At 44.4% G+C, this 57,671-nt stretch carries 57 protein-coding genes and 2 tRNA genes; 4 read left to right on the top strand and 55 right to left on the bottom strand.

Going from position 1 to position 57,671, the window contains the following annotated elements; translation table 11 throughout:
• Positions 1–26 precede the first annotated feature (26 nt).
• The 19 genes from lysS to spoIIE all read right to left on the bottom strand — a co-directional run bounded on the left by lysS (position 27) and on the right by spoIIE (position 20,159).
• On the bottom strand, positions 27–1,526 hold the full coding sequence (lysS, locus tag BK139_RS20360) for a lysine--tRNA ligase (protein WP_035333329.1): 1,500 nt from the start codon (positions 1,524–1,526) through the stop codon (positions 27–29).
• 200 nt (positions 1,527–1,726) lie between these two features.
• Positions 1,727–2,728, bottom strand: coding sequence for a tRNA dihydrouridine synthase DusB (dusB, locus tag BK139_RS20355; RefSeq protein ID WP_076262431.1), 1,002 nt, complete (start codon positions 2,726–2,728; stop codon positions 1,727–1,729).
• A 37-nt stretch (positions 2,729–2,765) separates the two neighbouring features.
• Entirely contained in the window at positions 2,766–2,981 is a 216-nt protein-coding gene (locus BK139_RS20350) for a helix-turn-helix domain-containing protein (RefSeq protein WP_035333327.1), read from the bottom strand.
• Positions 2,933–3,460 carry a 2-amino-4-hydroxy-6-hydroxymethyldihydropteridine diphosphokinase gene (gene folK, locus BK139_RS20345; protein WP_076262429.1) on the bottom strand — a complete coding sequence of 176 codons (528 nt, stop codon included), beginning with the start codon at positions 3,458–3,460 and terminating at the stop codon, positions 2,933–2,935. The genes BK139_RS20350 and folK overlap by 49 nt, the downstream gene beginning before the upstream one ends.
• Complete coding sequence (folB, locus tag BK139_RS20340; RefSeq protein WP_076262427.1) at positions 3,457–3,819, bottom strand: dihydroneopterin aldolase; 363 nt, start codon at positions 3,817–3,819, stop codon at positions 3,457–3,459. Before folB ends, folK begins: the two co-directional genes overlap by 4 nt.
• Positions 3,812–4,648, bottom strand: coding sequence for a dihydropteroate synthase (gene folP, locus BK139_RS20335; RefSeq protein ID WP_076262425.1), 837 nt, complete (start codon positions 4,646–4,648; stop codon positions 3,812–3,814). The genes folB and folP overlap by 8 nt, the downstream gene beginning before the upstream one ends.
• An 11-nt stretch (positions 4,649–4,659) precedes the next feature.
• Positions 4,660–5,517, bottom strand: coding sequence for an aminodeoxychorismate lyase (pabC, locus tag BK139_RS20330; RefSeq protein WP_076262423.1), 858 nt, complete (start codon positions 5,515–5,517; stop codon positions 4,660–4,662).
• Positions 5,518–5,520: 3 nt separating this feature from the next.
• Entirely contained in the window at positions 5,521–6,114 is a 594-nt protein-coding gene (gene pabA, locus BK139_RS20325; protein WP_076262421.1) for an aminodeoxychorismate/anthranilate synthase component II, read from the bottom strand.
• The gene (pabB, locus tag BK139_RS20320) at positions 6,111–7,526 is read right to left on the bottom strand and encodes an aminodeoxychorismate synthase, component I (protein WP_076262419.1); all 1,416 of its coding nucleotides are present in this window, start codon (positions 7,524–7,526) and stop codon (positions 6,111–6,113) included. The genes pabA and pabB overlap by 4 nt, the downstream gene beginning before the upstream one ends.
• Positions 7,527–7,640: 114 nt before the next feature.
• Positions 7,641–8,570 (bottom strand): cysteine synthase A, encoded by a 930-nt coding sequence (gene cysK, locus BK139_RS20315; protein ID WP_076262417.1) that lies wholly within the window; start codon positions 8,568–8,570, stop codon positions 7,641–7,643.
• A gap of 195 nt (positions 8,571–8,765) precedes the next feature.
• The gene (locus BK139_RS20310) at positions 8,766–9,632 is read right to left on the bottom strand and encodes a peptidyl-prolyl cis-trans isomerase (protein ID WP_076262415.1); all 867 of its coding nucleotides are present in this window, start codon (positions 9,630–9,632) and stop codon (positions 8,766–8,768) included.
• A 154-nt stretch (positions 9,633–9,786) separates the two neighbouring features.
• Positions 9,787–10,665 carry an Hsp33 family molecular chaperone HslO gene (hslO, locus tag BK139_RS20305; protein WP_076262413.1) on the bottom strand — a complete coding sequence of 293 codons (879 nt, stop codon included), beginning with the start codon at positions 10,663–10,665 and terminating at the stop codon, positions 9,787–9,789.
• Between the two features lie 52 nt (positions 10,666–10,717).
• Complete coding sequence (locus BK139_RS20300; protein WP_175609169.1) at positions 10,718–11,497, bottom strand: type III pantothenate kinase; 780 nt, start codon at positions 11,495–11,497, stop codon at positions 10,718–10,720.
• Between the two features lie 154 nt (positions 11,498–11,651).
• Positions 11,652–13,643 carry an ATP-dependent zinc metalloprotease FtsH gene (gene ftsH / locus BK139_RS20295; protein WP_076262409.1) on the bottom strand — a complete coding sequence of 664 codons (1,992 nt, stop codon included), beginning with the start codon at positions 13,641–13,643 and terminating at the stop codon, positions 11,652–11,654.
• A gap of 142 nt (positions 13,644–13,785) precedes the next feature.
• Entirely contained in the window at positions 13,786–14,331 is a 546-nt protein-coding gene (hpt, locus tag BK139_RS20290) for a hypoxanthine phosphoribosyltransferase (RefSeq protein ID WP_175609168.1), read from the bottom strand.
• Positions 14,332–14,354: 23 nt separating this feature from the next.
• The gene (tilS, locus tag BK139_RS20285) at positions 14,355–15,743 is read right to left on the bottom strand and encodes a tRNA lysidine(34) synthetase TilS (RefSeq protein ID WP_076262407.1); all 1,389 of its coding nucleotides are present in this window, start codon (positions 15,741–15,743) and stop codon (positions 14,355–14,357) included.
• Between the two features lie 161 nt (positions 15,744–15,904).
• Positions 15,905–16,882 carry a serine/threonine protein kinase gene (locus BK139_RS20280; RefSeq protein ID WP_076262405.1) on the bottom strand — a complete coding sequence of 326 codons (978 nt, stop codon included), beginning with the start codon at positions 16,880–16,882 and terminating at the stop codon, positions 15,905–15,907.
• A complete protein-coding gene (locus BK139_RS20275; protein WP_061793575.1) occupies positions 16,851–17,588 on the bottom strand; it encodes a VWA domain-containing protein in 738 nt (245 codons plus the stop codon). The genes BK139_RS20280 and BK139_RS20275 overlap by 32 nt, the downstream gene beginning before the upstream one ends.
• Before the next feature lie 90 nt (positions 17,589–17,678).
• Positions 17,679–20,159: a stage II sporulation protein E gene (spoIIE, locus tag BK139_RS20270; RefSeq protein WP_076262403.1), complete on the bottom strand. Its 2,481-nt coding sequence runs from the start codon at positions 20,157–20,159 to the stop codon at positions 17,679–17,681.
• Positions 20,160–20,515: 356 nt separating this feature from the next.
• On the opposite strand from spoIIE, the gene BK139_RS20265 reads away from it, so the two are divergent.
• Positions 20,516–20,589: transfer RNA gene (locus tag BK139_RS20265), tRNA-Met, on the top strand.
• A 41-nt stretch (positions 20,590–20,630) separates the two neighbouring features.
• Positions 20,631–20,702: transfer RNA gene (locus BK139_RS20260), tRNA-Glu, on the top strand.
• A 125-nt stretch (positions 20,703–20,827) separates the two neighbouring features.
• Here the strand turns inward: BK139_RS20260 and BK139_RS20255 are convergent.
• The 26 genes from BK139_RS20255 to metG form a co-directional block, all read right to left on the bottom strand.
• Positions 20,828–21,283, bottom strand: coding sequence for a S1 domain-containing RNA-binding protein (locus BK139_RS20255; RefSeq protein ID WP_076262401.1), 456 nt, complete (start codon positions 21,281–21,283; stop codon positions 20,828–20,830).
• A gap of 83 nt (positions 21,284–21,366) precedes the next feature.
• Positions 21,367–21,777, bottom strand: a complete 411-nt coding sequence (locus BK139_RS20250) for an FtsB family cell division protein (protein ID WP_076262399.1) — start codon at positions 21,775–21,777, stop codon at positions 21,367–21,369.
• Between the two features lie 15 nt (positions 21,778–21,792).
• The gene (gene yabQ / locus BK139_RS20245; protein ID WP_076262397.1) at positions 21,793–22,425 is read right to left on the bottom strand and encodes a spore cortex biosynthesis protein YabQ; all 633 of its coding nucleotides are present in this window, start codon (positions 22,423–22,425) and stop codon (positions 21,793–21,795) included.
• Positions 22,422–22,724, bottom strand: a complete 303-nt coding sequence (yabP, locus tag BK139_RS20240; protein ID WP_076262395.1) for a sporulation protein YabP — start codon at positions 22,722–22,724, stop codon at positions 22,422–22,424. Before yabP ends, yabQ begins: the two co-directional genes overlap by 4 nt.
• A gap of 254 nt (positions 22,725–22,978) precedes the next feature.
• Positions 22,979–23,245 carry an RNA-binding S4 domain-containing protein gene (locus BK139_RS20235; RefSeq protein WP_076262393.1) on the bottom strand — a complete coding sequence of 89 codons (267 nt, stop codon included), beginning with the start codon at positions 23,243–23,245 and terminating at the stop codon, positions 22,979–22,981.
• A gap of 17 nt (positions 23,246–23,262) precedes the next feature.
• Positions 23,263–24,717, bottom strand: a complete 1,455-nt coding sequence (gene yabN / locus BK139_RS20230) for a bifunctional methyltransferase/pyrophosphohydrolase YabN (protein WP_076262391.1) — start codon at positions 24,715–24,717, stop codon at positions 23,263–23,265.
• Between the two features lie 8 nt (positions 24,718–24,725).
• Entirely contained in the window at positions 24,726–26,333 is a 1,608-nt protein-coding gene (locus BK139_RS20225) for a putative polysaccharide biosynthesis protein (protein ID WP_076262437.1), read from the bottom strand.
• A 166-nt stretch (positions 26,334–26,499) separates the two neighbouring features.
• Complete coding sequence (gene spoVT, locus BK139_RS20220; RefSeq protein WP_009336655.1) at positions 26,500–27,036, bottom strand: stage V sporulation protein T; 537 nt, start codon at positions 27,034–27,036, stop codon at positions 26,500–26,502.
• A gap of 530 nt (positions 27,037–27,566) precedes the next feature.
• Positions 27,567–31,106 (bottom strand): transcription-repair coupling factor, encoded by a 3,540-nt coding sequence (gene mfd, locus BK139_RS20215; protein WP_076262389.1) that lies wholly within the window; start codon positions 31,104–31,106, stop codon positions 27,567–27,569.
• Positions 31,107–31,531: 425 nt separating this feature from the next.
• The gene (gene fin, locus BK139_RS20210) at positions 31,532–31,762 is read right to left on the bottom strand and encodes an anti-sigma-F factor Fin (protein WP_076262387.1); all 231 of its coding nucleotides are present in this window, start codon (positions 31,760–31,762) and stop codon (positions 31,532–31,534) included.
• Between the two features lie 130 nt (positions 31,763–31,892).
• On the bottom strand, positions 31,893–32,453 hold the full coding sequence (gene pth, locus BK139_RS20205) for an aminoacyl-tRNA hydrolase (protein WP_076262385.1): 561 nt from the start codon (positions 32,451–32,453) through the stop codon (positions 31,893–31,895).
• A gap of 485 nt (positions 32,454–32,938) precedes the next feature.
• The gene (locus BK139_RS20200) at positions 32,939–33,589 is read right to left on the bottom strand and encodes a 50S ribosomal protein L25/general stress protein Ctc (RefSeq protein WP_076262383.1); all 651 of its coding nucleotides are present in this window, start codon (positions 33,587–33,589) and stop codon (positions 32,939–32,941) included.
• 160 nt (positions 33,590–33,749) lie between these two features.
• Positions 33,750–34,706: a ribose-phosphate diphosphokinase gene (locus tag BK139_RS20195; RefSeq protein WP_035332965.1), complete on the bottom strand. Its 957-nt coding sequence runs from the start codon at positions 34,704–34,706 to the stop codon at positions 33,750–33,752.
• A gap of 44 nt (positions 34,707–34,750) precedes the next feature.
• Positions 34,751–36,124 (bottom strand): bifunctional UDP-N-acetylglucosamine diphosphorylase/glucosamine-1-phosphate N-acetyltransferase GlmU, encoded by a 1,374-nt coding sequence (glmU, locus tag BK139_RS20190; protein WP_076262381.1) that lies wholly within the window; start codon positions 36,122–36,124, stop codon positions 34,751–34,753.
• 273 nt (positions 36,125–36,397) lie between these two features.
• Positions 36,398–36,688 carry a septation regulator SpoVG gene (spoVG, locus tag BK139_RS20185; RefSeq protein WP_009336662.1) on the bottom strand — a complete coding sequence of 97 codons (291 nt, stop codon included), beginning with the start codon at positions 36,686–36,688 and terminating at the stop codon, positions 36,398–36,400.
• A 166-nt stretch (positions 36,689–36,854) separates the two neighbouring features.
• Positions 36,855–37,229, bottom strand: coding sequence for a RidA family protein (locus tag BK139_RS20180; protein ID WP_076262379.1), 375 nt, complete (start codon positions 37,227–37,229; stop codon positions 36,855–36,857).
• Between the two features lie 24 nt (positions 37,230–37,253).
• Positions 37,254–38,072: a pur operon repressor gene (purR, locus tag BK139_RS20175; protein ID WP_076262377.1), complete on the bottom strand. Its 819-nt coding sequence runs from the start codon at positions 38,070–38,072 to the stop codon at positions 37,254–37,256.
• A 59-nt stretch (positions 38,073–38,131) separates the two neighbouring features.
• Positions 38,132–39,001 (bottom strand): 4-(cytidine 5'-diphospho)-2-C-methyl-D-erythritol kinase, encoded by an 870-nt coding sequence (ispE, locus tag BK139_RS20170; RefSeq protein ID WP_076262375.1) that lies wholly within the window; start codon positions 38,999–39,001, stop codon positions 38,132–38,134.
• A gap of 318 nt (positions 39,002–39,319) precedes the next feature.
• On the bottom strand, positions 39,320–39,493 hold the full coding sequence (locus tag BK139_RS20165) for a small, acid-soluble spore protein, alpha/beta type (RefSeq protein WP_026041722.1): 174 nt from the start codon (positions 39,491–39,493) through the stop codon (positions 39,320–39,322).
• Positions 39,494–39,614: 121 nt separating this feature from the next.
• On the bottom strand, positions 39,615–39,878 hold the full coding sequence (veg, locus tag BK139_RS20160; protein ID WP_009336667.1) for a biofilm formation stimulator Veg: 264 nt from the start codon (positions 39,876–39,878) through the stop codon (positions 39,615–39,617).
• A 309-nt stretch (positions 39,879–40,187) separates the two neighbouring features.
• The gene (gene yabG / locus BK139_RS20155; RefSeq protein ID WP_076262373.1) at positions 40,188–41,072 is read right to left on the bottom strand and encodes a sporulation peptidase YabG; all 885 of its coding nucleotides are present in this window, start codon (positions 41,070–41,072) and stop codon (positions 40,188–40,190) included.
• 390 nt (positions 41,073–41,462) lie between these two features.
• Entirely contained in the window at positions 41,463–42,341 is an 879-nt protein-coding gene (rsmA, locus tag BK139_RS20150) for a 16S rRNA (adenine(1518)-N(6)/adenine(1519)-N(6))-dimethyltransferase RsmA (RefSeq protein WP_076262371.1), read from the bottom strand.
• Positions 42,334–42,894 (bottom strand): ribonuclease M5, encoded by a 561-nt coding sequence (gene rnmV, locus BK139_RS20145; RefSeq protein WP_076262435.1) that lies wholly within the window; start codon positions 42,892–42,894, stop codon positions 42,334–42,336. The genes rsmA and rnmV overlap by 8 nt, the downstream gene beginning before the upstream one ends.
• 550 nt (positions 42,895–43,444) lie before the next feature.
• On the bottom strand, positions 43,445–44,638 hold the full coding sequence (locus BK139_RS20140) for a G5 and 3D domain-containing protein (RefSeq protein WP_076262433.1): 1,194 nt from the start codon (positions 44,636–44,638) through the stop codon (positions 43,445–43,447).
• Positions 44,639–45,272: 634 nt separating this feature from the next.
• Complete coding sequence (locus tag BK139_RS20135; protein WP_076262369.1) at positions 45,273–46,040, bottom strand: TatD family hydrolase; 768 nt, start codon at positions 46,038–46,040, stop codon at positions 45,273–45,275.
• Positions 46,041–46,252: 212 nt separating this feature from the next.
• On the bottom strand, positions 46,253–48,220 hold the full coding sequence (gene metG / locus BK139_RS20130) for a methionine--tRNA ligase (protein ID WP_076262367.1): 1,968 nt from the start codon (positions 48,218–48,220) through the stop codon (positions 46,253–46,255).
• A gap of 610 nt (positions 48,221–48,830) precedes the next feature.
• Between metG and BK139_RS20125 the strand changes: the two genes are divergently transcribed.
• Positions 48,831–49,115 carry a transition state genes transcriptional regulator AbrB gene (locus BK139_RS20125; RefSeq protein ID WP_048009776.1) on the top strand — a complete coding sequence of 95 codons (285 nt, stop codon included), beginning with the start codon at positions 48,831–48,833 and terminating at the stop codon, positions 49,113–49,115.
• Positions 49,116–49,153: 38 nt separating this feature from the next.
• On the opposite strand, the gene rsmI is transcribed toward BK139_RS20125, so the two are convergent.
• The 10 genes from rsmI to BK139_RS20075 form a co-directional block, all read right to left on the bottom strand.
• Positions 49,154–50,032 carry a 16S rRNA (cytidine(1402)-2'-O)-methyltransferase gene (gene rsmI, locus BK139_RS20120; RefSeq protein WP_076262365.1) on the bottom strand — a complete coding sequence of 293 codons (879 nt, stop codon included), beginning with the start codon at positions 50,030–50,032 and terminating at the stop codon, positions 49,154–49,156.
• Positions 50,010–50,294, bottom strand: coding sequence for a GIY-YIG nuclease family protein (locus tag BK139_RS20115; RefSeq protein WP_076262363.1), 285 nt, complete (start codon positions 50,292–50,294; stop codon positions 50,010–50,012). Before BK139_RS20115 ends, rsmI begins: the two co-directional genes overlap by 23 nt.
• Complete coding sequence (locus BK139_RS20110; protein ID WP_076262361.1) at positions 50,284–51,024, bottom strand: tRNA1(Val) (adenine(37)-N6)-methyltransferase; 741 nt, start codon at positions 51,022–51,024, stop codon at positions 50,284–50,286. The genes BK139_RS20115 and BK139_RS20110 overlap by 11 nt, the downstream gene beginning before the upstream one ends.
• Positions 51,025–51,387: 363 nt before the next feature.
• A complete protein-coding gene (yabA, locus tag BK139_RS20105) occupies positions 51,388–51,762 on the bottom strand; it encodes a DNA replication initiation control protein YabA (protein WP_076262358.1) in 375 nt (124 codons plus the stop codon).
• Between the two features lie 12 nt (positions 51,763–51,774).
• Positions 51,775–52,602: a PSP1 domain-containing protein gene (locus tag BK139_RS20100; RefSeq protein ID WP_076262356.1), complete on the bottom strand. Its 828-nt coding sequence runs from the start codon at positions 52,600–52,602 to the stop codon at positions 51,775–51,777.
• A complete protein-coding gene (holB, locus tag BK139_RS20095; protein WP_076262354.1) occupies positions 52,595–53,602 on the bottom strand; it encodes a DNA polymerase III subunit delta' in 1,008 nt (335 codons plus the stop codon). Before holB ends, BK139_RS20100 begins: the two co-directional genes overlap by 8 nt.
• A 13-nt stretch (positions 53,603–53,615) precedes the next feature.
• Positions 53,616–54,056, bottom strand: coding sequence for a YaaR family protein (locus BK139_RS20090; RefSeq protein ID WP_076262351.1), 441 nt, complete (start codon positions 54,054–54,056; stop codon positions 53,616–53,618).
• Positions 54,057–54,098: 42 nt separating this feature from the next.
• Entirely contained in the window at positions 54,099–54,428 is a 330-nt protein-coding gene (locus tag BK139_RS20085; protein ID WP_009336682.1) for a cyclic-di-AMP receptor, read from the bottom strand.
• 153 nt (positions 54,429–54,581) lie between these two features.
• The gene (tmk, locus tag BK139_RS20080; protein WP_076262349.1) at positions 54,582–55,208 is read right to left on the bottom strand and encodes a dTMP kinase; all 627 of its coding nucleotides are present in this window, start codon (positions 55,206–55,208) and stop codon (positions 54,582–54,584) included.
• A gap of 20 nt (positions 55,209–55,228) precedes the next feature.
• Complete coding sequence (locus BK139_RS20075) at positions 55,229–56,665, bottom strand: aminotransferase class I/II-fold pyridoxal phosphate-dependent enzyme (protein ID WP_076262347.1); 1,437 nt, start codon at positions 56,663–56,665, stop codon at positions 55,229–55,231.
• A gap of 258 nt (positions 56,666–56,923) precedes the next feature.
• Here BK139_RS20075 and BK139_RS20070 point away from each other — a divergent pair, with 258 nt between their 5' ends.
• Positions 56,924–57,127, top strand: a complete 204-nt coding sequence (locus tag BK139_RS20070) for a sigma factor G inhibitor Gin (RefSeq protein WP_076262345.1) — start codon at positions 56,924–56,926, stop codon at positions 57,125–57,127.
• The last annotated feature ends 544 nt before the right edge of the window (positions 57,128–57,671 follow it).

The raw sequence follows: 57,671 nt of genomic DNA, 5'->3' as shown, positions 1-57,671 counted from the left end.
TGTACTCTGCCTTATTTTATAAAATATTAACGATGACGCATTAACGGGAATAATAGTACATCTCTGATAGAAGGTGAATTTGTCAGCAGCATGACAACCCGATCGATTCCGATGCCCAGTCCGCCTGTTGGCGGCATGCCGTATTCAAGAGCTTCAATAAAATCATCATCCATCATATGAGCTTCATCATTGCCCTCTTCACGTTCTTTCAGCTGTGCTTCAAAGCGCTCGCGCTGATCAATCGGATCATTTAGCTCAGTGAAGGCATTTGCATGTTCACGGGCTACAATAAATAATTCAAAACGATCAGTAAAACGCGGGTCTTCGTCATTTTTCTTCGCGAGCGGCGAGATTTCAACAGGATGTCCATAGATGAAGGTCGGCTGAATTAATTTCTCTTCAACCTTCTGCTCGAAGAATTCATTAACAATATGACCATATTCCATATTGTCTTTGATTTCAACACCATGCTCCTTCGCAAGCTGCTGGGCTTCTTCCTTACTTGTTTCTTTCCAGAAGTCTACCCCAGTGTATTCCTTAATGGCATCTACCATATGAAGCCTTTTCCATTCAGGCTTTAAATCCACTTCGTACTCGCCGTATTGCACAGTAGTTGTTCCAAGCACTTCCTGGGCGATATGGGCAATTAGGTTTTCAGTAAGGCTCATGATATCTCTATAGTCAGCATATGCTTCGTATAATTCAATCATAGTGAATTCAGGATTGTGACGTGTAGATACACCTTCATTACGGAATACCCGGCCAATTTCATATACCTTTTCAAGGCCGCCCACAATCAGACGCTTCAGATGAAGCTCAATGGCGATACGCATATAGAGTTCCATATCCAGCGCGTTATGATGAGTGATAAATGGACGTGCAGATGCTCCCCCTGCAATGGAATGCATCATAGGTGTTTCAACTTCAAGGTAGCCATGGCTGTCAAGGTAGCGGCGCATGGATTGGATAATGCGGCTTCTCGTGACGAAAGTCTTTTTGCTTTCCTCACTCATAATGAGATCCAGGTAACGCTGGCGGTAGCGCTGCTCAACGTCCTTCAGCCCGTGGAACTTATCCGGCAGCGGACGAAGGGATTTTGTCAGAAGGACAAATTCCTCTGCTTTAACAGACAGTTCGCCTACTTTTGTTTTAAAGAGCTTGCCGCTGATTCCAACAATATCTCCCAGATCCGCAGTTTCGAAGATGGCATAGCTTTCTTCTCCAACAGCATCTTTGCGGACATAAATTTGAATTTGCCCTGATAAATCCTGTACATGGGCGAATCCGGCTTTCCCTTTTCCGCGCTTTGTCATAATGCGGCCTGCCAGTGTAACAGAAACATCCTTTTCCTCAATTTCTTCCTTCTCAAGCTCACCGTACTGCTCAATTAATTCATTGCTTTGATGTGAACGGTCGAAACGTTTCCCGAAAGGATCCATTCCCTGTTCGCGCAAGCTGTTCATTTTCTCGCGTCTTACTTTCAACTGGTCATTTAATTCTTCATGACTCTGGCTCACTGAAATCATCTCCATTTTGTAAATCTTTTTATGTACGCACAATTCTGCGGTCCTTCAAAAATGTATATCTCTATTATTTTACACAAAGCGGGTAAATCAGACATCCTAAATAGTTAAATAGAATAAAAACTGCCAGTTCATGCACTGGCAGTTTCCATTTATCAAAAGTATTATAGGCAAAGATTGTCAGCCTGTCAAACTTTACGCAGTTATACAGCCTGTATCTGGCTTCTTTCTTTTTCTTCTGCATCAATGACAAGAGCGTTAAGAACGCTTACCAATTCTTCTCTTGTATTGGATTCATTGATTCCATTGCGGACCTTCGCATTGCCGCGGATTCCTTTCAGGTACCATGCAGCATGCTTTCGCATTTCGAGTACAGCGATATGTTCACCCTTTAATGAAATCAGACGGTCCAGATGGAGGATGCACACATCCATTTTCTCGCGTACAGAAGGCTCGCCCATTAATTCGCCAGTCTCCAGGTATTTAACTGTACAGTAAATCATCCATGGGTTTCCCAGTGCAGCCCGTCCGATCATGACACCGTCACAGCCTGTTTCATCCAGCATGCGCTTGGCATCCTGCGGTGTTTCCACATCACCATTTCCGATTAACGGAATGTTAATGTTCTGCTTTACTTCGCGGATAATATCCCAGTTCGCTTGTCCTTCATACAACTGGACACGCGTACGGCCGTGAAGAGCTACAGCTTTGCCGCCTGCCCGTTCAACTGCCTGCGCGTTTTTAACAGCGTAGATGTGGTCTTCATCCCAGCCCATCCGCATTTTTACAGTAACCGGCTTTTCAACAGCGTCTGTTACAGCTGAAACCATTTCATAAATTTTATCCGGGTCAAGAAGCCACTTGGCACCCGCATCACATTTGGTGATTTTAGGGACAGGGCAGCCCATGTTAATGTCGATGATATCTGCATTCGTATTTTGGTCTACAAATTTCGCCGCTTCTACAAGCGTTTCTTTTTTACCCCCGAAAATCTGCAGGCTTAGCGGCTTTTCTCTTTCATCAATATAAAGCATGTTCATCGTCTTTTCGTTCTGGGAGACAATGCCTTTGTCGCTGACCATCTCCGCACATACAAGTCCGGCACCGAATTCTTTTACAGTCAGTCGGAAAGCGGAATTGCATACTCCGGCCATCGGAGCCAGTACTACACGGTTTTTCAGCTGGATATCACCTATTTTGAACATAATTGCACCTCCCTCTGTAATTATTCAAACTTATATATTAATCCTGCTCCTGTCTGGGAGCCAATTCTTCCTGTGTCACTTTAAGCGCCAGAGCGATCTGCTCGATTAAAGCCGGTGCTGGCATGCGGTTTCCTCTTTCAATTTCACCTAAAATTGAAACCGATACACCGAGCTCTCTTGCAAATCCTTCTTGTGTAAATCCTTTTAGCTTTCGAAAAGCGCGAATACGTCTTCCCCATTTTTCTGCTTCCATATCCGTACTCCCTCTCTGTCAGGTATATCTTCCAGTATTGAAATTAAAGGCCGCTCCATCTTCGGAAGCCTGATGCTGGAATCAACCTCTAACAGAGGAACAAGGACAAACGCTCTTTCATGCATCCGAGGATGAGGAACTATTAGCTTCTCTGTTTCAATATTTTCGTGACTATACAGCAAAATGTCAAGGTCTATTGTCCGCGGGCCCCAATGAATTTTCCTTTTTCTCCCAAGTTTTAATTCGATATCAAGGCACGCATCCAGCAATTCAAAAGGATCTAAGCCGGTAGAAATTTGGATTGCCATATTCAGAAATTGTTCTTGATCTTCATAACCGACAGGATCTGTTTCATAAACAGATGAAGTATTTACCACTTGGGTTTCCGGTAGCTGATCAATCATCTCAACTGCTTTCTTCAAGTGGTCAAACCGGCTGCCGATATTTGAGCCAAGCGCAATAAAAGCGGTGTTCCTCATGATCTGCCTCTTGTAATTTCGATGGCTACTGATTGATAGTGGCCCGGAATAGGCGGATCAGGCTTGATGACTTTGACCGTCAGCTGCAGAATCAGCGGGAACCGGGAAAGAAGTTCGGCTGCCAGCTTTTCTGCCACAGCTTCAACCAGCTTATAGGGCTTACCTTCCACCACCTCTTTGCACACTGCATACAGCTCACCATAGTTAATGGAATCGTCAAGATTATCGGTTTCCCCCGCCTTTTTCAGGTCTGCTTCGACAGTAAGGTCTACAGCAAAGCGCTGGCCAAGCCGTGTTTCTTCCGGGAAAACACCATGGTAGCCGTAAAACTCCATTCGGTTCACATAAATTTTATCCATTGTAATCACCTTTTCCCATTAAAGCGTCCATCATTTTAGCCATTCGGCTCATTTCCTTTACATCATGAATGCGGATCATCTGGCAGCCCTTTTGGATGCCGTAGCACACCGTCGCTCCCGTTCCTTCTGTCCGCTCCTCAACCGGAAGGTCCAGGATGGTTCCGATCATCCGCTTCTTCGATGTGCCAAGCAGCACAGGATACCCGATAGCCACAAGCTTGTCCAAATCCCTCATCATTTCCAGGTTATAGTTCAAGTCCTTAGCAAAGCCGATGCCCGGGTCAAGGATAATATTCTCGTCTTTAACACCTGCAGACTTTACTAGCGCAATGCTTTCGTACAGGTCATTCATGACATCCCGGAAAAAGGATGTGTATTCCATATCCTTGCGGTTATGCATTAAGATGATCGGCGCTCCTGTTTCTGCTGCAGCTGCCGCCATTTCATTATCCGCTTTGGCTCCCCACACATCATTGATAATGTGGGCCCCGGCTTCAATGGCCTGCCTGGCGACTTCCGCTTTATAGGTATCAATGGATATCGGAACATCCACTTCCTTTGAAATTGCCTCGATAACTGGAAGAACACGTCTCAGCTCTTCGTCTGCAGGCACCGGATCAAATCCCGGACGGGTTGATTCTCCGCCAACATCGATGATATCTGCTCCGTTTTCAACCATTTCAAGAGCATGCTTGACTGCCAGATCCTGCTGACTGTATTTGCCCCCATCCGAAAAGGAGTCAGGGGTTGCATTTAAAATTCCCATCACAATGGTTTTCTTCCCGTAATCTAGCGTATATGGCCCACACTGAATTGTTGTTTTAGACATTATGAATCCTCCTACAGTTCATTCCTGCTCCATAAGTGTTCACAGCGGTTTTCATAGTGCACCTGGAGCTCCGATGTTTTCTTCCCGGATAACCCTGGCATGAAATGGCCATCAAACGAGGAAATCGGCACAATTTCCTGGATGGAGTTCGTGACAAAAACTTCATCCGCATCCTTTACAGCTTCTGCTCTGTACAGGCCTTCCTGCACATTCATCCCCAGCTTTCCGGCAAGCCTGATCACAAATTTCCGGGTAATGCCGTTTAGTATGCCGGTTTGAAGCGACGGGGTAAATAAATGGCCATCACGAATCCAGAATAAATTCGAAGTGACCCCCTCTGCCAGATAGCCATCCCTGGTCAAGAAGATCCCTTCAATGCCTGGATCGTCCCCCGCTTCCTTTTTAGCCAGAATGTTATTTAAATAATGGTGGGACTTCAGCCGTTCGGCCCCTTCAGGTGTATTGCGGGGAATCTCAAGCAATACTGCCTGCTTTTCTGCACCGGCACTTCTTGGCAGAAGCGGTTTGCAGAAAATGATCGTATTCGGGTTAGTGTACGGTGCTGTCTGCAGGCCAATCTCCCCGTTCCCCGCTGAAACATTCATCCGGATATAGGCATTATGGTATCCATTTTTTCCAAGCAGCAAATCCAGCGCCGCGAGCACTTGTTCCCTGGCATAAAATGCTTCAATATTTATCGCTTCAAGGCTTCTGTTCAGCCTCTCCAGGTGATCATCCAATAAAAAGGGATGCCCATTATAGATACGGAACGTCTCAAACAGCCCCATCCCATATATAAAGCCATGATCAAAAGGAGAAATCCTGGCCTCCTCTTTCCTGACAACTTCCCCATTCATATAAATATACAAGGTTTACAGCCCCTCTGCCTGCAGTGAGGCTTTGTAATGCTTAATAAAATTTTGAAGGAGTTCCTTTCCGGCCGTAGTCATAATCGACTCCGGATGGAATTGGACACCTTCTACAGGCAGTTCCTTATGGCGGATGGCCATAATCTCTCCCTCAGCTGTCCATGCTGAAACCTCAAGACATTCCGGAAGTGTTTCCTTTTTGACAATCAGCGAATGGTAGCGGGTAGCAGGAAAAGGGTTGGGCAGGTCTTTAAATATGGTTTTCCCATCATGAAAAATGTCAGAAGTTTTTCCATGCATCAGACGCTCTGCCTGCACCACATCCCCTCCGAATACTTGAGCAATCGACTGATGTCCCAGACAAACACCAAAGACCGGGATTTTGCCTGCAAAAGCTTCAATGGCTTTCAGGCTGATGCCTGCTTCATTCGGACTGCACGGCCCCGGAGAGATCATCAGGAACTTCGGCTGCATACTGCCTATTTCAGAAATCGATGTTTCATCGTTTCTTTTGACAACCAGCTCTTCGCCTAATTCACCGAGATACTGCACGAGATTATACGTAAAAGAATCGTAATTATCGATCATATAAATCATAGCTGATCCCCTTTTGCCTGTTCTGCGAGTTCTTTTGCTTTCCATAGAGCAATCGCCTTTTTCAGTGACTCTTTGTATTCATTTTTCGGATTGGAGTCAATGACAATGCCTGCACCTGCCTGCACATGAGCCTGTCCATCTTTAACGAGCATAGTGCGGATGATGATATTCAGCTCCAGATCACCGCTGAAATTGATCCAGCCAAGAGAGCCGGTGTATGGTCCCCTTGTGACCGGTTCAAGTTCTTCAATGATTTCCATAGTGCGCACCTTAGGGGCACCTGTGATCGTCCCCCCGGGAAATACAGCGTCAATGATATCAACCGCATTCTTGCCTTCTGCCAGCTCGCCTTTTACATTGGAAACGATATGCATCACATGTGAGTATTTTTCAATGACCATGAACTCATCCACTTCAACAGTCCCATATTCGCATACTCTTCCCAGGTCATTTCTCTCCAGGTCAACCAGCATTACGTGCTCTGCACGCTCTTTCTCATTTTCAATCAGTTCACTGGCGAGCTTGAGGTCCTCCTCATGATCCTTCCCGCGGGACCTTGTCCCGGCAATCGGCCGCGTGCTGACGGTGTTTCCTTTTTTCTTAATCAGCAGCTCCGGTGATGCGCTCACAAGCTGGTATGCAGGTGTGTGGAAATACCCCATGTATGGAGACGGATTTAACACTCTCAGCTGCTCGTATACATCCATAGCCTGAATATGCATCGGGCGGCTTTGTCGTACGGAGAGATTCACCTGAAAGACATCTCCCTGTGAAATATATTCCTGAACACTCCGTACAGCAGACTGGAATTCTTCTTCGTTCATGGATACCCTAAGTGTTTGTTCCGCCTGACTGCATCCCGCTTCCTCAGAAGGCTCTCCGCTCTCATTCTTCCATCTCTGCTCCCAATTCTCTGCCCGTTCCTCGATCGAGTGCTCTTCCCCTTTTTCATATAAGAATAGAAGCCAGAGCTGTTCCGTTTCATGATCAAAGACAAAGCAATCTTTATAAATAAAAAAGTGGATATCAGGTATTTGCAGATCATCCCGGGCTTCATCTGGAAGCTTTTCGATATATCGTGCGTAGTCATAGCTGATGAACCCGATGGCCCCTCCCTGAAAATCCGGAAGTTCTTCAAGCTTATCTGCTTTATATCGATTCAGCCATTCCTGCATCAGGTGAAGGGGGTTGCCTTCGAGCACTTGTTTTTCACCGTCTGCAGTGATTTCAAGCTGTGAATTTTTGCCTGTTAAAATGGCTTCAGGCTCAAAAGCTGCAATACTGTACCTGCCGCCCCGTCCGCTTTCCAGTAAAACATGATGCGGCAATCCCTCAGACAGCGAGCGGTATGTGCGGAAAAACCGGTTATATGTATATGGTATTTTTTTTGCATGAATCTGAAGATGCTTCACTAAAAGTCACCCCTATATAGTTCTCTTTTTTCATCATACATGATACGGGGCATGCTTTCATAATTTTTATTGTACGCAAAAAACAGCGGCCAATGTAGACCGCTGTCCTATCAATTATTCAGCTTCAAATTGATATAAAGGAGTACTTAAATAACGTTCGCCGTTACTTGGGAGAATGGCCAGAACTTTTTTGCCCTTGCCAAGCTCTTTGGCAACCTTCAAGGCCGCACTGATTGCCGCACCGGAGGAAATCCCGCCCAGGATTCCTTCTTCCTTGGCCGCACGGCGGGCATAATCAAATGCCTCATCATTCGTAATTTGGATCACTTCATCATAAATCTTTGTATCCAGTGTATCCGGGACAAATCCCGCTCCAATTCCCTGGATCTTATGCGGGCCCGGCTTTCCGCCTGATAGTACAGGTGAATCAGTTGGCTCCACTGCGTAAATTTTGATGTTTTTATATTTTTCTTTAAGCACCTGACCGGCACCAGTAATGGTTCCGCCTGTTCCGATTCCGGAGATGAAAGCATCCAGCTGGTCGCCCATTTGCTCAGTGATTTCAGGTCCTGTTGTTAAACGGTGAATTTCAGGGTTCGCAGGGTTTTCAAACTGCTGAGGCACGAAATAGCCATGTTCCTTTGCCAGCTCCTGCGCCTTGCGGATTGCACCGTTCATTCCTTCCGGTCCAGGTGTGAGGACAAGGTCAGCCCCGTAAGCACGCAGCAGGTTGCGGCGCTCCATACTCATTGTCTCCGGCATCACAAGAACTGCTTTATAGCCTTTGGCTGCGGCAATCATCGCTAATCCGATTCCTGTATTTCCGCTTGTCGGTTCAATGATGGTATCACCTGGTTTAAGACTTCCATCTTTCTCTGCAGCCGTGATCATTGCCAGGGCAATACGGTCTTTTACGCTGCTCCCCGGATTCATGTATTCCAATTTCAGATAAACATCTGCGCTATTATCATCAACTAGACGGTTTAGTTTCACAATTGGCGTATGGCCAACAAGATCTGCAATTGAATTTGCTACACGTACCATTTTCCCCACTCCTTATTTCCGACTATTTTTATTGGTTTAATATAAATTTACCAATTTCCAATGGGAATGTCAATGAATTTGACTGCCATTTAAAAGAAAATTCATACTTTTGTCATTATAGATAATTACCCATCTCTATTCATGATACTCAATTTAGGCAGAAAAAAACACGGAATTCGCTCCGTGTTTTTATATTTACTGCTCACCGTAAAACCATTCTACATCCGTCTCTTTCCAAAACGGCTTGGCTGAGACAGGAACATCCATCTGCTCAAGAGCAATCTGGCGGCGAATCATGTTCTTCACCTCTTTAAAGGAATACTGCTCTCCCTTTAAATGCTCATGAAGCATGACAACAGCATAGCCATCTTCTGTTTTAACCGGTTTGGTCCATTTGCCGGGCTTCAGGTCTTTGACCTGTTCCAGGACTTCTGCCGGTACGTGCTCATCATCTTCACTGACATACCCTGCATTTCCCCCAAGGTTGGCAGTGAATTCATCAATGGATCGCTCCATCGCCAGCACAGAGAAGCTGGAGCCTTCTTCCAGCTCTTTCACGGTCTGTTCTGCTTCTTCTTTTGTTTTTACAATGATTTGAGAGATGTGATAGGTGTCAGGAACATGAAATTGGCTGCTGTTCTCTTCATAATAGCTCTTCATTTCCTCTTCTGAGACAGAGACATCAGCCGTCAGCAGCTCTTCAAGAATAAGATTGTTCTTGATTTGCCTGCGCCACTTGTCTTCACTCATCTCATCAGTGATATTGCCGCCATACATCGTCTTGACCATTTTCAGCTCAAGATCTACTGCCTTATTAGAGATTTTCACCCCGTATCTTTTCCCGGCTTCTTCAATGACCTTCTGATCGATTAATTCGCTTAAGGTGCTTTTTCCGTACTTCGTTTCCATCTCACTCATCCATTCCTGGCGAGTGATTTTTTCTCCGCCGATTTTGGCTACTGCTTCCCCGTTGCCATCGCCTTTAAAAAGCAAAAAGGTCAATGTGATAAGATTCAGCAGCACTAAACCGGCAATGATCATTAAAAGCTGTCTCTTTTCCAAGTGCTCCTCCCCCTAAGAAAAGCGCAAGCACCTGTCCCCCGACACTCGAGGGGGCAGGCACTGAAGCTGGACATTTCTCTAAGTTCAAAAAACAAAAGCGTTTGGCCCCGGCCTAAAGGGCGAACCTTAAGGAGACCGGCAAACGCTTATTTTATCACTTTACTTCGTTTTTCAATTCTTCCAGTTCTTCTTTTGTGTAATGATATTTCTCATTGCAGAAGTGACAGGATGCTTCAGCCTGTCCGTCTTCATCGATCATCTGCTGGATTTCGTCTTCACCGAGGCTGATAATCGCATTGGCAAAACGCTCTTTTGAACATGTGCAAGTGAAGGATACAGGAAGCTTCTCAAGGAACTTCACATTATCTTTGCCAAGAATCGTTTCCAAAAGCTCTTCAGGTGTTAAGCCCTGCTGAATCAATTTGGATACAGGCGGGATTTCTTTCAGTCTGTTCTCAATTAAAGTAATCGTCTCTTCATCTGTTCCCGGCATAAGCTGAAGAATGAATCCCCCTGCAGCAAGAATAGAGTTATCAGGATTAACAAGAACCCCCACTCCAACGGAAGAAGGAACCTGTTCAGAAGTAACAAAGTAATAAGTGAAATCTTCCCCAAGTTCTCCAGAAATCAGCGGAACCTGTCCTGTGAAATGTTCTCTCATGCCAATGTCCTTCACGACAGTCAGGGTTCCTTCAGTGCCGACCGCACGGCGCACGTCAAGCTTGCCCTGCTCATTAAGATCGAAGTGCGTCTGCGGGTTTGTTACATATCCGCGCACCTCTCCATTTGCATTGCTGTCTACCAGAATGGCGCCAATTGGACCGCCGCCTTCGATTTTGATCGTCAGTTTGTTATCGCCCTTCAGCATGGCACCCATCATCACGCCTGCCGTCATGGCTCTTCCTAAAGCAGCTGAAGCGGTTGGCCATGTATAATGTCTGCGCTGGCCCTCCCCAACTGTTTCGGTAGTGCGGGATGCATAGGCACGGACTTGTCCATCATATGCAAGTGCTTTTACTAAATAATCGCTCATTTTTTGCTCCTTTCCAGAGTACTGCTTTAATGGCAGCAGCTGATTAAGCTTACTATTTTTTTATGTTCTCCATATTTCGTTTATAAATAATCTGCAGGCCCTTTAAAGTTAAAAATGGATCCACAACATCGATGATATCCGACTCTTGCGCGATGAGCCCCGCAAGTCCTCCCGTGGCAATGACAGTCGGCTTTTCATCTGCCTGATCTTTCATTCTTTTAACTATACCTTCCACCTGGCCGACGTAACCATAAAGAATTCCCGCCTGCATGGCAGATACAGTATTTTTTCCGACAATATGATCAGGACGGGCAATTTCTATTCGTGGAAGCTTCGCTGCACGGGAATAAAGAGCCTCTGTTGAAATTCCGATTCCCGGGGCAATGGCGCCGCCCATATATTGTTTACTTTCATTGATATAGCAGTAGGTAGTAGCTGTTCCAAAATCGACAATGACTAACGGGCTTCCATATTCATGAATGGCAGCTATAGCATTGACGATTCGGTCTGCCCCCACTTCTCTCGGGTTATCATACTTGATGTTTAAGCCTGTCTTGATGCCAGGACCCACAACAAGAGGCTTCACATGGAAATATTTCTGGCACATTCTTTCAAGCGAAAACATGATTGGCGGCACTACTGAGGAAATGATAATGCCATCTATATCTGAAAAGGAAAGATTCTCATGCTCAAACAGAGACTTCACAATCATTCCATATTCATCTTCTGTTTTATTCCGGTTGGTTTCAATTCGCCAATGATGCTTTAATTCATCTTGGTCATAGACACCCAGAACGATATTGGTATTCCCTACGTCGAAAACAAAGATCAACATTCTCACCACTTTATGATTATTTAAAACGCTTTTTTCACTGAAAACATCATATCACAACTGCTGTTGTTTCGTGTAATCGAAAATTCCGGGCGGTCTGGGAATTGATATTTTTCGTCAAAAAAAAAGCGCCCCTGGAGGCGCTTTTCGATTATTATTTGTCTTTGCGTTCTTCGTCGATGGCAGGAGGCACATCCGCTTCTGCGGGGCTTGAGCCTTCCCTGGTTTCAGGGATTTCGCCTGTTTCAGCAGGATCCTCTTTCTTGATGCTGATGTTTACTTTCACATCTTCATCCGTTGAAATGGAAGTTGCTGGACGGTCAGGCAGTCTGCCATGGTCTGATAAGTGCTTGATTTGTTCCGCATCAAGCGTTTCAACTTCAAGCAAAGTATTGGCGATCAGATTCAGCTTATCGCGGTTTTCTGTTAAGAGCTTTCTTGCTCTTTCATAGGATTCCTTGATAATGCGCTGGATCTCAAGATCGATTTCATATGCGATTGCATCTGAATAATTCTGTTCATTATGGAAGTCACGTCCAAGGAATACCTGGCCGCCCTGAGACTGTCCAAACTGCAATGGTCCAAGCTTGTCGCTCATTCCGAATTCGGTTACCATGCGGCGGGCAATGCCTGTCGCACGCTGGAAGTCATTATGGGCACCTGTGCTTACTTCACCAAAGACGATTTCTTCAGCCACACGTCCGCCAAGCAATCCGACAATTTTGTCGAGGAGCTCAGGCTTCGTCTGGAAGTAGCGGTCTTCTTTCGGAAGCATTACTGCATATCCTCCGGCCTGGCCGCGCGGCACGATTGTAACCTTATGAACCATTTCTGCTTCATCAAGCACTAAACCGATGACTGTATGACCTGCTTCATGGAAAGCAACGATGTTTCTTTCTTTTTGGGAAATAACACGGCTCTTCTTGGCTGGTCCCGCAATCACGCGGTCTGTTGCTTCATCGATATCTTCCATATCGACTTTTTTCTTATTGCGGCGGGCAGCTACAAGCGCTGCTTCATTCAATAGATTTTCAAGGTCTGCACCCGAGAATCCAGGAGTACGCATCGCAATGCTCTTTAAGTTAACCGACTCATCTAAAGGCTTGTTGCGGGCATGCACTTTAAGCACCGCTTCACGGCCTTTAACATCCGGGCGATCAACCGTAATCTGTCTGTCAAAACGTCCCGGACGCAATAATGCCGGGTCAAGAATATCCGGACGGTTAGTGGCAGCAATGATGATAATTCCTTCATTTGCTCCAAATCCATCCATTTCAACAAGAAGCTGGTTTAGGGTCTGCTCGCGTTCATCATGTCCGCCCCCAAGGCCGGCACCACGCTGACGCCCTACAGCATCAATTTCATCGATAAAAATAATACATGGTGCGTTCTTTTTCGCATTTTCGAATAAGTCGCGGACACGGGAAGCACCCACACCGACGAACATTTCAACGAAGTCAGAACCGCTTATAGAGAAGAACGGAACGCCCGCTTCACCGGCAGCTGCCCGTGCAAGCAAGGTTTTACCTGTTCCCGGAGGTCCCACAAGAAGAACCCCTTTGGGAATTCTGGCTCCCAATTCAGCAAACTTGCGCGGGTCTTTAAGGAATTCAACGACCTCAACAAGCTCCTGCTTTTCTTCATCGGCGCCTGCAACATCTTTAAAGCGCACTTTCTTTTTGCTTTCATCATACAGCTTGGCTTTGCTTTTGCCGAAGTTCATCACACGGCTGCCTCCGCCCTGCGCCTGGTTCAGCAGGAAGAAGAATAGTATGAAGATGATGATGAAAGGAATGATTGACGTAAAGAATGTAACCCAGCCGCTTGTTTCTTTAGCCGGCATAACATCGACATCCGATGTCTGGGCTAATTGATCCACACGGTCAAGGATATTATCATTGTTCATGATATAAGTCAGGAAGTATTTGCCTTCCTCATATCCCTCAAGCTGACCCCGTACTTCAAAAACACCTCTCTCAGGCTGAAGGGAAATAGACGTGATATCGCCGCTTTCCAAGTGATCAACAAATTTATTATAAGAGATGTGCTCCGTTGGTTCATTGTTGCCGTTAAAGAAGCTGACAACTCCAATAATGACTAAAAATATTAATAAATAAAAGATGGTATTCCGGAAGATCCGATTCATCCCTTACCTCCTCCCACGGTAAACAAACTATAGTGTATAGTATCATAGAAAATTGTGCCAATACAAGGAATTAGACTTCTTAAAACCGGGTGATTCTTGTTTCAGTAAAGGGCTTTAATCCAAGATCATACTTAGGATTTCCTTAATCGTTATTGCTGTATACTTCCGGCTTAAGCACTCCAATATATGGAAGGTTGCGGTACTTTTCCGCATAATCAAGGCCATAGCCGACTACGAACTCATCAGGAACTATAAATCCTACATAATCAGCTTTGATATCAGCCTTTCTTCCAGTTGGCTTGTCAAGCAGTGTTACAATCTTAATGCTTTTCGCTTTTCTGTAGCGGAAAAGCTCAACCAGGTAGCTGAGTGTCAAACCGCTGTCAATGATATCTTCAATGATCAGAATATCTCTGCCTTCAACAGAAGTATCAAGGTCTTTCAGAATTTTTACTTCTCCTGAAGATACCATGGAATTTCCATAGCTCGATACATCCATGAAATCCATCTCAAGATATGTATCCACACGCTTTAAAAGGTCGCTCATGAAAGGCATTGCCCCTTTTAAAACTCCAATGGCAAGCGGGAATCGGTCCTGGTATTCTTCAGTAAGTTCGGCAGCAAGGGATTTAATCTTATCCTGCAGCTCCTCTTCTGAAATCAGTACTTTTTCAATGTCATTTTTCATCATTTAATGTGCCCCCTAGAAGATCATTGCTTTATGTATTTTAAAATAATATAGCTGGTGCAGGATTGCTGCTGCCTATCATCATGCGATTTCTTCAAACCAGGCACCCATAGGATCCTGCCTTGTGCATCTGTCACGATTGGCCAGGTTTTCCGATCATGCAGCGGAATTTTATGATCGATGAAAATGTCCTTAATCTTCCGCGACCCCTGCATTCCTTTAAGCGTCATGCGGTCTCCCTTTTCTCTTGTCCTGATAATGATTGGAAAAGAAACACTCTCCCTGTCTATTGCCAGGGTATCATTATTTAGAATTCCATCAGGACAGTCAGCATATTCAAGGATAATCGATCCGCCGTTTGGGAGTTTAATGCTTGCAGGTTTGAAGATTTCATATCGATAGGATTGTACAGGTTCCTTCGGGAATAAAAAGTGGCATTGCCGGTAGGAGCGTACAATATGTAAACCGCCTGGAAAATCTAAATTTCCCGATGGATGAGGACTTTTCATTAAGGAAAAAATACTCTCTATATGAGATGCCGATAACGATGCCGGCCTTTCCTTATAAAGATAGTTTAATATTAGTTGAATCCCTCTTCTTTGTAAAGGCATTGGCATTGCCTCAAAAGCATCGATATCCACACTAATTTCCTCATTGGCATTCTTTTTCATTACTGTATTCATTTTATGGACGGTTAATTCCTGCAGATATGCTTCATCACTTTGCAAATCTTCACTAAATCTTTGAAAATGCTCATGCACCTGAGGGTTTTCTTTTCTCAGGAATGGGAGCACTTCCTGCCTGAAACGGTTGCGGCTGTATATGCCTTTTTCATTGCTTGGATCCCGCCTGGGGTTCAGGCATTCTTTCAGGCAGAAGCTTTCGATTTCAGCTCTATTCAAGCACAGGAAAGGGCGGATGATCGTATAATCGCCAAATGGACGCTTGAAGGGGATCCCTGCTCTTGCGCTGCCGGCGCTTCCCCTTGTGAGACGCATTAAGATGGTTTCAACCTGATCGTCGCCATGATGTCCAAGCGCTATATAGTCTGCCCCATATTTCTCGGCTGTTCTTTGAAAGAAGCTGTAGCGGCAATCCCTGGCAGCGGTCTGTGAACTCTTCCCGGACTTCTCCATATACTCAGGCACATTCACTCTTTCCATTTCAAACGGAATGGCTTTGTCCCTGCAGTAATCCTTCACAAACATGGCGTCCTGAAGGGATTCTTCGCCTCTGAACATATGATCGACATGTGCGGCAATTACTTCTGTCTGATAATGCCGCTGCCTGCTCCAAAAATAATGGAGCAGGGCGATGGAATCCGGCCCTCCTGATACACCGATTACTATTTTTTTGTTTTTTAAATCTAATCCCTTTTTCTTAAGGAAAGCACTCACTTTCTCTTCGAGCATAGGCTTCTTCCTTATCCAAATTAAATATATTTACTACTACCCCTGCAAAGGGCAGCATAATCCTTCCTATAGAAAAGCATATCATTATTAAAGGGTAAATATCAAAAGGGATTAAGCTTATAATACGGATCAACGAAAAGAAAGTTTCATTTATTTCATTTTCAAAGCAGCTGCCCATAAATATATAAGAAATATAGCAGGCTTACAATAAGGGTAATCAGCAGGGTTTCAAAGAAGCTCCCTTTCTTTTTTTTCTGCCTTTGTCTGTGCCTGCTGGCAGGCTGAGGGCTGGCGGTTTGTCCGGAATTCCTGCTTACCGTCGTCCTTTGCGCCGGATTTGCACGTGTGAGCTGGAGCATATCGTTTCTCATTTCACCGGCTGAGCTATAATGGCCCTGCAATGCATTCAGAATAACATCCTCGTATTTAAGCAGTTCTTTCTTTTGGCGGATCATCATTTTTAGCTGTTTAAGGTCACCTGTTGTCTTGGCAAACCTTTTTGGATAGGCCGTATTGATTAAAATCATAGCTGCAGCAAAGAGATCATAGGCTGGATCAGCCTTTCTGGTGCCGAGCCCCCAATAGCCGCGATCATAAAACTCGGTAAATTCCTTTATTGCCCTGCCCTGAATGGTGGTGCCGCCCACATCAATGGTGCGTATTTTCGATGGAGGGCCTGTTACAATCAAATTATCCGGCTTTAAATCACCGAACACCCAGCCCGCTTTATGCAATGCATCCAGATCATTCAGGAGCTGTACAATTAATACACCAGTCCAGGATGGCCCCTTCTGCTGTATGAATGTCAGCAAATCAGGACCCTGTATATATTCCATTACATAGAATGAAACCTTACCGCTCCTTCGTTCCCAATCATCGACATCAAGCAAAGAAGGCCCGAGGGCAGAGCCTTGGACCTTTGCAAAGGATTTAAGGACGTTCACCTCGGACGTGATGGACATCCCGTTATCACTCATTTTCAAAGCAACCTGCTGATTTTGGTTTTTGGCGAGATACACAATCCCATTAGCACCATACCCCAATTCTTTAATAATGGTATATCGGCTGCGGTGCCACTTTCCTTCAATCACAGTACCAGGGCTTACTTTACACTGACTCTTCAAAGAATGATTCATCATCACGGGAAAGCAGACTCCTTAATGAACGTTTTTTCTTGAAATGGTTTAGTGCCTCATGAATGGCCGGGCCTGTTGGCGTAATTCCGCCTGTTGTCAATTTCGAGAATATGCTGGTGAGCGATTCAAGATTCGGTGTCCAATCCAGCAATTTTTCGACATCTTTCTTTTTCCCGGGAAATACGAATACAGAAAATCGGTTATCACCAGAGCGGGCATTAAGGCTTAAGGACAGATCCAGCAGGGCTTCCTTAACGGTCGGGAGCTTATGTTTCATGCTTGCACTGGTATCCACGAGGACCAGCACTTCAAGCTCGACCGTCTCACCCAATTCATCTACGACCTCCATCACTTCGCCGCGCTGATCAGGCGGGAGGTCCTCCATCGTTTTCGAACCGCCCAGAATCTGCTGGAGCTCTTTGTTCACCACTCCCTGAAGGGTCTGAGTCATGGCTTTTCTTGTCACCATCTGTACCGTCTGGGAAAGCTGCTGAGAGTAGACTACCTGACTGACTCCGCCTCCTGACATGGCGATTCCTTCAATTTCGTTCATTCCCTGTTCATCAATGACATCCTGCTCCATGACTCCGATTACATTCACGGTTATTCCCTGCTCCTTGGCGAGTGCCGCCATGGCAATGGGATCTTCACCCTGATTTGAACAGCCATCCGTTATCAGTAAAATCTGCTTCAGTGTTCCTGTTTTCATTTGAAACTCCCCTCCACATATGAGTTGTTAGCATTTTCGACTGTTTGGAGAGGAAATATACATATAAACGCATCATGATGAGCAAATTAATCAGTTGGCTTTTTGGCGGATGGCATGCACAGGGATGCTTGTCCATTTCGGTGTATTGTGCTTAACCTTGGAGACCACAACCGTCATATCATCCTCTATATTTCCGGACCTTGACCTGATCACCTCTTCCATAATGAGATCGGCCACTTCCTGAGGATCGTCCGTCTTCAGCTCGGATATTTTGCGCTTCATCCACAAATCAAAGTTCTCCACATGCTTCGGCCCTTCAAACACGCCATCACTCATCATGATCAATAAATCACCGGCTTTAAGCTGCTCACTGACCACATCGACATCAAATTCTTGAATGATGCCCATCGGGAGGTTGCTTGCCTGAATTTTCATTACCTTAGGACCTCTTTTTACGAAGCTTGGAGTTGATCCAATTTTCAAAAATTTTGCGTCGGCATTCTGCAGATCAATCATGGCCAGATCCAATGTGGAGAAAATTTCGTCTGTGGTCCGTAAAGAAAGAACGGAATTGACGGATTTAATCGCAACCTGCTCTTCAATGCCCGATTGAAGAATTTTTTGCAGAAGCTGAAGTGTTTCCTGGCTTTCTGCGTGGGCCCTTTCCCCGTTGCCCATTCCATCACTGATGGCAATCGCATACTTTCCGCAGCCCAGCTCGATGGTGGAATAACTGTCCCCAGACACTAAGCCCCCGTCCTTCGCTGCATGTGCAACACCTGTTTCAACCACGAAAGCCTTGGCTGACCGGAAAGTTACATGGCAGTATCCATTCGGAAACGCGGCACATTCCTCTGAATTTACTAATATCGTTTCTCCCAAAATATCAGATAGCATCGGTGCAATGAGCTTTTCACATTCCCCATGTCCCTGGCAGTATGGGATGGTCATATCAATGTCGACATTTCCCTGCTCCAGGCTGTAGATTTCCACCTGCTCGATATGAATGCCAAACTCCTGAAGCGCTTCAAGGATCTGTTCTTCCTGTTTATGATGATTTTCCCGCTCTCTCTGAATTTCCTTGGCAAAGTCACCCATCACCTCCGAAACACCCTTAAGCTGGTCGGCTACCAGCCTCCTGCTTTCCTGAACCTGTTTCTTCAGTTTTTGGTTCGCTTTATAATAAGTCAGCTCCTGCTGAACGGCTTCTGTCACTTTTTTCGATCTTGTGCAGTACTTTTCCCAATCCCTCGCAAGCTTTGGAGAAAGGGCACCTTCGTTATTGTCCACATCATGCATAATATCCATCATATAGTCATAGGTTGTATTAAAGTTCTTTGACCAGCAGTGATCCTTCTTAAAGCAGGTCTGACAGGTTTTTTCCGTTACATTGCTTAAGAAATAATCCACTTCCCTGTCACTGTCTTCTTCCCATTGGGACGGTTCATCATGGGAGGAAAAGCTTTTGGAAAGAGCCTGAAAGACGCTCGAAAACTGGGCAACGCGCTGTGCCGTCACATCACGCATTTTTCTCATATATTGCTGTTGCTCAGCGGCATATTCAGGCGTTCCCGGGACTTGCTTAGCCAATTTCATTGTAAGTGCCTGCGGTGTCAGTAAAAATAAGAGAATGGCCGCACCTGTTTCTGACAGAGTTTTCATGAGGTTTCCGCTGCCCTCTCCATACATGCCCATCAGGAGTGTCGCAACCAGCAGGCCGAATGCCACTCCAACCTTCCTGCCTTCTTTCAAAAGGCCTCCTAAAAGGCCCGCAAAAGCAAGCAGACTCATATGATAAAAGCTCGATATATTCGCAAGGGAGAAGATCAGGCCGGTTACCACCCCTACTGTAGAACCGACTGTAGCTCCTGCCACAAAGGCGAAGAGCAGGACAAGGTAGCGTGACATAATATGCTCGACCGAAAGATCATAGACCGTCCAGCCGATGGTTCCCGTCATGACAGAAGCCAGCATAATGATCAGGCAGACGATTTCTTCGGTTTTCAGTGATTGTCTGCGTTTATTTATAGAAAGCAGCGGCAGTCCCTGCAGAAAAATAAGTGTCAGGATGAAGCCAAGGCTCGACTCGACTCCGGCCATCATGCCATCATATAAAGTCAGCTGCCCCTTCATAATGAAGGCCTCCAGGAGCTTGCCTGCCAGGAGAGTGAAAAATACATAAAAAGGCAGTGCCCTGATTTCATTAGACAGCCATTTCTTTGAGACCCGGAAAGCGAATAAAAAGATAAAGGTGATTCCAAAAGCGGATACCGCATTGGATATGGATAATGTGGCGGCTCCTGCCATTAATCCCACCAGTGCCAGGGGCGCCTTATCTCTTCGTATGAAATAAACCGCTGCAAAAAACGGAAGGCTAAATGGGGTAAGCTTCGCCAATATCAAGGCTCTTCCAAGCAAAAAGCCAATGATCAGCAGAACATAGCCTTTTTTCAGAAAGAAATTCTCCAGCCCTGATTGGAGCTTTTTTAAGCCTTTGGCAATATCCAGTTTCGGTTTGTTGAAGGGCACTTCCCCGATCGGCTCCATTACATTCCTTTCTACCTTTTCCATTAAACTACACTCCCCATATTTTTATCGTTGCTGACAATTATAAAATCAAGCGCTCCAGAAGTTTGTCAAAATAGCGGACAAGCCCCGGCTTTTCGTTCGACGGTTTTCCACTATATATGGGGATAGATAACAAGATTTAAAATGGAGCTTCCTGAGGTTCAGCTTAGTTCTGACAAAAAAAGTAAACAAACCGTTGGAATGACAGCTTTCTGCGAAAAGCGAAGCATGGAAGAAATTGACGAAGAGGCAAGTGAGAGTTACGACATATTTCTTTTAATATCTTATTGACTTCCTTTTTAAAAATTTGTATTATAAATCTTGTGCTTCAGAGCACATCTAGTAATCTATTGAAATTTGGCGGTGTAGCTCAGCTGGCTAGAGCGTACGGTTCATACCCGTGAGGTCGGGGGTTCGATCCCCTCCGCCGCTATCAGAGAAATGCGGAAGCGCCTTGCCTAAATTTATTATCCCGGCCCGTTGGTCAAGCGGTTAAGACACCGCCCTTTCACGGCGGTAACACGGGTTCGAATCCCGTACGGGTCATTTCAAAAGAGCGTCAGCCTTAGGCTGGCGTTTTTTTGATGGCTGAATTTGCGTTAAACAGCATAAAAAAACAAGCCCAACCGGACTTGTTTTTCATCCTGCTATATAGATCGATCAGCAGCAAGTTAGCCTCGCTTAGCTCCTCTTCCTCCGCGCTTGGATTCAGTATGGCGTTTTAGCGATGACAGACGATCTTCGCTGTCCTTCAGGAAACGGGCCATTTTGGCTTCAAAGTTTTCTTTAGGGCGATGGTCGTTTGGTCGATTATGGCGAGGGCGGCCAGAATTGGAATTCGGTCTGAATTCTTTTCTGTCTCCTCTTTCAGGTCTTTCAGAACGCTCAGGCCGGTCTTTTGCCTTTTTGATGGATAATCCAATCTTGCCGTCCTTTTCGACATTAATGACTTTCACTTCAACCATGTCACCCACTTTTAGGTGCTCATTAATATCTTTTACATACTTGTCAGCGACTTCACTTATGTGCACCAGACCGGTTGAGCCTTCCGGCAGCTCCACAAATGCTCCGAAATTTGTAATGCCTGTGACCTTTCCTGTTAACTTGCTGCCTGCTTCGATTGACATTAAAAAAACTGCCTCCTTGAAAGATTTAAAGTGAAACTTTTTATATATTATACAGAAACCAAAAAAAAAGTGTCAATATAGCGTCAGTCGGCCTTTTTTTCTTTCTTTTTTTCTTTTTCTGTCTCTTCTTCAGGGAGGTTGAAAATGATTTCGTTATTGTCAGATAGGAAATAATCTTTGCGGGCAAGCTTCGCGATATACTCATCATCATTCAGCTTAACAATTTCTTCCTCGAGCATAACTTCTTTTTTCTTCAGGTCAGAAAGCTCCTGATCCAGCCTGGTTTTCTCTTCCACTTTTTCTTCCAGAGCAGCAGACTGCGAAACGAGTGTTGTGATCATAAAGAATGAAACGACGGCTGCCAGTGTGAAAAATGCTGCTAATCTGCGAAATAATAGCTTTTTCTTCCGGCCGGCACTGATCTCTGCTGCTTCCTGCTGTTTGACATAGCTTGTTTCCATTTTGGCTACATTTTTCTTCTTGGTGACACTCATTTCCGCACTCCCTCCTTACTCTTTAGGTTTTTTCCACTTAGCTGTCCATTTTAAAACATAATTCTTTATCCGCTGTAAATATCCTGCCAATTTATTATATAACTTCTCGACTGTTTTTTTAATCTTTTTCGGCAAAAGTTTCCACAAAAGTGACAAAATCCATTTGACAGGCAGAAATACGATCTTCAATGTGAACCAAAAGACTCGAAGAATGACTTTTAAAAGGGAATAAAGTCCTTTTCCAAGCATGACAGCAATCGCAATTAACGCCATAATCAGACCCTGGATGGGTTTATAGACGAGCAAAGTTAAGGTCTTCACGAAAAAGCGGTATATGGAGATCGCCATTCGGATGGATATCTCCAATACCCGCAGATACATTTTCTTAAATAAACTTTGATAAGCGGCAAACCCGCACAGCAAAGCAATGAAAATATAAAACCTCAGTTCACCCTTATTCACCAGGAATAAAATATAGAAGATTGCCAGACCCTGTACGATCCAAAAAAGAATATCATTAATGAAAACAAGCCAGCTTTTCCGCTTCGTCCTTTGCAGGAAACGATTATACGTATCAAGGGCAGCCCCAAATACACTTCCCATGCCAATCATCGCCAGCATGGTCACAAATTGAGTGGTCAGTGTCATCGGAACAACTTGCTAAAGAAACCTTTAGCTTTATCTCCATTCTGATCATCAATATAAACAAGGTCAAATACCTTCCCTTTGATGGAAACAATTCCCTTATCCACATCCAGATTCTTCATCTGCAGATTCTGCCCTCTAATCGCAAGGAACCCCATCACCGTCTCCAGCAAAAACTCTTCATTATCAAAGCTTTCCACCTGTTTAACACCCGTAATATCAATCAGCCTTCTGCCTCTCATAATAACATCATGTTCCTGAGCATTGGTTTTGTTTGAATTTGACTCATAATATTGACTCATTATTCATCCCCCGCAATCACATAGTACAACCTTTTTGTACATGTTTATGAATGGGGGGATTAAAATAGAACAAGCCATCAAGAAAAGCGCAAGGCGCCCGCCTTTCGGCGACAAGCATAAGACGAGCCGGCTGAAAGGTTGTTCTTTAACCTTTTAGACGGATACCTCGAGACGATGGCGCCTGGAGCTAGACAGTTATCGAAGTTCAATGATATAGATTCTGATAATATAAAAAAAGCGGGAGTTCATAAGCCTTATGCTTCTGATTCCACTTTTTCTTCCTTTACAATCGAGTACATGCCGGCTGCTTCTTCCTTGCGGGTCGTTTCCTGCAGGCGTTCCACCTTGACCGTTACCAGCTTCTGGCCGAAGCGGACTTGAAGTTCATCTCCCACTTTAACCGTGGAGCTTGCTTTTGCCTGCTGTCCGTTTATCGTGATCCTTCCCTGATCGGAGACCTCTTTTGCCAATGTTCTTCTTTTGATAAGTCTTGATACTTTTAAAAATTTATCTAATCTCATGTAACGCCACTCCTCTATTAATAGCCTTTTGATTTTGCCTCATTCCAGAATTCATCGAGCTGTTCGAGCGTAAAGTCTTCAAATTTTCTGCCGCTCATCATTACCCGTTCTTCCAAATACTTAAAACGGCGGATGAATTTTTCATTTGTTTTTCTCACAGCTTCTTCGGCATCGATTTTATAAAAACGTGCAATATTCACAAGAGCGAACAGGATATCGCCAAATTCCGGCTCCATCTCCGGGCTGAAGTCCGCGGCTTCCTTCTCGAATTCGGCAATCTCTTCTTTTACCTTCTCCCAGGCAGGCTCAACTTCCTTCCAGTCAAAGCCGACTTTTGCTGCTTTCTTCTGAATTTCAGCTGCTCTCATTAAGTTCGGGAATGATTTCGGGACAGAATCCATCTTGGATTCCTGTTTTTCACCCTTTTCTTCCTGCTTAATGCTCTGCCAATTTTTCAGGACATCTTCTTCATTTTCTGCCTGCACATCTCCAAAGACATGGGGATGACGGCGGACCATTTTTTCGGAAAGGCCTTCAATCACATCATCGATGGCAAAATAGCCTTCATCCTCGCCGATTTGAGCATGAAGCAGCACCTGGAGAAGGACATCGCCCAGTTCTTCCGTCATATGCTCGCTATCTTCATTATCAATCGCTTCAATCAGCTCATAGGCTTCTTCGATTAAATATTTCTTTAATGATTCATGGGTTTGCTTTTTATCCCATGGGCAGCCGTTTGGTCCGCGCAATTCAGCGATAATGCTGCGCAGTTTAGAAAAGTCTTTATAGAGGACAGCCTCATCTTTTACAGGGGGCACATAAACGGAAGTTAAATTATTCAGCTCCATATTATGATCCATTTCATGCAGCTGCACCTTTTTGATCACTTCTTCGCTGCTTCCAGCAGCTGTTACAATATAAACCTCGTAATCGTAAGGGAGCTTTTCCATCAATGTCAGCTTGACGTCACTCGCAATAAACTGGTCATACACCTGTCCAATGATGACGTGCTGTGCGACCTGAATCTCATCCCTTTTCAGATCGGTTCCATCGAGAAGCTGAAAACCTTCGATGGGATCGATCTTCAAAGCCTGAAATAGTGGATCCAGGAAGCTTTGTCCTCCTCCAATGATAATCTCAATGCCTCTCTGCGGCGCACGCTCTATGAGAAGCTGCACCGTACGCTCCGCAACAAGCGGATGCCCTGGAACTCCATATGTAATCTCTTTGGCAAGAGCTTCATTCAGGAGAAATTCACAAATCTCCTCATATACTTCTTCAAACTGCTCATGCTTTTCGTAGATATGATCAAAAGACTGATACGTCAGCCCTTCTTGTTCGAGATCACGCAGAACCGGATGCTCTCTAGTCCGCAGGTAAAGAGCCCCTGTATTTGTAAGCTGTCGATATACGCCAAAAGGAAGCTGATCCAGATCTCCTGCTCCAAGTCCGAGAATGGTTATTTTTTTCATAAAGCGATTCATCTCCTAGTCTTTTTGGGAAGCAAGAACATAAGTTTGCTTCCAAGCGGCAGCAAAGCAAGCTCTTCCTCTTTAAAAGTATTGCCTTTAAACATGATATACAAATACGTAAAGCCTCCGAGCGCTACACCGCTCAATGCCTGGAATCCGGAAAACATTCTGCCCGGTTCCGGGATGGGCAGCAGTGCTGTGGCGTGCAGGTACAGCTGCAGAACAACTGACATCATAAATGCTGCGAATCCAGCCGCAAATAGAAAGCGCAGTGAAATCAATGAAATTTTCAAGTATACCTGAAGCTTTGCTATAAGAAGCATGAGGACGGCCGTAAGAGCTATGCATGAGGCCACGGCTGCACCGATTGTGCCGTATGATGGCACCAATAGCGTATTCAGGACGAGTTTTGCCGCAAATCCAAGCAGAATGGCTCCTGCCGGGAAAAAGATGAACCCAAGTCCCTGTAAAATGCTGGTAATGGTGATGATCAGGCTGCTCAGCAAAATCAGCAGACTGAGAATCGCCAGGACATCCGATCCTGATGAGTTTTCAAACAGCATAATATTTGCAGGCTTTATGATATTCCAGAGCCCAACGGTTGCGGCAGCTCCAACCAGAATGCCGATTTGAAGGGCAAGTCTGATTTTACTATAAAGGAATGCGGGCTGATTTCTCATTTTTTCTTTGGAAATGAGCGGCACCAGCGACAGGGACATGGATGTTGCCACAACAATGCCCAGCTGGACAATAGGCTGTCCGCGGTCATACACGCCTTTTAGCGCCTTGGCCTCCTCCCCTTCAATTCCGGATGCCAAGAGGAGCGAGTATAAATTAAAAGAATCTGCCAGCTGAATGAAAATAAGCACCAGACTGCTGATGCAGATAGCAAATCCCTGTATGATAATCGTTTTGGCCAGCTTGCCGCCTTGTTTAAAATCAATTGAAATGGCGGACGGCAGGCTATTTCTTTTTTTAATATAAAAAAAGGTAATCAAAATCAGGACGGCGATGACTCCCCCGGTAACAGCCCCGAACATGGCCCCGCCTCCCACCATGTAGAGGGAATTTCCTCCCTTAACCAGCAGATAAGCGGCAAGCAGGATCGTAACAACCCTGACAAGCTGTTCTCCTACCTGGGAAACTGCGGTTGGAACCATGTCCCCTTTCCCTTGAAAATATCCCCGGAAAAGAGACAGGACCGGAAAAATAAGAAACACAGCTGCTACCACTCTGAGCAGAATTGCCAGCTGCGGATCGCCCATCCTGACTGCCAGCCAGTCCGAACCCCAGTACAGGGTGGAAAACCCGATAAAACCTATTATGAATAGAACAAAGGCAGATACAGCAAATAAATTTTGAATATCCTGCTCTTTCTTTAAAGCAGCCTGTTCGGCATAAAGTTTAGAAATAATGACCGGAAACCCGTATGTAGATAACACAATGATGATTCCATAGAACGGATAAACCTGCTGATATATATAAAACCCCACATCCCCGACAATATTCTGAAAGGGGACCCGGTAAATTGCGCTTAAAATTTTTGTGATCAGGGCAGCGACCGTCAGGATAAACGCACCTCTAAACAAATCGCCGGATGTCTGAACGGGCCTCAGGTTGCCCATCTCCTTCCAATTGAATTCGAAAGTATTATAGCATATTGGGGCTTTGTGCGGGATTTTTCGGTTGTGCGCGGATGCTTCTTTGCGCACTGTGACACTGAGTTTACACGCCAAAGAAAAAAGGCAGCATTCCGCTACCCCTTTCATTAAGTATTCATTTTTATGATTCCATTTGTCTGGCCAGGAAGCCGGCTGCTGTTTCAACTGCTTTTTGTTCCACGTCGCCAAGTGAATCCTCTTTTGCAAAAATGATAACTGCACCAATTGGGTCGCCGTTTGCAATGATAGGGCCAATTGTATAAGCAGAGGAAGATTCAGTGTTCCCGTCCACCAGCGAAATATCGCCTGACTGGTTTACCAGAACTGAACTGCGTTCTTCCATTGTTTTTTCAACAAGATCGCTTATATTCTTGTTTAAATAGTCCTTTTTTGAACCGCCTGCAACAGCAATGTAAGTATCTCTGTCACAGATTAACACTGGATTTCCCAGGCTGTCATATAATGCTTCTGCATATTCTTTTGCAAAATCGCTCAGTTCACTGATTGGTGAATATTTCTTTAAGATGACTTCTCCATCACGATCTACGAAAATCTCCAGCGGGTCCCCCTCACGAATACGCAATGTTCTGCGGATTTCTTTAGGAATGACTACACGACCCAAATCATCGATACGACGAACTATACCTGTTGCTTTCATCCAACGTTGCCTCACTTTCATCTGATGATTTTTAGAAAAGCGGAAGTGCCCATCAAGATGTATGAACATCTGCTAAAAACCGCCACGTCCTGTGGCGAACGCAGATGCCAGCACATCCTGTGCCAGTCCGACAAGCATAAGACGAATCATGCAGGAAACCTCCCAAAGCTCGCTTTGGTCGGGCGATGTATCGCTGCCGAAGCTTTCCTTGTCCTGATTTCTGGAGTGATTTGGCTTATGACTCGAGGGGCTAGGCGCTGGAGCTAGACATCTCTCTTCAGCGCCAGCACTTACTCTTTCCTCTTCTGGCTATGATCCATAATTGGGAGAAAATGAATGCATCGCCATGTTTGAACTTAGTATCTTTCATATGGAAAGTTATATACGTGCACAAAAACTTTTTCTCGTAGATGTTATTCATTCCATTTCCGGATAAACATTCCAAATGGTCCTTCACTTAAAAATACCCTCATCAGAATGAGTTAAACATTACTAATGTTTCATTTTATTGACAGGGCTGTGTCCACGAATTACGCAGTTGGATGTTCTTGTTCCTTTTTCGCTTCCTGCATTCCTTTAATCACTTCGTACGCAATGTTGAGCCATTCATTTGTTTTGACGCCTTTAATATGGAGGACTGCTTTCAGCTTCTTCCCATCCATGCCCAGGCCGATCATCCGGCCGTATTTGCTGGTGATCTGGAAAATTTTCTGGCCGTCTATATGTTCGCTGGCCTTTTCGGATAAAAGAATCAGCACTTCCTGTTTGGATTGCTTCACTGTCTCGACTCCTGCCAGTTCACCATAAGCCTTCATTTCGGCAATCTGGAATAAGTAGCCTACCTCATCCGGATATTCGCCAAAACGGTCGATCATTTCATCCTGAAGCTCTTCTACATCTTCAAGAGAGGAAATGCCGCGGAATCGCTTATACATTTCAATTTTCTGATGGCCATCAGACAAGTAGAAATCAGGAATATAGGCATCAACATCCAGATCGATTTCAATTTTAGCCGGCTTTTCCTCGATGCCATCCAGCTTATCTTTCCGTTCTTCAATCGCTTCTTTCAGCATTTGCGAATACAGATCAAAACCGACGGAGTCGATAAATCCATGCTGTTCGGCTCCAAGCAGATTGCCGGCACCCCTGATGGATAAATCCCGCATGGCAATCTTGAACCCTGAACCGAGCTCCGTAAATTCCTTTATGGCCTGAAGCCGCTTTTCAGCTACTTCTGTTAATACTTTATCTTTTCGATACGTAAAATACGCGTAGGCAACCCTGTTGGAACGGCCAACCCGGCCCCTGAGCTGATAAAGCTGGGACAGACCCATTTTGTCTGCATCATGGACAATCAGCGTGTTGACATTTGGAATATCTACGCCTGTTTCAATAATCGTTGTGCTGACGAGAACATCGGACTCGCCTTCAAGGAAGCTTAACATAACAGATTCTAACTCATTTTCCGTCATTTTCCCATGGGCATATGTTACCCTTGCATCTGGAACCAGCATGGATATTTCCTCGGCTTTTCGTTCTATATCCTCCACCCGGTTATATAGAAAATAGACCTGTCCATCCCTCGCCAGTTCTCTTTCAATGGCTTCACGAACCAGTGCACCGTTGTATTCCATCACATAGGTCTGAACCGGGAATCGGTTTTCAGGCGGTGTTTCAATAACTGAAAGGTCACGAACGCCAAGCATTGACATATGAAGGGTTCTCGGGATTGGCGTGGCTGTCAGGGTAAGGACATCCACATTGGTCTTAAGCTGCTTGATCTTTTCTTTATGTGTCACGCCAAAGCGCTGCTCTTCATCAATAATGAGCAGGCCTAAATCTCTATACTGGATATCCTTTGATAAAATCCGGTGTGTGCCGACAACTACGTCAATAGTCCCTGCCTTTAAGCCCTTAAGCGTTTCGGTCTGCTGTTTTTTTGTTCTGAATCGGCTTAATAGCCCAATTTCGATTGGGTAATCCTGGAATCTCTCTCTCATCGTTTCATAATGCTGCTGAGCCAGGATCGTCGTCGGAACGAGGATGGCAACCTGTTTTCCATCTGCAATTGCCTTAAAGGCAGCACGAATGGCCACTTCTGTTTTCCCATAGCCCACATCTCCGCATAATAAGCGGTCCATCGGGCGCTCCCTCTCCATATCCTTCTTAATTTCATGGATGGAGCGGATCTGGTCCTCTGTTTCCTGGTAAGGGAAGGCCGCTTCAAACTCTCTTTGCATATCCCCATCCGGATTGAAGGCAAATCCTTTTGATGCCTCGCGCTCTGCATAAAGCTTGATCAGATCATCTGCAATATCCTGAACAGATGATTGAACCTTCTTCTTAACCCTCTTCCAGTCGTTTCCGCCCAGCTTATAAATTTTAGGCTCTTTTGCTTCGGAGCCGACATATTTCTGGACAAGATCAATCTGCTCCACCGGCACATACAGCTTGTCGCTGCCCTGGTAGCGGATATGGAGATAATCTTTATGGACTCCATTAATCTCAAGGGTTTCAATCCCCAGGTATTTTCCGATCCCGTGATTGACGTGAACGACATAGTCCCCAACCTTCAGTTCGGAATAGCTTTTGATTCTTTCCGCATTTGAAAGCTTTTGCCTGCGGGCCTTCTTTTTCGTCCGTTTGTTAAAAAGCTCTTCTTCCGTAATAACGGCCAGCTTTTGCCCTGGAAGCTCAAAGCCGGTCTGCAGACTGCCCTCTGTAATTTGGATTTTCCCTGTTAAAACCGGGTCCTTCTCACTCACAAACGCCGCTTCAATCTCGTAGTCTTCAAGCACTCTCTGCAGTTTTTTGATCCGCTCTTCATCAGGGCCCAGGAATACGACCGAATATCTGCCTTTTTTCCATCTGTCCAGCTCGCTTTTCAGCACATGCATCTGTCCATGGAAATTCTGCATCTGTTTACAGGTGACATTAATGATGTTTTGCGGGTTGGTATTCGGTACATGTCTCAGGAACAGAGACATATACGTGATCGGATGCCTGGAGCGGTGCAGAAACTCTTTTAAAGTGTGGGATACCTTCACATCATGAATGATCTGGCCCTCGCCTAAGAGACTTGTATACCACTCAGCCTCCTCCTTATCAAGGGAGTCGTTCATTTCCTGAACACGGCTGATTTCATCAATGAAAATTAAGCCATTGGCAGGGAGATAGTCTACTAAACTACTTCCTTCCTCAAAGGCAAACGAAAGGTATTTAAAAAGCTGTTCAGGCTTGTTCCCCATTCGCAGCTGTTCTAATTCATAGCCAACATTCTGGGCAAGCTGCGTTTTCGCTTTATCGTCTTTCAATTTTTTCAGGCTTGATCCCAGGCCTTTTTCCAGTTTTTCAATTATGGTCTCGAAGTGCTTTGAATCAAGAGGGATTTCAGTTGCCGGGCCAATTGAAATCTCGGTTAGTTTTTCTTTTGATCTCTGATCCTCCAAAGAAAAGGTCCGGATCGAATCCACTTCCGTATCAAACAGCTCAATCCTTACCGGGTCTGCTTCAGTCAGTGGATAGATATCAATGATTCCGCCCCTGACACTGAATTCTCCTGGCGAAGAAACCATCTCAGAACGGACATAGCCCATCTGAACAAATCTTTTTAATTGATCATCAGTCAAATCATCGCCTATTTTTAAAGACAGCTGGTATTGTGTCCAGTGGTTTGGAGGCGGAAGAATTTTTCTTAGCCCGGCCATCGGGACGATCATGATACCTGTCTTATGTGTACTCCAATAATTTAAAGCCTCAATCCGCTGGGCCTTTAACTCGGGGCTTGCAATCCCCATTTCAGCTGCGATCAATTCATTGGCAGGATACAAAAACACTTCTGAATCTCCTGCCAGATTGACGATATCATCATATAGCTTCTGTGCCTGCAGAAGGTTATGCGTTACAACAAGCATCGGCCTTCCCGATTGCTCATATATGGAAGACAAAAACAAGGTGCGTGCCGATCCTGATAAACCGGCAAGCATCTGCTCCCTCAGTCCTTCCTCAATGCCAGACAAGATGGAACTTACATCATCCTGCCGGCTAATAATCTCTTTAAGACCAAACATGAAAGCCCCTCCTATAAGAAAAGCGTAAGCGCCTTGCCCACCCCCGACTCCTCGAGGGGGTAGGCGCTGGAGCTAGACAGTTCTCGAAGTTAAAAGTTATATTTTCTTATCTTTTTAGAAAAGCGCAAGCTCCTTGATCACCCCCGACTCCTCGAGGGGGGCAGGCGCTGGAGCCAGACAGTTCTCGATATTCAAAAATTCATTTATTTTAAAAAAGCGCTCCGGCAGTTTAACCGCCAAAAGGCAGATGTCATTCCAGGCCCCATTGAGCCAGAGAACTGACAGTCTGCAAAATCCATTTTCCTATCATTAATCTTACTAAATAAAATAAGGATCCAACAAGAAACTATAGAACGGTTTCTATTAAATTTGATGATGCCTCAAAACAGAAATAGAAAAACGCTTTGGATTGCCTCCAAAGCTTGTTAATGAATAATAAAGTCCTGCTGATGATAATCCGGATTGCGTTCAAGTGATTCCTGGCAATCCTCACAGATCGCTCTTACATGCATATCTCCTGATTGATCATACGAGATCATCTCCTGACGTTCCTGATCGTTTAGCTTATGGAAGCCAAGCTGCTCTGAGTAAACAGAGCAGTTCTCTATTGAACCAATCTTTGTTCCGCAATGACGGCAATGATAATGAATAGCCATGCCTGTCCCTCCCGTTAAACTGTCCATATATCCTAGTATGGACTCCGGGCAGGGAACTTATTCACGCATCCGGCGCTGCCGCCAAAGGTGAGATACATTATTCTATGAAAAGATTAATAAAATATGAAGATTATTGGTTAAAATCGTTCATAACCTGTAAAAATGGTTTTCTGAACCATTCCTCACAGGCATCTGCGCACTTTTTAGCCGTTTCGTCCATGATGGCCTGTTCTTCTTTCGTGAAGCGGCCGAGCACATAGTCCGGCACCTTCATGCCGCTTGGCGGACGGTCGATCCCCACTCGGATTCTGTTAAACTCCTGTGTTCCCATATGTGCGATGGTCGATTTGATTCCATTGTGGCCGCCGGCGCTCCCTTTTTGGCGGAGCCGAATCTTGCCCACTGGAAGATCCAGATCATCATAGATGACTACAAGTTCATCATCATTAATCTCGAAATAATCCATAACAGCGCGGATGGACTCTCCGGATAAATTCATATATGTAAGAGGCTTAAGCAAAAAGACTTTTTCCCCGTTCACATACCCTGTGCCAAATACGCCTTTCAGCTTGGCCTGATTCAGAGGAATATTCAGCCGGTCCGACAAAACATCAATCACATCAAAGCCAATATTGTGCCTCGTTTTATCATACTGCTTGCCGGGATTCCCCAGCCCTACAATTAATTTCATTTTCTCACCCCATATTAGAAAAGCGCAGGTTAGCCCGCGAATTACCGGGCGTGTGCGCTGACTTAATCTATTCTCTTTTTTATTATAGTAGAAAGTGTGTGGTTCGGTAAGAAGATTCTGGTTTGATGCGTTCTGACTCTGCGGGTTCTTTTTTCGGTCTCTGTGTCCGAAGTTGAGTCGGGTTCGGACTCTGCGGGCGCGTTTCCTGCTTTTTGTGTTCGAAGTTGGACCAGGTTCCGACTCTACCAACTCGTTTCCCGCTTTTTGTGTCCGAAGTTGGGCCAGGTTCTGACTCTAACAACCCGTTTCCCGCTTTTTGTGTCAGAAGTTGGACCAGGTTCTGACTCTAACCACTCGTTTCCCGCTTCCTCTGTCCAAAGCTGCCCCAGGCTGTGCAAAGCCGTGCAAATGCAAGCTCATTTCAAACCCAAGCAAACAGGGGCTTGCCATAATGCAAAGCCCCTGTAAGAATAGCTTCCCTGAGCTTATTCTTCGCCTGATTTATCTTCATCTGCTGTTGTTTCTCTGCCTTCTTCATTTTCAGGTGTTCCCGCTTCCTGTTCTTCACCGCTGTTGATTTCTTCTTCCTGTCTTGGAGGAAGGATGGAAGCGATAACCGTGTCTTCTTCATTGTTTATTTCATAGCCGCGATTTGCTTTGATATCGGCGACTGTCAGGGTCTCATTTACCTGGAGGTTCGTTACATCCACTTCAACAGAGGATGGAATATTATTTGGTGTCGCTGTGACTGAGACTTCATGCATAGATTGCTGCATCACGCCTCCATCTTTCACACCTGCTGCATCTCCAGTTAAGACGACGCGTACATCTGCCGTCATTTCCTTGTTCATGTCTACCGCAAGAAAGTCGGCATGGACAATTGCATTTCTAATCGGATTGGATTGGTAGTCACTAAGCACCACTTCATGCTTGCTTCCATCCACATCCAATGAAAATACGCCATTTCTGCCTACTTCCTTTATCGTCTTCAGAAAATCGGCTTCGCTTAAGTAGATTGATTTGCTTTGCAGCTTTGAACCATACACAACGGCCGGAATATTCCCTTCCTTGCGCAGTGAAGTTAAGTTAGAGTTGCGTGAACCTTTTCTTTCTTTTGCCTGCAATACAGCTGTCATAAATACGTCCCCTTCCTCATTTTAAAAATAGTCTTGTCTATATAAAAAAATGCCCTAAAACGAGGAAGTCTAAACGTTTTTGTTTTTTACAGATTTATTATTTTCAGAAAGAACGTAAATCAGGCTTGCTTTGCAGCAAGCCTGGGCAGTTATTTTATAATCAATCAAACAGAGTGCTGACAGATTGCTCTTCATGAACGCGGATGATCGCTTCACCGATTAGCGGTGCTACGGAAAGTTCGACAATCTTGTCTGTTTTCTTCTCTTCTGGAAGAGTGATTGAGTTTGTCACAACCAATTCTTTGATGGTTGAGTTTTCAATTCTTTCGATGGCAGGTCCGGATAGAACCGGGTGTGTACAGCATGCATACACTTCTGATGCACCGTTTTCGATCAGGGCATTTGCTGCTAATGTAATCGTTCCGGCAGTATCAATGATATCGTCGATTAAGATGGCCGTTTTTCCATCGATGTTCCCTACAATGTTCATGACTTCAGCCACATTTGGTCTTGGACGGCGCTTGTCAATGATGGCAATCGGCGCTTTTAAGCGATCAGCCATTTTACGCGCACGTGTTACACCGCCGTGGTCAGGTGACACGATTACGATGTCGCCATCCATCATTTTGTTCTTAAAGTAATCAGAAAGGATTGGCACACCCATTAAATGGTCGATAGGAATATCAAAGAATCCTTGAATTTGCGGCGCATGCAGGTCAAGTGTAATCACACGGGTTGCACCAGCAGTTTCCAAAAGGTTTGCTGCAAGCTTAGCTGTAATCGGCTCACGCGCTCTTGCTTTACGGTCCTGGCGGGCATAGCCATAGTAAGGCATTACGATGTTGATGGTCTTGGCAGATGCACGCTTAAGAGCATCAATCATGATCAAAAGCTCCATTAAATGCTCATTGACAGGAGAGCTCGTAGACTGGATCACATACACATCGCATCCACGGATGCTTTCTTCAATGTTAATTTGGATTTCGCCGTCGCTGAAGCGCGTTACGGAACATTTACCAAGCTCCACACCAATCACATTGGCGATTTCTGCAGCCAGCTTGCGGTTTGAATTTAAACTGAACACCTTTAAATTTGGATCTAAATACTGGTTTGACATTTTGGGCCTCCATCGATTTATTTCTAACAAATAGAAAGTTCGGTTTATTTCTTAATGTTTAAGTTTTGCGTGTAGTTTTCCTTGTTCACCTGGCGTGCGCGGGCAATTGATAGGGCTTTTCCCGGCACATCTTCAGTAATCGTCGAGCCTGCTGCTACATATGCACCTTCGCCAATCGTTACCGGTGCCACGAGATTGGAGTTGCATCCAATGAATACACCATCTTCGATTTTGGTCAGGTACTTATTTTTGCCGTCATAGTTAACAGTGATTGAGCCGCAGCCCAGGTTAACATCCTTGCCTACTTCTGCATCGCCAATATAGCTCAGGTGAGAGGCTTTGCTTCCTTTTCCGAAAACAGACTTCTTCACTTCAACAAAGTTGCCGATTTTCACTTCATCATGAATATCTGATTGCGGACGAATGTGAGCAAACGGCCCAATATTCACTTGTGAACCGATATGGCTGTCATGTGCTGCAGACTGGCGGATCACTGTGCCTTCTCCAATATGGCAATCAGAAATCTCCGTATTTGGTCCGATCACACACTCAGAACCAATGATGGTATTACCGGAAATGATGGTTCCAGGGTAAAGAACTGTATCAGAGCCAATTTTCACATCCGCACCAATATATGTGTTTGACGGATCGATAATGGTCACGCCGTTACGCATATGTTCTTCATTAATCCGCTGTTTCATGAATGATTCTGCCTGGGATAAGGCTACCCGGTCATTGACACCCAGAGTCTCGCCAAAATCAGCTGTCTGGTAGGCCGTAACGACCTCCCCTTCATTTTTCAGAATCTCAATTACATCCGGAAGGTAATATTCACCCTGCACATTATCATTTGTTACTTTGTTCAAGGCTTCAAACAAAGCCTTATTATCAAAGCAATAAGTCCCAGTATTGATTTCTTTTATCTTGCGTTCATCGTCAGAAGCATCTTTCTGTTCAACGATTTTTTCAACCATCCCCATGTCATTGCGGATCACGCGTCCATATCCGAATGGGTTTTCCGCATGAGCTGTTAAAATAGTCGCTTTGGCAGAAAGCTCTTCATGATGCTTAAAAAGTGCTTCCATCGTTTCATGCCTGATGAGCGGTGTATCTCCGCAGACTACGATGGTCACACCCTCTTTGCCTTCAAGCATTTCGCGGGCCTGCATAACCGCATGTGCGGTGCCCAGCTGCTCCTCCTGAAGAGCATATTTGCTGCTTGATCCAAGCTGCTGCTCCACCATTTCTGCTCCGTGCCCAGTAATCGTGACAATTTCTTTTATGTTAAGCTTTGTAACTTGATCAACGACATGTTGAACCATCGGTTTGCCGCATACAGGGTGAAGTACTTTGTAAAGCTTTGACTTCATTCTTGTTCCCTGGCCTGCGGCTAAAATAACCGCGTATCGATTAGACATTTACAGGCCTCCATTTTAACCTTTTTATCCATAACGAATATATCTTAAATGGGCTCTTATTTCAAGAATTGATGACAAAGTACAAATAATTGTCATTACCATAAACGGTATTTTTTGAAGAAATGGTTTATTTTTATTATAGAAAGGGTAATGGACAGAAAGAAAAAAAGCCCTAAGCACCGCCATTAACTAGGGGTCTTAGAGCTTAATTTTCCCACAGCTGAAATAAAAAAGAGCCTTACTTATGAAGTAGGCCCTTGTTGATTTATTTTCTTAGGAAGCACCGGCTTCTTCAAATTCCACTTCTAATTCACCTAAACGGTGGTACTCGGCTAATACAGCCTCCTGGATTTTACCTCGCGTTCCTGAATTGATTGGGTGCGCGATATCTCTGAACTCCCCATCCGGAGTACGTTTGCTGGGCATGGCTACAAATAAGCCATTATTTCCATCAATCACACGAATATCATGAACAACAAATTCATGATCCAGCGTAATAGATGCAATTGCCCTCATACGTCCATCCGTATTAACGCGGCGTAATCTTACGTCTGTCACTTCCATTCTGTTCACCACCTTTTCGAGAAGATATAATCCTAATTGTATAAATTCAACATATTTCCTGAATCTCCTTCTTTAATTAAAAATATTTTTTGAATATTTTGTTCAAAGATTTTTCCAAATAAAAAACGCCCGTTACATGAACGAGCGAGTGAGCTGCGGTTATTATTTATTTTACAAGGGCTACTACTTCAATTTCCACCAGGGCATCCTTCGGCAGGCGTGCCACTTCCACACAGGAGCGTGCAGGCTTATGGGTGCTGAAATATTCTCCATACACTTCATTGATGGCTGAAAATTCGTTCATGTCCTTGATAAATACTGTTGCTTTTACCACGGTATTTAATGTCGCGCCAGCTTCTTCAAGCACAGCCTGGAGGTTTTTAAATACCTGATGCGTCTGTTCTTTTACATCCCCATCCACCATAACGCCTTCTGCTGTAAGCGGAATTTGGCCTGAGCTGTAGAATAGGTTATTTACGGTGATCCCCTGAGAATAGGGTCCAATTGCTGCCGGTGCCTGATTCGTTTGAATGACTTTCATGAATTCTCCCCCTAAAAAATATGATTATTTTTTAAAATAGTTGCCTTCACTTACATTGATTTTCTTTTCCCTCACATCAACATCAGATAGACGCACAAGAGAAAGGTACTCATCAACCAGCCGTTCTTCTGCTTTTTCCGCCTCGACCAGGACAGCAATGCCCGCCAGATTTGCTTTGAATTCTTCCAGCATACTGACCATGCCATTAACCGTTCCGCCGGCTTTCATAAAATCGTCAATGATCAAGACATTGGATCCCTCTGCCAGGCTTCTTTTCGAAAGAACCATGGTTTGAATCCTTTTAGCCGAGCCTGACACATAGTTAATGCTTACCGTAGATCCTTCTGTCACCTTGCTGTCACGTCTTACGATCACAACGGGCACATTGAGATAATTTGCGGCAGCATAAGCAAGCGGAATCCCCTTTGTAGCTACTGTCATAACCACATCAACGGGCTTATCCGCAAAGGCTGAGGCAAAAAGCCTGCCTGCACGCTGAACAATTAAAGGATCTCCGAGAATGTCAGTCATATAAAGGTAGCCCCCGGGAAGAAGCCTTTCGGGGCTTGCAATTAAGCTGCAAAGCTCGTCCATAAATGGCCGGGCTTCATCATCGGTTACTTTAACATGGAACTTGACGCCGCCTGCTGCTCCGGAAACGGTCTGCAGCGTGCCTATTCCTCTTTGCTCGAATGTTTCTTTGATGATGGCGAGATCTTCACTGATCGAAGACTTGGCAGAACCATACCTTTCTGAAAAGAAAGTTAAGGATACCAGCTGACGCGGATGGTTCAATAAATAATTGGTCATATCTATCAACCGTTCGCTTCTGCGAAATTTCATTGTGGAACCCCCATTTAAATCCGAATATTTTAACGATAATATACCACTAATATACGGATTTAATCAAGCTTATGTCTTTCTCCAAGCATTCTGACCGCAAAAACCTGGTCGCAAAAACCTCTAAGGCCATTATAAATCCGATGCATTCTTGAGTCATGATGCACAAGCCCAAACACGGTTGGTCCGCTGCCGCTCATCAGGACAGCATCCGCACCAAATCGTTTCATCTGGTCTTTTATTTGCAGGACCTCGGGGTGCATATTCAGTGTGACATCCTCGAGAACATTCCCCATGTTCCGGCATACGTCATCATAGCTGCCGGAATTGATCGCTTCGATCATTCCTTCTGTATTTGGATGCTGCACCTGCTCTACATCGAGTCTCCTGTATACATCCGCTGTCGATACGCCGATGAATGGCTTAGCAAGTATGACCCAGCAGGTTGGAGGAGCAGGAAGCTCCTGAATTCTCTCTCCTCTTCCTGTTGCTAATGCAGTGCCTCCGTATACGCAAAAAGAAACATCAGAACCGATTTCCGTCCCTATTTCAGCAAGTTCATCCAATGAAAGCCCCAGACCCCACAGCTTGTTAAGACCTCTGAGGGCCGCTGCTGCGTCACTGCTGCCGCCGGCAAGGCCAGCCGCAACCGGAATCATTTTTTCTATTGTAATGGACACACCTTTTTTTACTTGAAACCGTTCTTTAAGAAGGTGCGCAGCCTGGTATGCCAGATTCCGCTGATCATCCGGAACAAAACGGTTATGAGAGATAATCCTGATCTCATCTTTATCTAAAAGTGTTAATTCCAGGCGGTCTGCTAAATCAATTGTTGTCATTATCATTTCCACTTCATGATAGCCATCTTCCCGTTTATGTAAAACATCTAATGACAAATTGATTTTAGCAGGCGCCTTAACCATGACCTTCAACATTTCCACCTACTTCTTTCCTTTGAATCGGACTCCTGTCCAGCTCCACAAGCGAAGTGCTTTGCCCTGCCGGTTCGTTTCGAAGGGAAAGCCATACCTTCATTCAGTATTGACTTTATTTTACTAGGCAATAAGCGGCGGCTTAAAGCTTTTCTCATAGAGCGTCTCCATTTTTTGTCCTATTTTACCACAAAATAAACATAAAAGCTCAGGTGTCTTGGAATATAGAGGTTATCGCTATTAGAAAGAAGAAATGCCGAGGCATAAGCCTCGGCAGACGCAGTGCATATTAATGCTTAAACATATTCTGTGCGAATGCTATTTGTTAAGAAGGTTCTGCTGTGCGATTTCGATGGCCCGCTTAACCATATTGCCGGCATCTTTCGCACGGATGCCGCCCCAGCCTTCCTTTTGGACCACATCATAAAAGCCGAGCTCTTTCGCAATTTCTTCTTTTAACCCATCTGACATAACGCCGCGTCTTCTGCCCAACATTAACATCCCCTTTCGCACTGCGGTATGTATAGTATGTGAAAGGGTCCTGCTATTTTATGAAAAAGGGCAAACAAAAAGCAGTAAACAAATTGTTCACCGCCCGCTGTCATATATATTATTAGCTTAAAGCAACCTGTCCTGATGTATCTTCATAGAATGTAATTTGAACCGTTTCTGTTAAAACATCCGCATAGCTGTAAGATACCCGTTCAAATGCATTTTCATCCTGATCTAACTCAATCACAAATACTGAAGGATACGTTTCGGCCAGAACTCCTGAGCGTTCAATGGTCTTTCTGCGCCCGCCATTTGCTTTTAGCAGGAGCCTTTTCCCAAGATTTGAATCAAGAGCTTTTTTAATATCTGATAATGTTTTTGCCATTCGGTCCACCTCACTATGTTAAGTATATCACACTGACACAATACTGTCAAACAAAAATATAAATTATAACAGTGTTTAAATTTAAATGTCAATATGTTTTGTTCTACTTTTTCTTCTAATTTTCAACAATTTTAGGATTGCCTTAATTGGAAAAGATTATGTATCGGTTTTAGAAAGCTTATAAGCTTGCCGTTCATTACCTGGGAAATAGACGAATGACCCCTCGCGAAATTTCTCGAAAAATGCTAAATATCCTATTACAAACAAACATAAAAAAACAAGCCGCAAATAATAAAAACGGCCCGCTCATTAAGATTCATTTAATTCTTCGTCATTGTATGGCATTCCTGTTCTCAGTACTCCCCGGGTTTCAATTCCTCCAAGTCCCTTTTCACCTGTCAGTGTATTTCTTAAGATATCCCATAAATTGATTCTTTCCATAAATGGTGTGAGGCTGACTTTCGCCACAATGTATACAGGGTCAAGGGCATGAATATTCACTCTGGAAGGAGAACTGGCAAAGTTGGCTCCAGCATGGATCAGTGATTCGAAATGTGACTGGCATGCTCCGGCAAAAATGACAAGCTGATCAAGATGCGGTACTTTTTTGCGCGCTTCCCTTACCGCCTGCACAAATTCCCTGGAGTGCCTGTAAGCATTGATATCGGATTTTTTTCCCTTTGCCTTTGAATACGCATCATGACCTGTTACAACGAGGATATCCGGTCTGTAATGATCGATGAGCTGTCCGATTTTCATCGGCATTTCCTTTTCACTGCAATGGATCCCTGTTACGGGTATGCCTATTTTTTCATACACACTCAAGCATTTTTTTAAATAAGAAGGATCACCATCCAGATGAAGCACCCTGCCTGGTATCTGAAAATAGTTAAGCGTCTTGCTGTAGCCGTCTGTCACTTCATACTCCTGCTTCTCCCTCAAGAGAGCCACATCCTGCCTGAATAGCTGGAAGGACTGTTCCTCAAGTGACCTGAACTCCTGTTCAAACTTCATCCGCTGCGCCTGGTTGATGACGATTAAATCCTCACAGGGAGCATCCGCTACAAGACGGATATCCTCTCCGAATAATATGGCAATTTTCTTGCCGCCCTGTTCTTTAATATCAATCACGCGGAATAAAATATCACAATGATACGAAATTCTTCCGACGATATCCATCGTATTTATAGTCAATGTCGTCACTCCAATTTCCCGAGAGTAAACACGGTCTGCATCTAAGCTCTTGTTTGTGATTTATTATTTATGTCATAAATTATGCATTTGACTATGAACATGTGCGTAGAAAAGGGCGGTTGGGAAGATAGGCATTTGGGCGAAAAAAAGCCCGCTGTATAGACAGCAGGCTTGGTCTTTTATGAAGGCTCTTTTTCAAGGACTATTTTTTGGTTTATGAATTCAGCCGGTTGATTTCCGCTCCAGGCACGCAGCGAACCCATGGGGAGGAATGCGAGCCTACTCGGCTTCGCCTGCGGGGTCTCACACTTCCCTCTCTTCCCGCAGGAGTCAAGTGCCCTCCGCTCCAATCAACTCAAAGACTAATTTAATTATCTGCCCAATACAGCCTTATGAAAAATGGGGCAGCAGGGCATCACTCAATCGGGCAAATTCTTCGATGGATAAAGTTTCTCCTCTTCTGCCCGGCTCGACATTCGCTTGTTCGAGAGCGGAGAGGATTTTTTCCTTCTTCTGTTTTCCTTCAGGCAGCTGGCTTGTTAAGTTATTCAGAAGCGTCTTGCGCCTCTGAGCAAAGCTTGCTTTTGTCACCTGGAAAAAGAAGGGCTCACTTTTCACCGCCACTGCAGGCTCTTTGCGCTTTGTCAGTTTAATGACGGCTGAATCCACATTCGGCTGCGGCACAAAGACCGTCTTCGGTACGATCATGGCCGTTTCAGCCTCTGTATAGTACTGGACAGCAATGGAAAGGGAGCCGTACTCTTTCGTGCCTGGGCGGGCCGAAATTCTATCTGCCACTTCTTTCTGCAGCATACAGACGATACCCCTGATTGGAAGCTGGTTCTCCAGCAGCTTCATGATGATCGGGGTTGTTACATAGTACGGAAGGTTGGCGACAACCATAATATCGTCAATGCCTTCAAACTCCCGTTCTATCGCTGTCTTTACATCTGCTTTTAATACGTCCTCATTGATGATGGATACATGGGGATACGGCGATAGAGTTTCCTCTAAAATGGGAAGCAGCCGCTGGTCAATTTCAAAAGCCAGCACCTTTTTGCTTCTCCGGGCCAGCTGTTCGGTCAGTGCCCCAATTCCCGGGCCGATTTCGATGGCGCCCGACTCTTCCGTTAAATCAGCATGATCGACAATTCTCCGAAGAATGTTCGTATCGATCAAAAAGTTCTGTCCCAGGCTTTTCTTAAAAGAAAAGCCGTATTTATCCAAAATCGCCTTTGTTCTGGCTGGCGTTGCAATATCTTTATGCATTTTGTTCCTCCTTGCGAATAGCTTCGATTGCCTCAGCAAAATCCTTTTGGCTAATTTGAAACATCATTAAGCGCTTATGAAGCTGCTTGCCGTTTGTGTAGCCGATTTTAAGAAGTCTGCCAAGCTTTTCTCTTCTTTCCTTGGCACCTTCCCCGCCAATCAGGCCTGCAGTGACCAGGTCTTCCTGGGTAATGGCTTCTTCATAGGTCTCCTGCATAACCTGTGCGTCCTTTAATGCCTGGCGGATCATTTCTGGCGATGCATGCTCAACACCCACTCCTCTGCCATGCTTGTGGAGGGCATCCGCTTTTTCTATAAAGGCATGCTTGCATCCCGGAACTTCATTGGTGATTGTATTTCGGATCTTTTGTCCGGGAAAGTCCGGATCTGTGAACACGATGACCCCTCTGGTCTTCTGGGCAAGCTTTATTTTTTCAATCGTGACCCCATTAATGGCAGATCCATTTGTTTCAATTGTATCGGCATCCAGCGCCCTCTTGATCGCTGCTGTATCATCCTTGCCTTCTACAACAATAATTTCCTTGATTTTCATGGTTCCTCCTAAGAAAAGCGCAAGCGCCTTGCCCACGAATGAACGCAGACTAAGAACGCCACCTCCTGTGGCAACGTCTGCATGACCCCCATCCTGGGGGCCTCAAGCAAAAGACGAGCCTCCCGGAAAGGCGTTCTTTGCCTTTTTGGGAGGATTGCCCGAAAGGTGGAGGCGACTGCCCAGGGACGACAGGCATAAAAGGGTTCCTGTAAGAAGGCGTTTTTCCTTCTGAAAGGAAACGGCTTATGACCCCGAGTCCCTAGGAGCCGAAACAAGACAAGCTTGTGACCTCGAGGAGGCAGGCTGCTTGCGCTAGACAATTATCAATGTTCAAAATTAAAGACTTCGCATTCCGTAAAAAAATATAAAAAAATTGAAAAAAACTTGAAACATTTCTGTAATGTAATTCGTCTAAATAGATGTAAGAAGAATATATTTATAAAGAATAGTTCTTATTATATATGAACCAGCTTGAAAATGAAAAATGTTATCCATTAACCTTCTCTGCAATGAAATAAAAAATGCAGGGGAAGCCCCTGCATCATAAAATTTAATTCAGTATTTTAATTTTTACCGTTTTTCTTCCCCACTTGTATGCTTCTGATTTGGAGGAGAAGAATACATCAATTTTGTTTCCTTTAATCGCGCCGCCTGTATCAGCTGCAATGGCATAGCCATAGCCTTCCACATAGACCTTCGTTCCAAGGGGAATGACACTTGGATCAACCGCTATGACCTTAGCACCCGGATTGGCACGCAGGTCCAAACCGGTAGCCGTTTTGCCTGAGCATCCGCTGCAATTAGCCGTATAGGCAGTTGACGATACATAAATTTCTTTACCGCTTGCCTTGCTGCTTGTTCCGCGGGAAACGACTTGTGTTGCTGCAGCCACCTTTGTTCCGACAGCAACGACTTTATCCTGCTTTTCCTTCACTTGCTTTTCACTGATCAGCTTTCTGGAAATTTCTTTGCCATTCTCCAGGACGACTTCAAACTCTTTCGTCTTAAGGCCTTTTTTTCCAGCATTCATCACTTTTTCAGTGCCTTTAGTCAAGCTGTTATCCTTCTTTGTCACAACTGCGAAATTAATTGGTTCTTCCACTACATCGGTGACTTTTTCAACTCGAATGACTTTTATTTTGTCATTGGCTTTGACTGTCTCTTCCAACTTTGGTTCAACGCGGTCTAAATCATTGATCTTGATTCCCTGCTGTGATAAAAAGTCAGCGACCGTAGTCGAAGTTGACCAAACCTGCTTCTCTTTGCCGCCATTATTAAGCGTTAAAGCGAATGCTTTCTCTACTTGAATTTCCAGGTTGTTTTTAACTGTATCCTCTGGCTTTGGCTGAACCTTATCATGTTCAGTCAGCGTAATATTCTGTTCTTTTAAAACGTCCCCGACTGTCTTTGCAGCCGTCCAAATCGTTTTCTTCTCGTTATCTGTTACAACTTTCACCTGTTTAGCCGGTTCATAGACAATTTCTGTATTGTCCTTAACCTCTGTGTTTACCGAGGGAAACACATAATCTTCTGAGCGGAGTGAAATATCTAGATCATCGAATATATCTTGAATCGTTGCTGCATGCGTTTTGATGACTTTCTCTTGGCCGTCTATCGTCAGTGCTACTGTTTTCTTTGTCGTTTCATATGCAATGAAACCGCAGGCAGCAGCAAAAACTACTAAACTAGCAGAAAAAATGGCCAATTTCTTTTTACTCAAAGACTTGGATAACAGGTTTTTCATGTTTTGAATCACGATGAAAAACGCCTCCTTTTCTCTCGGAGTGATTATATAGAGTATCTTGCCGACTGTCAACTCTTTCAATTTTCCAGCTTCCGAAAGGCTGGAAGAATGCAGGCATTGGGCTTTTTTGCCTGTATTCTTAGAACTGCACTCTATCTCTATGTATGAATGATAGTCCCCTTCTATGCATGCCTTCTTGCAAATGCCTGTTTTCAGTCATGCTTGCCTTGGATTAATACTTTTCCACATCCATGTGAAAAATCCTTCTTTTTTTGAATTAGGAATTTTTCACGGATCTGGAAATTCTATATATTCTGCTGACCAGGCGCTCAGCAATCGGGAGCGATTTTCAAAAATCCACTCAAGACTTCAGGCTTCCGGCCCTCCATCTGTCACAATCCCCGATCAGCAGTAAACGCCCTCCGCTCGGCCAGCAGGGGTGCAAAATAGCACCTTTTTTCTAGTAATTGGCAAACACTTCCGTAAACGTATTTCCTATTATGCAAAAAAACCGGATGAAAGGAAAGAGAGACTTATCGACATGGTTATCCTATGAGAAGAAGGAGACATGTAGAACTTTTTAGAATCAGAAAAGATTTGGACAAGCTCCTACAGGCTTCGACAAAATGAGCTATCAGTTTATGCCGAATAATTTTTTTGCATTTTCTGTGGTTGCCTGTGCAACTTCTTCTGTTGAAAGTCCTTTTATTTCTGCAATCTGCTCTGCCACCAATTTGACATAGCTGGGTTCATTCCGTTTTCCTCTGTGCGGATGAGGGGTCAGATAGGGGCAGTCTGTTTCAATCAACAGCTTTTCAAGCGGAATAACATCTGCTACTTCCTTTGGTTTTTTTGCGTTTTTGAAGGTCACTGGACCGCCAAGGGAAATGTAGAAGTTCATATCCACACATTCTTGGGCAATTTCCGGGCTGCCGCTGAAGCAATGCATGATTCCGCCCACTTCTCCCGCTCCTTCTTCCTTGAGGATTTCGACTATATCGGCTGTAGCATCACGGTTATGGATGACGATGGGAAGCTTCACTTTTTTCGCCAGACGGATCTGCTTTCGGAAGACTTCCTGCTGAATATCCTTCGGAGACTTGTCCCAATAATAATCCAGGCCCATTTCTCCCAGTGCCACCACTTTTGGATGGCTGGAAAGCTCTTCAATCCATAGCAAATCTTCCTCTGTCATATCAATGGCATCAACCGGATGCCATCCCACACTGGCATAAATGAAATCGTATTTTTCAGTCAGCTCCATCGCTTTTTCAATGGTTGGACGGTCAAACCCGACGACCACAATGTTGGAAATTCCTTCACTAAGGGCCCGGTCGATTACCTCTTGTAAATCTTCGTTATATTGTTCGGCATTAAGATGTGCGTGTGTGTCGAAAAACATCAAAAAACTCCTTTTCCTTCATATTATTTTTCTATTACTATTATGTCAGTGATGTAACAAAATGACTTTACTGTCAAAATGGTTCCAATTAGATAAACCAACTATAAATACTTTACAAGAATAATTTTTTCCAAAAATAAAAAACATAGAAATGCTTACGGTATACGCTTAACACTTCTATGTTTTTATGATTAACAGGAAAATAAATAATATTATTTTACCCTTGCACCTAGTGGAAGAGATTCAGCAATTGTGGCAAGTGAAAGTTCGCCGTCTTTTCCTCCTGCTAAAATCATTCCTTCTGAAAGCTCGCCGCGAAGTTTAACAGGCTTTAAATTGGTTACACAGATGACTTTTCTGCCGACCAGTTCTTCCGGCTTATAGAATTTAGCAATTCCGGAAACGACCTGGCGCTTTTCATAGCCAAGATCCAGCTGTAATTTCAGGAGCTTATCAGCTTTTTTCACCGGTTCTGCCTCGATGACCTGGGCCACTCTTAAATCGACCTTCATAAAGTCATCAATTGAGATTTCCTCGCTATCCGGCTTTTCCTCTGCTTTTGCTTCAGGCTTTGCTTCTTCTTTAGGAGCAGAAGATCCCTGCATTTTTGTTTTAATGAACTCAACTTCTTCCGTAATATCCAGGCGAGGGAAAATCGGTTCTCCCTTTAATACCTTTGTGCCTTCAGGAATCAGGCCGAATGTCTCAAGGCTTTCCCAGGATGTTAATGCTTCTTCATTTACATTAAGCTGCGTGAAGATTTCCTTCGGCGTACGTGTCAGGAATGGCTGCAGAAGCACCGCGGTTCTGCGCAGGGATTCCGCCAGATGAACCATCACACTTGCAAGCTCTTCCCTTTTCTCTTCCTCTTTGGCCAGAGTCCAGGGCTGTGTTTCATCTATATATTTATTCGTTCTGCTGACAAGCTGCCACACAGCAGATAAGGCAACAGAGAACTCCATTTTTTCCATAGCTTCCTCGTATTTAGAAACCGTCTCACGGTTCATTTGCAGCAGCTGCTGGTCGAACTCACCTTCTGAACCTGTATATGCCGGAATAACACCGTCAAAGTATTTATTCACCATGGCGATCGTACGATTTAATAGGTTGCCTAAATCGTTGGCAAGATCAAAGTTGATTCTTTCCACAAAACCTTCCGGTGTAAATACACCGTCTGCGCCGAATGGCACTTCGCGAAGCAGGTAATAGCGCAGTGCATCCAGGCCATAACGGTCAATAAGGGTAACAGGGTCCACTACATTTCCCTTTGATTTGGACATTTTGCCGTCCTTCATCAAAAGCCAGCCATGGGCAAATACCTTTTTCGGCAGTGGCACATCCAAAGCCATCAGCATGATTGGCCAGTAAATCGTATGGAAGCGCACAATTTCTTTTCCAACCAGGTGAACATCTGCAGGCCAGTAGTTCAGATACTTGGAATCATCATCGGTTCCATAGCCAAGTGCGGTAATGTAGTTGGATAGTGCATCAATCCATACATACACCACATGCTTTGGATTATTTGGCACCTTTACTCCCCAGTCAAAAGTTGTTCTGGATACTGCCAAATCCTCAAGGCCCGGTTTAATGAAGTTATTGATCATTTCATTTTTGCGTGATTCAGGCTGTATGAAAGATGGATTTTCTTCATAATATTGCAGAAGTCTGTCAGCGTATTTACTTACCTTAAAGAAATAAGATTCTTCCTTCACTTTATGAACGGGACGTCCGCAGTCAGGGCAATTGCCGTCCGCAAGCTGGCGTTCTGTGTAATAAGACTCGCAAGGCGTACAATACCAGCCTTCATATTCGCCAAGATAGATATCACCCTGTTCTACAAGCTGGGCGAAGATTTTTTCAACGATCTGCTTATGTCTGTCCTGTGTCGTACGGATAAAGTCATCATAGGAAATATCAAGCTTTTTCCAGAGATCCTGGATGCCGGAAACAATTTCATCTACGTACTGCTGAGGTGTTACCCCTTTTTCTTCTGCCTTCTCCTGGATCTTCTGTCCATGTTCATCCGTTCCTGTCAGGTACATAACGTCAAAGCCGCGCATGCGCTTGTAGCGCGCCATCGCATCACCGGCCACCGTTGTATAGGCATGCCCTATATGTAAATTTCCACTAGGATAATAAATTGGAGTGGTTAAATAAAACGTCTTTAATTTGTCCTCCACAAGATTCCCTCCCTTATTTTATGAAAACATCGATGCATACTTATATGCAGCTATGCTTTTGGCTGTCTAATACTAAAAAATCCCGCCCCATTTGGACGAGAGTATTAATGAGAAAATCGTGCCGTTATTGGGCCTGCTATATCAATATTTTACAAGAAGTTATATTCGTCAGCATAACCTCTTATACCATCAAAATATACCTAAAAACTTGAAATTGTGCAACCAATAGGCAGAAAGGAACGGCAGGATTTTTCTCTAATAAAAAATTTTTTATTTTCTATCCCTAAAAAAGGAAACTGCCTTTCGAATATTATTATAGTAATAGCATGGGTTTTTGTAGAATTTTGTCGAAATGTCGAAAGGAGTCATATATTTAATTTTTGGAAGCTTCTTTCCATATCCCTATTTAAAATGGCTTTTATTTCGTAAATCTCAGTTATACCAACACTTCATTGAGTTTCCTAAAATTTTCTACCCCCTACCAAAATAAAGTAATTGACGTATATGGGAATGGCTGGTATTATAAATGTAACAAAGATTTTGTCGAATAATGACGAAACGATATAGATAGAGAAAAATATTATTGGAGATTTGAGAGGAGACTTTTATTATGAAATCTACAGGTATTGTTCGTAAAGTTGATGAGCTTGGCCGCGTAGTAATCCCTATTGAACTAAGACGCACACTTGGAATCGCGGAAAAGGATGCGTTGGAAATCTACGTAGATGACGAAAGAATCATCCTTAAAAAGTACAAGCCAAACATGACTTGCCACGTTACAGGGGAAGTATCTGATGATAATATCTCACTGGCTAACGGCAAACTAATCTTAAGCCGTGACGGTGCAGAGCAGCTGTTAAAAGAAATTCAAAACACTTTTGAAACCGTAAAATAATAAAGAACAAAGCTTCTCACACAAGTGAGAAGCTTTTTTTATTCTTCGATATGATAAGCATGGTAAACATCCCGCTTATTTATTCCCCGATCTTTTGCGGTTTGCTTGATGGCTTCCTTGCTCGCGAGTCCAGTTTCTTCTATATAATGGCTGACGTGATCTTCAATCGAAAGATTCTCCCACCAGGAAGCTTCTGCATCCTGCACAGTCTCGGAAGTCCCTTCAATAATAATTACAAATTCTCCTCTCACTTCGCCGGTTGAAGCCCATTCTATCACTTCTCCTACAGTTCCCCGGATAAATTCTTCATATCTCTTCGTCAGTTCACGGCATAACGCAATATTCCTGTTACCCATGATGTCCGACATCAGTGAGAGGGTTTCCTTCAGGCGATGGGGAGCTTCATATAAGATGATGGTTGCCGATAGCCTGGAGAGATCCTCGAGCTCCTGTTTCTTGAGTTTCTTCTGCCTGTTCAGAAACCCATAGAAATAAAAAGGCTGGGTGTTGATGCCGGAAGCAATCAGGCCGGTTAAAGCAGCATTCGCACCGGGAAGGGGCACCACTGTCAGTTTTTCTTCAGCAGCCGCTGTTACAAGGTCATAGCCCGGGTCTGAAATCGCAGGCATCCCTGCATCACTGACAAGGGCAATTTTTGCGCCATTTGCCACTTTTTCAAGCAGCTTCTGTCCGCTGATTTCCTTATTATGTTCATGATAGCTGATGATGGGGGTGGCAATCTCAAAATGATTGCATAGCTTCTTTGTATTGCGCGTATCCTCTGCTGCAATAAAGTCCGCTTCCTTCAGTATTCTAACCGCCCTGAAGCTCATGTCTTCCAGATTGCCGATCGGAGTCGGGACTAAATACAGAATTCCTTTTGTTTCTTCATGTTCAAAGCTTTTTTGCTGCCACATATGTACCACCCGTCTCTTTCATTAAAAACTCGTCCTTCTTCTTCCGGGACCATTGCTTGAATTCATATTCCGCTCTCATCGCTTCCCCTTTTTCCGGGTAAGAACGGGAGAAGACCAGCTCAACCGGTCCTCTTCCTCTGGTATACTTTGCCCCTTTTCCTTCATTATGGGCCCTCACCCGTTTTTCAAGATCATTGGTGTAGCCTGCATATAAGCTGCCATCACGGCAATGGAGAACGTAAAAAAAATGGCTATTCTCCATATAAAATCTCTCTCATTTCGGGTGTGTATTCATTTTCTTCATTATATACAAATAAAGGAGGCAGGATTTTCAGGTCTGGATTGCCGTTTTTGACTGCCTCAATCAGCAGGGTGTTTGCTTCTTTTCCGGCCTTGGGATAGACAAATTGCACCCTTTTCGGCTCCAGCTTATACTTGCGCATGAGCGTGACAATATCCAGGAACCTGCCCGGCCTGTGCACAAATGCCACCTTGCCTCCCTGTTTCGCAAGCCCGCTTGACGCTTTCACCGCATCCTCGAGTGTACACAGAATTTCATGGCGGGCAATCGCCAAATGCTCATTCTCATTGATTTCATCCTTTGAAGGAGTAGGAAAGTAAGGCGGATTGCAGGTGACAACATCAAATTTTCCATAACCTAATTCCTGATGGATCTCTTTAATATCTCCGTGAATCATCTTAATCCGGTCTTGAAGCTTATTGTATTCAATGCTTCTGACCGCCATATCATGCAGACGCTCCTGAATTTCGACGCCTGTAATGGCACCCTTGGTTCTTGTGCTTAAAAAAAGCGGAATCACGCCATTTCCGCTGCACAAATCAACGAGATTGCCTTTTTGAATCGGCACATACACAAACCGGGCCAGCAGGACAGCATCCAGTGAAAAAGAAAAAACGGCCGGGCTTTGGATGATCCTCATATCTTCAGCCAGCAAATAGTCCAGCCGCTCCCCTTCTTTTAAAAAATCCATTCTTGATCCTCCATGCTTCTCTGATTCTTTGCTTTTATGGAAAGGCTCTTTTCGTATAAATCGTTGTTTATCGCTAACAATATTGTCCGTTGATTTCCGCTCCAGGCTGCTCGCTTTCCGCAGGGCGTGCGGTGAGCCTCCTCGACGCTGCGCGTCTGCGGGGTCTCACCTGTCCCGCTACTCCCGCAGGACGTTGAATAAACTTCCCCGAAAAAACATCGCACGAAGAAAATGCGATAGCATTTTCGAGGATCTCGCACCTTCCGCTCCAATCAACTCTATAAATAATAAAAAAAAAGCAACAAACCCTGCGAAAACAGCCTATGGAAAAATAGCCTTCCTATCATCAGGAAGGCTAAAAGTTTACTTCTTATTCAGGAAAGACAGGCAAAACAGACAGTCTCCCTCTTTACGCGGGCTGCCGAAATGGAGATTGCAAATGTGAAAGCCTTCCTGATAGAGGCGGGCCAGGTTATCATAGCCTTCGCCAATATCAATCACCTTATCATCATCTGCAGCATCGGCCGACTGCTCTGATTTGCCTTTTTTCGCCGATGTGCTTTCCTTTTCTGCAGGTATGTCTAAATGACGTCGTAAATGTTCATTTTCCAGCTTCAAAGAGTTATTCTCTTCAAGTATTTCTGCCAAATGCTGCTTTAACTCACCAAGCTGCTGATATAACTCTCCAATTTGGGTTTCCATATTACTCACTGAGTCAAAGATTTCTTTTTTATCCACGACTTCCACCTCTTAATCTGTGGACTGAACTGATACAGCACCTTGTTTTAAAATTTCATCCAGTGTATATTCGAGGACGCGCTCGGCTTCTTTCACATCAACCTGCAGCACACGCTCCAATATATTTAAGCCTACCACTTTTCCGGCTCCATCCGGGGTTTGAATCCATTCCCCAAGGTCCGGAAGCATTTCTTTTGCTGCTTCATACTCATCATTTTCATATTTCAGGCAGCACATTAAGCGGCCGCATAAACCCGATATTTTCGTTGGATTCAGCGATAGATTCTGGTCCTTTGCCATCTTAATGGATACAGGGTCAAAGTCACCCAGGAAAGTGGAACAGCAAAGCATTCTTCCGCATGGGCCAATTCCGCCCAGCATTTTTGCTTCATCCCTCACACCTATCTGGCGAAGTTCAATCCTTGTCCGGAAGATGGCTGCGAGATCTTTGACAAGCTCGCGGAAGTCAACCCGGCCATCAGCCGTAAAGTAGAAGATGACCTTATTTCGGTCAAATGTATATTCAACATCCACCAGCTTCATATCAAGCTGATGTGTTTGTACCTTTTCACAGCATACCTCGTATGCTTCCTTGGCGGCCTGCTTGTTCTCCTCGACAATCATGCGATCCTTTTGATCTGCAATACGAAGAACCTTTTTTAATGGAAGGACAACATCATTCTCATCGACCTGCTTCGGGGCGATTACCACTTTTCCGTATTCAACGCCTCGGACAGTTTCGACAATGACAAAGTCATCCTTTTGTATTGAGAGATCTCCGGGATCAAAATAATAAATCTTGCCCGCTTTTTTAAAGCGCACTCCTACTACATCATACAAAGGAAGATCCCTCCTGCAATTTTAGCACAAGCTGTTCCATCAACAGCTGCGGATTCATATTTGCCTGCAATTTTCTTTTGGCTTCCAAAACAGCCGTCATCTGTTCCGTCAGGCGTTTGGTGGAAGATTGCAGCGCAAACTGCTCTAAACGTTTTCGTTCGTTCAGATGGACAACCTGGTCTTGTTTCCCAAGCTGAATATATAGTAAATCTTTAAAAATAAGAAGTAATAGATCCAAGCCGCGATCAATCTGCTCTTTTTCTTTAAAGTGCAAGAACCAATCCTCCTGAAGGGCAACCATTGCCTCAAGGGGATTCTTCTTTACCACTTCATATAATTTTAACACTATTTTTTGTGCTTGTACAAACCAATCATCTGAACTATATTGTAAAGCTTCATCCAAATTATTGGTAATTTGTGCAAGTAATGGTGCCTGGGCAGGATCCACTCCATTATTTTTTAATTGCTGAATCATTTCAGCAGGAGATAATGGTTTAAAAGAAATGGACTGACAGCGGGATAGAATAGTAGGAAGCATCTGCTGCGACTGCTCGGTAATCAGCACAGCGGTCGTCTCTGAATGGGGTTCCTCCAGAAATTTAAGCAGACTGTTGGCAGCGTTCACTGTCATTTTGTCAGCATGAACAATCACATACAGTTTCCGCCTGGATTCTACCCCGGTCTTTGAAAACTCTTCCTGCAGGCTTTGAATCTGATTTTTTTTGATAGAAAGCCCGTCCGGCTCCAGAATATGAACATCCGGATGATTTCCGCTGTTTATCCTTTTGCAGTTTGAACATGTTTCACATGGAACATACCCTTCAATCGGCTCATGGCAGAATCGGCTTTTCGCCAAAAGCATGCTTGCCTCCCGCTTTCCTGTTCCTTTCATCCCTTCAAATAAGTAGGCGTGGGCCAGCCGATTCTTCACTATGCTATTTTTAAACATTTTTAATACAACTGGCTGTACGGCCTCCAGCTGTTCCCACGTTTTCCCCACAAGTATCACTCACTTACATATATAAATTTATTAGGAGTCCCTTAATCTCTCCGACTTTACCTAATATATCAATAGAAGATTCTTCTTTTTTCATTAATTCATCTGTCAGCTCTGAAAGCTTTTCATCAACCTTTTCCACCACTTTCAGAGACCGGCCCTGTCCATGCTGGTTCCAGCTGTGCGATTGCCTCAGCTCCATTCCAAAATCAACCGCTTCCTTCACAAATCGTTTCACAAGCGTTTTATATTTGGCCAGGTCCTTAAAGGTTCTGGAGCGGGCCAGCCGTTCTCCTGCGGCATCTATATCCTTTAACAGACCCTGAAGCTGGGAAGCCTGCATTTTCTGGTCCTGCTTCTGCACCATTTCAGAAAATTTAACGCCGTTCATTGCTGCCTGCTTCTGCTCATTGCGGACATTTTCCATCTTGAGCCGAAGTTCCTGATTAATTTTCATACCTGATCCTCCGCAAAGGGCTCAAAGCTCCCTCTGTAATGATTAAAAATGATGGAACTGCTCGACTGGCAGAACAAACACTGTCGCACCGCCAACCTCAACTTCAACAGGGTATGGCACATAAGAATCTGCGTTGCCGCCCATCGGCGATACCGGTGCAACCAGCTGGTCTCTTGCTCTGCAATTTTCCTTAATAATCTGCAGGGCTCTCTCCACACGGATATCCTCTGTCCCGATCATGAACGTTGTATTGCCTGATTTCAAGAATCCGCCCGTGCTGGCCAATTTTGTCGCACGAAAGTTATTGTCAACCAGCGCATTCATTAGCTTATTGCTGTCCTGATCCTGAATGACTGCCAGAATTAATTTCATAAGCCCATCCCCTTTACAAAGTTTTCATCCGTTTTGTCTTACTTTTATTATATCAATTATTTTATCTTCAAGCAGAAATTAAGGGAATACAGGAAAAATAATTTTATAGCCTGTAAAAAAACCTTAAAGATATCCCATCTTTAAGGCGAGTTTTTATATTCGTTCTTTCAGCTTGCTCTCCGCCTGCTGATACACTTCCTCCAATGGCTTTGAAGCATCAATCTTAAAGATGCGCTCCGGGTAAAGCTCCATTAGCTTCAGGTAGCCCTCCCGCACTTTATGGTGAAAGTCGAGCTTTTCCAGGTCCAGGCGGTTCACTTCCCGTCCTTTATGCTGATTGATTCTTTCCAATCCGGCCGCAGGATCAATATCAAAATACAGTGTCAGTTCAGGCATCATGCCTTCAATGGCAAAGCTGTTGATAGAGTAGACCTCCTCAATGCCAAGTCCTCTTGCATATCCCTGATAGGCAAGAGAGCTATCAATAAACCGGTCACATAAAATGATATATCCCTCATCCAATGCCGGCTTTACTTTCTCGGCCAGGTGCTGCCTTCTGGCTGCCGCATACAGCAGAGCCTCTGTTCTCGGGTCCATCTTTGTATTCTTTTTATCAAGTATGACACTTCGGATTTGCTCAGCAATCTCAATTCCGCCAGGCTCTCTTGTCTGAAGCACCTGATAGCCTTCCTTTGCCAGATTGCTTGCCAGCATATCAATAATTGTTGTCTTTCCGGCACCCTCAGGTCCTTCGACCGTAATAAACTTCCCATTTTTCATTTTACTTCCTCCAGCTGCTGTTATAGATCCTTATATATGTGGATGCTGCCTTTTTTAATATTGTCTCCATTTTGAAACCGTGCTCCGGCCTGAATTTGAAATCTGATGTTTGCGATATCTTCAGCCTCAATGATTTCACCCGGGTATAAGAGCGGAATGCCTGGCGGATAAGGAATTACCTGCTGAGCGCATATTTTGCCGGCCGCCTCTTCCAGTGCCACCATTTTAATGGTGTGCTGACTCTGTTCCTTTTGCTCAAGGGCAAGGCCGGAAACAGGCTTTTTACTGAAAGTGATTCTTTCCTGGCGGTCTGCCGGTCCGAATGAGGTCAATTCCTCTTTCAAACATTCAATCACCCGGTCAAATGGATAATCCATATCGTTCTTCAAAAGTGGCAAAACAAACAGGACATTATAGGGATCCGCCATTTCCGTAAAGATCCCGTGTTTCTCCAGTAGAGTCTGCAGGTTAAATCCGCTGAGTGAGGTTTCCGACTGGATGGTTACCTTTAAAGGGTCACCGCTGTGATGTTGGAATGGCAGTACCTTAATGCCTTTAATACCGTTAAGACTCTTCCTGAAATACCTAATCTTTTCAAGCAGTGCTTCCTCATCCTTTTTCGAAAATGAAGCTAAATAAGCCCTTGCCAAATCAAGAGAAGCCATAATCGGATAGGATGGGCTGCTTGATTGGAGTATCCCCAGATAGTTGGACACCTTCTCTTCCTTTATAAAACGACTGTTAAAATGCAGATAAGCACCCATTGTCATAGCAGGCAGCGTTTTATGTGCCGATTGTACAGTAAGATCTGCCTGAAGCTGAACGGCCGAAGCGGGAAAATCGCTCCCGCCTATTAAATGCGCTCCATGTGCCTCATCCACCAGCACTGGAATACCATAATCGTGAGCGCACTGAATAATACTTTCAAGGTCGTATACCATTCCATAATAATTCGGATAGGTTAAGATGATTGCTTTTGCATCCGGATATTGCCTGATTGCCTCTTTAACCGTTTCTAAAGTCACTCCCCCGGCGACGCCCCACTCTTCATTAAACTCAGGCGCTAAAAAGACAGGCTTCGCCTTAGCCAAAGTAATGCCATTCAGGATGGACTTATGGCAGTTCCGCTGGACCAATACAGTCTCACCTTCCTCTGCGGCTGACAGGACCATGGCAAGATTCCCAGCAGTCGATCCGTTCACAAGGAAAAAGCTTTTTGAAACTTCGTACAGGCCGGCAAGCAGCTCTTGTGCCTCCAGGATGACTCCCTCAGGAGAATGCAAATCATCCAGTCCGCTGAGCTCCGTAGCATCCAGCTTTAAAATATGTTTAAAATAATCTGCTCCCTCACAGCCTGCAAGAAACCCGTTCTTATGGCCAGGCACATGAAAGGATAACGGCTGGTGTGAAGCATGTATTTGTAATTGGTTCCATAATGGAGTGTTTTTCTGATTCATATGTTCATCACTTTCCTATGATTCTTCTCCTATTTTAACAAAACAAGTATGTAACTGCTACATATGGCAGATATCTGCGCCAGTCCCTGAAGCATCTGGCAAAATATTAAAAGAAATCCTTTATAGACATACACCCAAATTAGATTTCCATCATACAATATTAATCAAGTAACCTCAGAAAAACCCGCCAGCGAAAATTCAAAAAATTGTATACAATACTGTTAATCTGGGCAGACTAAGGGTATGGAGGTGGAGTGATTGGGTTCGCTATTAGCAAAGAAACAGGCAGGGGAAGAATGTGTCATATGCGAGCAGGAAAAAACCAGGGGAATACATCTATACACTTCTTTTATCTGCACAGATTGTGAAAATGATTTACTCACCACGGATACAAGTCATCCAAAATATAATTATTACTTAAAGAAGCTGCGGAAAATAACAATGCCGGAGATATTTTCTTGAAATGTAAGCCCTTTGATAGGGGCTTTTTATTTTTTTGCTGATAGGGCAGCTGGGATGTCGCGGAATTTCAGGTTTGCTGGGAATTTATTTGGGCACGTGCATGGGATTGGCGGTATATCTAACAGATTTTGGAGTTTATCTAGCATGTTTTGGGTTTTATCTAACAGGTTTATGAATTTATCTAACAGGATTTTTGATTTATCTAGCAAGTTTTGGAGTTTATCTAACATTTGGCACCATCCGTCTTTACGGAGACGAAATCGACTATGAAAACAGAGGGCGAAATGTGGAATGGCGCATATAATTTGATTCTTGCGCATAAATGCGAGAAGTGACGCATATATGTGCCAAAGTGAAGCATATCCTGAAAATGTGACGCATATGTTGCGCGAAGTGACGCATAGCTGCACTTTTCAATAAAAAGAAGAGTCCAACTGATTCAAATACCCCTAATTACACACAAAAAAGAGCACCCATCAGGTGCTCTTTCATGTGCCCGGCAGCGTCCTACTCTCACAGGGGGACAGCCCCCAACTACCATCGG

It is taken from the genome of Paenibacillus sp. FSL R5-0490, from assembly GCF_001956215.1.
Classification (GTDB): domain Bacteria; phylum Bacillota; class Bacilli; order Bacillales; family Cytobacillaceae; genus Cytobacillus.
The sequence above is the reverse complement of the archived record's forward strand: the minus strand, read 5'-3'. Positions and strand labels throughout refer to the sequence as shown.

Excerpts from the sequence above, each read along its gene's own strand:
- lysS (WP_035333329.1), bottom strand. The coding sequence starts at position 1,526 with ATGATTTCAGTGAGCCAGAGTCATGAAGAATTAAATGACCAGTTGAAA.
- dusB (WP_076262431.1), bottom strand. The coding sequence starts at position 2,728 with ATGTTCAAAATAGGTGATATCCAGCTGAAAAACCGTGTAGTACTGGCT.
- BK139_RS20350 (WP_035333327.1), bottom strand. The coding sequence starts at position 2,981 with ATGGAAGCAGAAAAATGGGGAAGACGTATTCGCGCTTTTCGAAAGCTA.
- folK (WP_076262429.1), bottom strand. The coding sequence starts at position 3,460 with ATGAGGAACACCGCTTTTATTGCGCTTGGCTCAAATATCGGCAGCCGG.
- folB (WP_076262427.1), bottom strand. The coding sequence starts at position 3,819 with ATGGATAAAATTTATGTGAACCGAATGGAGTTTTACGGCTACCATGGT.
- folP (WP_076262425.1), bottom strand. The coding sequence starts at position 4,648 with ATGTCTAAAACAACAATTCAGTGTGGGCCATATACGCTAGATTACGGG.
- pabA (WP_076262421.1), bottom strand. The coding sequence starts at position 6,114 with ATGATTTATATGATCGATAATTACGATTCTTTTACGTATAATCTCGTG.
- cysK (WP_076262417.1), bottom strand. The coding sequence starts at position 8,570 with ATGGTACGTGTAGCAAATTCAATTGCAGATCTTGTTGGCCATACGCCA.
- hslO (WP_076262413.1), bottom strand. The coding sequence starts at position 10,665 with ATGAGCGATTATTTAGTAAAAGCACTTGCATATGATGGACAAGTCCGT.
- ftsH (WP_076262409.1), bottom strand. The coding sequence starts at position 13,643 with ATGAATCGGATCTTCCGGAATACCATCTTTTATTTATTAATATTTTTA.
- hpt (WP_175609168.1), bottom strand. The coding sequence starts at position 14,331 with ATGAAAAATGACATTGAAAAAGTACTGATTTCAGAAGAGGAGCTGCAG.
- tilS (WP_076262407.1), bottom strand. The coding sequence starts at position 15,743 with ATGCTCGAAGAGAAAGTGAGTGCTTTCCTTAAGAAAAAGGGATTAGAT.
- BK139_RS20280 (WP_076262405.1), bottom strand. The coding sequence starts at position 16,882 with ATGATGAATCATTCTTTGAAGAGTCAGTGTAAAGTAAGCCCTGGTACT.
- BK139_RS20275 (WP_061793575.1), bottom strand. The coding sequence starts at position 17,588 with ATGAAAACAGGAACACTGAAGCAGATTTTACTGATAACGGATGGCTGT.
- spoIIE (WP_076262403.1), bottom strand. The coding sequence starts at position 20,159 with ATGGAAAAGGTAGAAAGGAATGTAATGGAGCCGATCGGGGAAGTGCCC.
- BK139_RS20255 (WP_076262401.1), bottom strand. The coding sequence starts at position 21,283 with ATGTCAATCGAAGCAGGCAGCAAGTTAACAGGAAAGGTCACAGGCATT.
- BK139_RS20250 (WP_076262399.1), bottom strand. The coding sequence starts at position 21,777 with ATGAGTGTCACCAAGAAGAAAAATGTAGCCAAAATGGAAACAAGCTAT.
- yabQ (WP_076262397.1), bottom strand. The coding sequence starts at position 22,425 with ATGACACTGACCACTCAATTTGTGACCATGCTGGCGATGATTGGCATG.
- yabP (WP_076262395.1), bottom strand. The coding sequence starts at position 22,724 with ATGAGTCAATATTATGAGTCAAATTCAAACAAAACCAATGCTCAGGAA.
- BK139_RS20235 (WP_076262393.1), bottom strand. The coding sequence starts at position 23,245 with ATGAGATTAGATAAATTTTTAAAAGTATCAAGACTTATCAAAAGAAGA.
- yabN (WP_076262391.1), bottom strand. The coding sequence starts at position 24,717 with ATGAAAAAAATAACCATTCTCGGACTTGGAGCAGGAGATCTGGATCAG.
- spoVT (WP_009336655.1), bottom strand. The coding sequence starts at position 27,036 with ATGAAAGCAACAGGTATAGTTCGTCGTATCGATGATTTGGGTCGTGTA.
- mfd (WP_076262389.1), bottom strand. The coding sequence starts at position 31,106 with ATGTTTGGTCTTAAAGAGATTATTAGCCGGCAGGATGATGTAAGTTCC.
- fin (WP_076262387.1), bottom strand. The coding sequence starts at position 31,762 with ATGGCTATTCATTATCATTGCCGTCATTGCGGAACAAAGATTGGTTCA.
- pth (WP_076262385.1), bottom strand. The coding sequence starts at position 32,453 with ATGAAATTAATTGTAGGGCTGGGGAATCCCGGCAAGCAGTATGATAAA.
- BK139_RS20200 (WP_076262383.1), bottom strand. The coding sequence starts at position 33,589 with ATGACAGCTGTATTGCAGGCAAAAGAAAGAAAAGGTTCACGCAACTCT.
- BK139_RS20195 (WP_035332965.1), bottom strand. The coding sequence starts at position 34,706 with ATGTCAAACCAGTATTTAGATCCAAATTTAAAGGTGTTCAGTTTAAAT.
- glmU (WP_076262381.1), bottom strand. The coding sequence starts at position 36,124 with ATGTCTAATCGATACGCGGTTATTTTAGCCGCAGGCCAGGGAACAAGA.
- spoVG (WP_009336662.1), bottom strand. The coding sequence starts at position 36,688 with ATGGAAGTGACAGACGTAAGATTACGCCGCGTTAATACGGATGGACGT.
- BK139_RS20180 (WP_076262379.1), bottom strand. The coding sequence starts at position 37,229 with ATGAAAGTCATTCAAACGAATCAGGCACCGGCAGCAATTGGACCCTAT.
- purR (WP_076262377.1), bottom strand. The coding sequence starts at position 38,072 with ATGAAATTTCGCAGAAGCGAACGGTTGATAGATATGACCAATTATTTA.
- veg (WP_009336667.1), bottom strand. The coding sequence starts at position 39,878 with ATGGCAAAAACATTATCAGATATTAAAAAAGCTCTTGATTCAAATCTT.
- rsmA (WP_076262371.1), bottom strand. The coding sequence starts at position 42,341 with ATGCATAAAGATATTGCAACGCCAGCCAGAACAAAGGCGATTTTGGAT.
- rnmV (WP_076262435.1), bottom strand. The coding sequence starts at position 42,894 with ATGAAAATCAAGGAAATTATTGTTGTAGAAGGCAAGGATGATACAGCA.
- BK139_RS20140 (WP_076262433.1), bottom strand. The coding sequence starts at position 44,638 with ATGAAAAACCTGTTATCCAAGTCTTTGAGTAAAAAGAAATTGGCCATT.
- BK139_RS20135 (WP_076262369.1), bottom strand. The coding sequence starts at position 46,040 with ATGTTTTTCGACACACACGCACATCTTAATGCCGAACAATATAACGAA.
- BK139_RS20125 (WP_048009776.1), top strand. The coding sequence starts at position 48,831 with ATGAAATCTACAGGTATTGTTCGTAAAGTTGATGAGCTTGGCCGCGTA.
- rsmI (WP_076262365.1), bottom strand. The coding sequence starts at position 50,032 with ATGTGGCAGCAAAAAAGCTTTGAACATGAAGAAACAAAAGGAATTCTG.
- BK139_RS20115 (WP_076262363.1), bottom strand. The coding sequence starts at position 50,294 with ATGGAGAATAGCCATTTTTTTTACGTTCTCCATTGCCGTGATGGCAGC.
- BK139_RS20110 (WP_076262361.1), bottom strand. The coding sequence starts at position 51,024 with ATGGATTTTTTAAAAGAAGGGGAGCGGCTGGACTATTTGCTGGCTGAA.
- BK139_RS20090 (WP_076262351.1), bottom strand. The coding sequence starts at position 54,056 with ATGAAAATTAATCAGGAACTTCGGCTCAAGATGGAAAATGTCCGCAAT.
- BK139_RS20085 (WP_009336682.1), bottom strand. The coding sequence starts at position 54,428 with ATGAAATTAATTCTGGCAGTCATTCAGGATCAGGACAGCAATAAGCTA.
- tmk (WP_076262349.1), bottom strand. The coding sequence starts at position 55,208 with ATGAAAAATGGGAAGTTTATTACGGTCGAAGGACCTGAGGGTGCCGGA.
- BK139_RS20075 (WP_076262347.1), bottom strand. The coding sequence starts at position 56,665 with ATGAATCAGAAAAACACTCCATTATGGAACCAATTACAAATACATGCT.